Origin of the sequence: Rhizobium sp. RU33A (assembly GCF_900156055.1) — a bacterium.
Classification (GTDB): Bacteria; Pseudomonadota; Alphaproteobacteria; order Rhizobiales; family Rhizobiaceae; genus Allorhizobium.
The window spans coordinates 743574-800494 of sequence record NZ_FTMQ01000002.1 but is presented as its reverse complement, the minus strand read 5'-3'; the positions used below and the strand labels follow the sequence as shown (position 1 = coordinate 800494).

The following is a 56921-nucleotide window of genomic DNA, read 5'->3' as shown; positions in this document are numbered from 1 at the left end:
TCAGACAGAGATTCGGCCGTACAAGACAACAGAGCTTACTACCCTCCAGACTATTCTGGAGAATCCCCATTTATAAATTGAATTCTATCAAGTCACCTTGGATTCAAGGTGACAATTCAATGCCACATCCATCGAAATGACATCGAAGCCAGGCGACTCAGAGCCGTCGCAAACGCCGCACAAGATATCATTTTATTTATATATATGCGGTGCAATACTTAAGACAACGAGAAAGCCAGTCCACAGGAATAGAACCACACATCCTTTGCTTTCGTCAATACTTCATTAACACATAATTAGGGATAATTAATCAGACTGGCAGAAGCAAAAAAATGAGTTTCGAATCAGATATTTGAGTACCAATGGTTGCGGAGGCGACCGTCACCTTGGCAAAACTCCCCAAATTTGGCCTGGCAGATGACAGGCACTTGGCCAAGTGCCGGCCTCGGCCGAGAGGGCAGCCGACCAATCTTCAAGTATTTGTCACATTTACTTCACGCCAAGGTCAGCTGCCTCCGGGACGCCGACGCACAGTCTCGACGCCGGTCCGCACAGCACTTCCCGTGGACCTTTGCAAACCGCTCGCGCGATTTTTTCAAACCCTCACCGGGTTACGATCGGCGGACCAAATATGCGGACGCTCTGGCTCAACCGTGCAAGAGGGACACAGCAGGTTTGGTCGGGTGGCGGTCGCCGGTGACGCTCTAATTGCCTTCGGCTGATCCCGACCTTCGCCAAGATAACGAAAATGCGAACGGCGGCACCTTGGCCGCCGTGTTTACGTATGTGTGCTGACAGGACGACCGCAGAGGCTGCCTTACTCCGGAGGATCGGTGACGAAGGGCATGATATCGACGCCATCACCGGGAAAGACGGTGATATGCGGATGGTCTTCGAAGAGGCGCGCAGCCGCCTCTGCCGTTTCAGCCTCGACAATCAGATAGCCGCAGATACCATTTTTCGCCGGGGCTATGCCATGCTTGGTGACGCGCGTGGTCTTGCCCACCATGCCGCCCCGATTGACGATGGCGGCAGCGTTGCGCTCTTCCCAGGCCATCCACTTCGGAATGCCCTCGGCATCGATCGCATCCTGCTCGGCCTTGGGCAGGCTGCGGAAACGCGCGAAGTCCTCGTGCTTCATCGTATAGACGGCAAGAAACTGTGGCATGAAGGGCCTCCGATCCGGATGCTACGGGCCGGAGGCTAGCGCTTCGGACGCGGGAAGTCACCCGAAGCGTTTGAGATCAACCGCGTCCGCGATAGGTGGCGACGCCCTGTTCGGGGAGCCAGACGCCTTTTGGCGGCTCGCCGGTCTGCCAGAAGACATCGATCGGGATGCCGCCGCGCGGATACCAGTAGGCACCGATGCGGAGCCACTTGGGATCCAGAAGTTCGACGATGCGCTTGGCGATATAGACCGAGCAATCCTCGTGGAAGGCGCCGTGATTGCGGAAGGCGAAGAGGAAGAGCTTCAGCGATTTCGATTCCACCAGCCAGTCGCCGGGGATGTAGTCGATGACGATATGGGCGAAATCCGGCTGACCGGTCATTGGGCAAAGCGAGGTGAATTCGGGTGCTGTGAAGCGCACGACATAGTCCGTGCCGGCATTGCCGTTCGGCACGCGCTCAAGAACGGCAGTCTCGGGGCTGGTCGGCGCATCGACGCTCTGGCCGAGCTGGGTCAACCCTGAAGTATCGGTCTTGCTCATGATGGTATCCTTTTAATTTAGCGCCCGAGTTCGATGCCGGCGCCATGCGCCATCTCGTTTTCGGGCTCAACGTGAATGGTGACGCGCGTGCCGGGCACCGCCTTGTGCACGGCCATTTCCAGCCGGTCACAGATCACATGGGCGTCGCGCACGCTCATCTTCGAGGGCACGACCAGATCAAAGGCAACGAAGGTCGCGGCCCCTGCCCGGCGCGAGCGCAGATAATGAACCCCCAGCGACCCTTCCGAATTCTCCTTGATCGCCTGCCGGATCGCCTCGGCTTCCTCGGGAGAGACGGCGACATCCATCAGCCCGGCGACGGATTGCGCGATCACCTTCCAGCCCTGCCAGATGATGTTGAGCGCAACGAGGATCGCAAGCACCGGATCAAGGATCGCATAGCCGGTCGCCAGCACCAGCAGGAGACCGATGATCACACCGACGGAGGTGACGACGTCCGACATGATGTGCTGGCCATCGGCCGAAAGCGCCGGGGAACGGTGGCTTCTGCCAACGCGAATCAGGAGCGTTGCCCAGGCGGCATTGATGACAGCGGCAAGGCCGTTGATCGCGAGCCCGAGGAAGGGAGCATCGGGCAAGGTCGGGTTCTGAAGGGCCGGGATCGCCTCGCGGATGATGAGCAGTGCCGCCACCACGATCAGCACGCCCTCGAGAACGGCCGAGAGATATTCCGCCTTGTGGTGGCCATAGGGATGATCGTCATCCGCCGGCTTCTGCGCATAGCGGATGACAAAATAGGCAAGGAAGGCGGCAATTACATTGACGGTCGATTCCAGCGCATCGGACAAGAGCGCGACCGAACCCGTCACCCACCAGGCGCAAAGCTTCAGCCCCATGACCCCGAAGGCGAGCGGAATGCCGAAGAGCGCGAGCCGCCGAACGTAAGTGTTGTTATCAGCCACCATGGCCTTTTCCCTGCAGATGCGAGTGAATTGCAGACGCAATTCCAAAAACGACAAAACCGCCCGGCAAAGCGGGCGGTTCGTTGAAGTGTGAGCGTAATGCCGAAGGGTTGAGGAAAGGTCAAGGCAGGAGATGCTCTCTGCACAGAACCGAAAGGCCGCACCGTGAATGGCGCGGCCAATCCCATCGTCAGGATGTTATCAACGCTCAGAAATCGAAGGAGGCGGAGAGCATGAACGTCCGGGGCGCGCCGGCCGCGAGGAAACCACGCGCGGACGATGCCCAGTAGTTCTCGTTGAAGACATTCTCGACATTCGCCCGGATTTCAATCGGCTTGCCGTTCTCCCGTTCGAACTTGTAGCGCGCACCGAGATCGACGCGGGTCCAGCCATCGACCTTCTGGGTGTTGGCCTGGTCGTAGAAGGTATTGCCACTGTAGACGAGGCGACCGGTCAGCGTCAGATTCTCGATCGATGGCAGGTCATACTCGCCGTAAAGGCTGACCATCGTCTTCGGCACACCCGGCGCATTCTTGCCGTCGAAGGCGCCATTGCGGGTTCGTGCCAGCTCAGCATCGAGGAAGGTGACACCACCCAGCAGCCGCAAGCCGTCGATCGGCTCACCGAAGGCGGACAGTTCGACACCACGGTTTACCTGCAGACCGTCAACCGAATAGATGTTCGTGGCTGCCGTGGTATAGCCGCTGGCCTGACGGATCTCAAACAGGGCGGCGGTAAACGCAACACTGCCGAGATCGTACTTGAAGCCGATTTCCTTCTGCTCGTTGACGAAGGGCTGGAACACCTCATTGGCATTGGCAGCAGTGGCCGGGGCAATCGCGCCTTCCGTCAGCGCCTCGACATAGTTGGCATAGAGCGAGAGGCCGTCCATCAGGCGCAGATTGGCGGCAACGGCCGGGCTGAAACGGGCCTCGTCATAATAGTAGTTCTGCACGCCGACCGTCCCGCGATCGGGCCGGGTGTTGAAGCCCCTCTGGCGCATTTCCTGGTAGCGGCCGCCGAGCGTGACCTCGAGACGTTCGTCGAAGAAACCAAGTGTGTCCGAAAACGCGATGCTGGTGGACAAGAGGTCGGCAAACAGCGGCAGATTGTCCGATGTCGGCAGATTGAGGCTGCTCACGGCGCTACCGGGCAGGTAGCTCGGATTGTAGATGTTGGTCGAATAGGATCCGGGCAGCCCGAGTGCACCGGGCGCAAAACCGCCACGATAATTCTCGTTGAGGCTCTTCTGCACCGAGAGATTGACCTTGTGGTTGACCGGGCCCGTCTCGAACTCTGAACGGATGCCGATTTCCCCGGAATAGCCGTCGATCTGCTGCGGCTGGATCGCAAGCTCCGAGGTCGCATTGCCGTTCGCATTGTTGATCGTATAGGACGACGTCAGGAAGTCCTCCCGATAGCGGCTGGCGCCCACGGCAGCATAAAGCGTCGTGTTGTCCAGCAGATCATATTCGACACGGGCAGCCGCCATGCTGTGGGTGCTGTCGTGATATTCAAACGGGCTCGCCGTGTTGATGCGGCCATCGGGAGCATCCGGGATCGCAATGCCGGAGGCCGCCGCATTGAACAGCGATGTCGGCGCATCGATCTTCTGGTCGGAATGGCTGAGATCGAGCGAGGCGCGGACGTCTTCACCCTCGTAGTCGAGACCGAGCGAGGCAACGCCGACCTTCATCTCGTTACTGTCCATGGCGGTATCGCCAAAGCGATAGGAGCCATTGGCGCGGATGCCCCATTCGCCGGCCGCGCCATAGCGGCGACCAACATCGAGATGGTTCCAGAACTGGCCGTCGCTGATATAGGTGGTTGTCAGGCGGGTCAGCGGCTCGTCGCCGGCGCGCTTGGGGATGAGGTTTATGGTGCCGCCGACACGGCCGATGCCGCCATTGACGAAGGCAGTTGGCCCTTTCAGAACCTCGACCCGCTCTATCCCTTCAAGGTAGCTGCGGCGTGGATTGGCGATATAGGGCAGCCCATCATAGAGCACGTCCAGATTGACCACCGAGAAGCCACGGATGAAGAAGGAATCGCGTTCGCTGAAGGCAGGCGCATCCGAGCGCACGGAGGGGTCGTTGAGCGTGATGTCGGCGACCGTGCGCGCCTGCTGGTCACGGATCAGCTTTGCCGTATAGGCCGTGATGCTGAACGGCGTTTCCATGATTGAACGATTGCCGAGCGAACCGAGGCGGGCACCCTTGGCCACCTGGTTGCCGGCATAGGCTTCCGGCGGCTGGCCGACCGTTCCCGTGGCCGGCGGCTGGCCTTCGGCCGTCGTCGTCACCACGATCGGCGCAAGCCTCGTATCACCGTTCTCGTTAGCGCCGTCTTCGCTGGTCGCATCCTGGCCATGCGCCGAAACGACCGAGATCGCCAGAAGCGAAACGCCTGCAACAATGCTCCGCCTGCTCGCCTTCAGGCTTCGCGTGTGAGTTCCCCTCGACATTTGCATAAAAAGTCCCCTGTTACCAAAACACGATCAGCGGCGTCCGAGCCTTGCCGCACAGCGCAGTCCCTCGAACCGAGGCTACGTGCGCATGCGGCCTTTTTGCCGGGTTCAACGCTCACCGAAACCGTCAAACGACGGCACATGACCATTGAGACCACCGGCTCAAAAGCAGGCTGCCAAGGGAAAAACGATCGGGTCAGCAAAATTTTTCAGTGGGAAGAAAAAATCTTGAGAGTTTTTATCATTATTCGAGAAGGACGGGTGAAGACGCCGGTCATCTGTTTGAGTGGGCGATGGCAAACATTGCGCAATCAATCCAGAAGAAGGGTATCAGCAGCAGAGTCATTTCTCCGAAAACAGCGTGGCTTGGCCTGCAAGGAACTGCCGAAGCCTATCCACGCTTCTCTGGCCGCGAGTGTCGCGAACATCGATGATCAATATCTGGTCAGCAGTCGCCACATACAGCAATGCAAAGTGCGTCCCGCGCGTGTGGTATTCTCGAACACGCTCGAAATCCTCGAAGCGTGGAGCGCTCTCGGGATGATTGGCGATCGTCCGCTCCGCTGTGGTCAAGGCTGCCGACGCCGCCACGATGTCCAGGTTTGGATGACGCTTGTAGTCGTCGCGCATCCATCGAAGGCCAGGCTCCGCAGTCGGAAGGTAGCGGAGATGTATGGACTTCAGCGCGCCGCCGGAAAATCGTCCTCGTCAGACATCAGCCAGCGGTGCACCTCTGCACTGTCCACGGCCTTGACGTCACCTGCGTCAACGAGACGAAGTCCATGACCTACCAGTTCACGCGTCGCGACGCGCTCCTCCACAAGATTGCGGATAGCCTGATCTGCTAGGTCGGAAGCCGAGCGTTTGTCGAAACGCGCGATCTCTTCAAGCGCCTGATTGAGACCGGCGTCGATTTCAGTGGTCAAAACGACCTTGTTCATCGGATCACTGCTCCTTGCGGCTTGGCTTCAGGGAATAGTGTAACGGAGTGTACATGCTGTCAAACAGCAACCTACCGGCAGCTCCGTCGGAAGAGCCGTTAGCACCCCCGGACACGGATCTGCGTCTATCGCCGAAACAATTCGGGGCGCCGAAGCGCCCCACCCCAATCCTCAAGCCGCCTGCACCTTCGCCCGTTTTGCCAGATGCGCCACGACATTCTCGATCATCCGCATGCCGGCATCGCCGCCGAGTGTCATGATCGATTCCGGGTGGAACTGGACGGCGGCGACCGGTTCCTTGGTGTGCTCGATGCCCATGATCGTGCCGTCTTCGCTTTCTGCCGTGATCATGAAATCGCGCGGCAGGGTCGCCGGATCGGCGAAAATCGAGTGGTAGCGACCGACAGTCACTTCCTTGCCGAGCCCTGAGAAGACAAGGCCGGGTTCGAGCACGCGGATGCGCGACGGCTTGCCATGCATGGGAACCGCAAGCTGGCGCAATTCCCCACCATAGGCTTCTGCCAGCGCCTGGAGACCAAGGCAGACGCCGAAGATCGGCAATTGCCGAGCGCGCGCCTTCTTGATCGTCGCCTTGCAGTCGAAATCGGCAGGCGAGCCGGGACCGGGCGAGAGCACGACGAGATCGGGCTTCAAGCTGTCGAAGATCTCCTCCGGCACCGGCGTGCGCACCGTGTTCACGGTGGCACCCGTCTGACGGAAGTAGTTGGCCAGCGTGTGGACGAACGAATCCTCATGGTCGACGAGCAGGATGTTGACCCCCTCGCCCACCCGCGCCACGCCGCGCTTGGAGGAGGCATCATTGCCGCTCTTGGCGTCACGGATCGCTGCAATCATGGCGGAGGCCTTCAATTCGGTTTCGGCTTCTTCTTCCTGCGGGTCACTGTCGTTCAAAAGTGTCGCACCGGCACGCACTTCGGCAATGCCGTCCTTGATGCGCACGGTGCGCAGCGTAAGGCCGGTATTCATGTCGCCGTTGAAGCCGACCATGCCGATGGCGCCGCCATACCAGGCGCGCGGGCTCTTCTCGTGTTTCTCGATGAAGCGCATGGCCCACAGTTTCGGCGCACCGGTGACGGTGACAGCCCAGGCATGGGACAGGAAGCCGTCGAAAGCGTCCATGCCGTCGCGGAGCCGCCCTTCAATATGGTCCACCGTGTGGATGAGGCGCGAATACATCTCGATCTGGCGGCGACCGATGACCTTGACCGAGCCCGGCTCGCAGACGCGGGACTTGTCGTTGCGGTCAACGTCGGAGCACATGGTAAGCTCGCTCTCATCCTTCTTGGAGTTGAGGAGCTTCAGGATCTGCGCCGAATCCTCGATCGGGTCGGCACCCCGGCGGATCGTGCCAGAGATCGGGCAGGTCTCGATGCGGCGGCCATTGACGCGCACGAACATCTCCGGCGATGCGCCGACCAGATATTCCTGATGGCCAAGATTGATGAAGAAGGAATAGGGCGAGGGATTGATTTCCTTCAGCCGCTTGGAGATCTGCGACGGCTTCGAGTCACAGCGCTCCATGAACTTCTGGCCGGGAACCACCTCGAACAAATCGCCCTTGCGGAAGCTTTCCTTAGCCTTGGTGACCAGCTCGGCATATTCGCCGGGACGATGATCGCCGCGCGGCGGGATCGTGTCGGTGTGCACAAAGGGCTCCGGCGCGATCTCCTCCGACTGGCCGATGGTGGTGACGTCACCCTTGGTGAAGTCGTAGCGGTCGATCCAGGCCTTGGCGGAATAGTGGTCAACGACGAGGATCTCATCCGGCAGGAAGAGCACCATATCGCGCTGATCGTCGGGACGGACAAGCTTCAGGTCGATGGCGTCGAACTGGAAGGCGAGATCGTAGCCGAACGCACCGAAGAGGCCGATGGCCGCGTCTTCTTCCGAATAGAACAGCGCTGTGATGGCGCGCAGCACGGTGAAGACCGTCGGCATCTTCGAGCGCTCTTCCTCGGTGAAGACGCGTGACGGCAGCTTGACGTCGAGATCGAGGCGGGTCGCGGTGCGGGCGCCCATTGCCAGATCGTCAACGGAGGCCAGAGCGTCGGCGATCATCGACAGCAAAGCTTCGCCGCGACCGTTGTAAGCTTCGATCCAGACCTTGCGACCGAAGGAGGAGATGCCGAGCGGCGGATCGACAATGGCGGTATCCCAGCGGGTGTAGCGACCCGGATATTCGTAGTTCGACGAGAAGACTGCCCCGCGACGCTCGTCGAGCTTGTCGACATAGGTGGAGATGGCATCGCCATAGGGCGTCGGCCGGCGCCTGCGCGTGACGGTCACGCCGCCGCGCGTCTGATAGGCTTCCGAGCCGTCTTCCTGCAAAATCGTCGACATATCCGTCCTTCTCCACTCTTCGAGGCCCGTCTCCTGAGGCCTTGAACACGAAAAAGCCGCCTCAGGAAAGTTTCCGGGCGGCTTTGGGGTCAATCGTCTGAAGACATGACTGGTCAAGGCCGCGTTAGCGTGCCCACCACCAAGCAAAGGTCTTCGAAACGATCTTCATGGGCCAACGAATACCGTGGAGCCGCTGCCTTAGCAAGGGCGTTTTGCTGGGCTCAGTTGATGAACTTTTCGACGGCTCGCGCCTTTTTGACCCGGGGACTGGGGAACAGGGAGACGAGATGACGAAGACGAGAACGCCGACACTGGTCGGTCTCCTGCTGGTCTGGCCGATCGTGACCGGCCTTACCCTGCCCTCGCGCGGCCCCCTGCCGCAAACGAGACCACAGGTGGCAACGCCGGCACCGGACGCAGAGGCGAACGCGCCCGACGGGCCCCAAACGGCCGCGCCGCTGGAGGCTCCCACACCGCAGAGCAAGCCCGAGACGGCGGCCGATACAGAGGAAGGTGCGAAGCCGTCGAGCCCGGCGGACACGGGAGCAGCAAAGGACACACCGAGTGACGAGGCCGAGCCTGATGGGGATGAGCAGAAAGCCGCTCCGCTTGATCCGCCGCCGCCGGTCGAAGACCCGAAGGCTCTTGCCGCCTGCCTCGCCGATCTCAAGGCGATCGGCGCGCGCTTCGAGACACCCCCCGCAATCGATGATGCCGATGGCTGCGGCATCGCGGCCCCGATCACGCTGACAAGGCTGCTCCCGGACGTCGCCTTGGAGCCGGAGGCGACGCTTCGCTGCGAAACGGCATTGCAACTGGCACGCATGACACGCGACATGCTGAAGCCGGCAGCAGATGCCGCCTTCCCCGACAAGCCGAAGCTCACTGCCATTCGTCACGCCTCGGGCTATGTCTGCCGCAACCGAAACAGTCGCGAAACTGGCAAAGTGTCCGAACATGCCTATGGCAATGCAATCGACATTGCAGCCTTGCGTTTCGGCGACGAGGACATGGCCGTGATGATCGCAAAACAGGATGATGGCACGGCCGAGGCCGCCTTCCAGCGCGCCTTCAACGCCATCGCCTGCCTCTACTTCACGACAGTGCTGTCCCCTGGCAGCGACGCGACGCACCAGGACCATATGCATCTCGACGTCATCAAGCGGAAGAGTGGCTACCGCTATTGCCGGTGATGCAAAGCAAAAGGCGGCGCATCACTGCGCCGCCTTGATCATCGATTTAGCTCAGCTCAGAACTTCTGGGTCAACGAGATTTTGAAGGTCGTTCCGGCTTCCGAGTAGAAGGCCGTCGGCTGGTTGGCCGAGCTCGCCGCATTCGGGTTGACCGATTCCACGCCGACGGCGTTCCAATAGGTCTTGTCGAAGATGTTGTAGACGCCAGCCTGGATGCGCAAGCCCTTCACGGCCTCCGGTTCCCACCAGCCGGACACGTTGAAGACGCCGTAGCCGGGGGCATCGAACGTGTTGGCAACTTTGTCATCGGGCATGGCAGCGGAGAAGATGCCGGTGAGCTGCGTTCCCCAGGTTTCCTGCTGATAGCCGAGGCCAAGGATCGCCTTGAGCGGCGCCACGCTGCGCAGCCGGGCATTGGTGTCACCGTACTCGCCATAGGCGACCGCCAGAGAGCCTTCCGCGAAGAAGCCGTTGGCAAAGTCCTTGCGCGTCTTGATCTCGGCACCGGAAATGCGTGCGTCACGGACGTTCTCGTAGGTGAACAGACTTGCCGGCTGTGGCGACACACCAACGCGGGTCACGTTGTTGATGAAGTTGTCGTACATATTGTGGAACAGCGTCACGCTGCCGTTGAAATCACCCGTATTCCACTTCGCCCCTACTTCGAAGCCATGCCCGGTCTCAGCTTCGAGATTGGGATTGCCGATGCTGGCATAGCCGCCCAGCGTGTTCGTGAAGTTGCCATAGAGCTCGTCCACTGTCGGCGCACGATAGGCCATCGCCCACTGGGCAAAGACACCCACGCTTTCGTTCAACTGATACTCGGCCAGGAGCTTGGGCGAAAAATTGCTATCGCTGAAGGATTTCGGAAGCCCGAAGGCGTTGTAGCCGGTGTTGCCACGATAGGCCGCCGAGTCCTGCGGATCGTAATCGTGGAAGTCGAAGCGGATGCCTGGCGTGAGGGAGAAACCGCTGTCGCCGAAGGTGATCTGGTCCTCGATCGAGAAGCCGAGCGTGACGCCGTCGACATCGGGCGCATCGGACTGCGAGACGACCGTCGCCGAAGCAGGAAAGGCCGAGATGAACTGGTGCGTTTCGAAGGTCGTGGCATTGCCGCGCAGCCGCAGTTGATGGCTAAGCGCGCCGGTGTCGAACTCGGACACCAGCGAGCCGATCACCCCGAAATCCTGTTCCTCTGCCGAGTTGGCGCGGAGATATTGCGCGCCGCTGTTGCGCAAGCCGAAGGACCCGGCATCCTTGCTCAATTGCTGCCAGTAAAGGCGCAGACTGGCGGCCTGAACGAGCGTGTCGGTGGAAGGTGCCTCGTAGAAATAGTCGAGGGACACACGCTCGCGCCGGACGTCATCCCAGCCGAAATAGGCGTCCGGGCGGAAAGTGGAAGCGGCCGTGGTGCTGGCGAAAGTGGAGGACTGCAACGTCTTGAGATTGCTGTCGCTCGTGTAGTCGTAACGCTCCGCGGTCAGGCCAACGGTGTGGCCGCCCTCGAGCTTGTGGCGGAACTTGAAGAGCAGGTTGTTGCGGACGAAGTCCATAGGGTTGGGCTCGGTGCGCGAGCTACCATAGATATCCGCCGTGCCCTGGTTGTCGCTCTCCCGACCGCGCGTGTAGGAGCCCTGGAAGAGCACCGAGCTGTTTTCCACCTGCTTGGCCACAGCCAGGGAGTTGCTGAAGCTCTTGTCTTCGCTGTCATAGCCGGTCTTTGCGACGCCGCCCCAATCGCGCCCCTCGGCAATCAGATCTTCCGGCTCCAGCGTGCGGGCAACGAGTGCGCCGCCCAGCGCGCCAGAGCCGACTTTGCTGGAATCGGCGCCGCGCAGGACATCGAGCCCGCCGAGCGAATCCACGTCGAAACTGTCTGGCTGACCATTGATGCCTGTCGTCGGTGAGCCCGCGCCGTTACGGGCAATGGTCTGCAGGAAGGGAACCGGGATCTCGTCCACCAGAACGGCGACGCGCGGGCCGGTCAGGCCGCGGATGAACAGGCCACCGGTCCTGCCGGGCTTCGACTTGATGAAATCAATTCCGGCTTCGGTCGTATTGCCGAGGTCGCTCAGATCCCTGATTTCCTTCTGTCGGATGTCATCGGCCGTCGTCTCCGTTGCGAGCGGCGTATCCGCAACCGACCCGGCCGGCACACGCTTCCCCTTGACCACGATCGTCTGAAGCTGCGTCTCGTCAGCATTCGTCGTGGTCGTTGCAGCAGTCTGCGCCTGGGCAGGCGCAAGCGAAGTGATCGCTGCGAGCGCCGTGCAGGCGAGCAAGATGGGGCGGAGGGACCGGGAGCGCATGAGTGTCGTCCTTTCGATGGCCGCAGGCAAGGGTTCCCGCTTCCGATGGCGGAAGCGGGTCGGCCGGATGTGATTGCGTCAAAAACGTGGCGGAGACGTTGTTCCCGCCGTAATCATGCCGTATAAAACATGATTACAATCGTCAAGATATAAAACATGATTCTTTTTATCATGAATTATCACGCGCTCAGGCGTGACCGAAATACCACAAGATTTCAGTGGTGATTTTCAGAGCCGGCTAAAACAGCCCCTCGATGGCGCCATCCGAATTGAGCCGGATCTTTTCCGAAGACGGCACGCGCGGCAGGCCCGGCATGGTCATGATCTCGCCTGTGATGGCAACGATGAAACCGGCGCCGGCCGACAGCCTGACCTCGCGCACATGCACCTCATGCCCCTCCGGCGCGCCGCGTAGCGTCGGATCGGTGGAGAAGGAATATTGGGTCTTCGCCATGCAGACCGGAAGATTGCCATAACCCTGCCGCTCCCAGTCGGCGAGCTGCTCGCGCACCGCCTTGTCGGCGGTCACCTCACCCGCCCGGTAGATCTCGGTGGCGATCCGCTCGATCTTGGAGAAGAGTGACATGGCATCGGGATAGAGCGGATGAAAGGCGGACGGTGTCTCGGCAATCCGGACCACCGTTTCGGCAAGCTCGGTGATCCCCGCCGAGCCGTCAGCCCAGTGCCGGCAGAGCACGGCTTCTGCTCCGAGACCTTCAGCGACCGCCTTGACGGCGGCGATCTCGGCATCGGTATCACTGGTGAAATGGTTGATCGCCACCACCGCCGGCACGCCGAACTTCGCGAGGTTTTCCAGATGGCGCGCGAGATTGACGGCGCCCCGCTCAACAGCCGCGACATCCTCGCGGCCAAGATCCTCCTTCGCCACGCCGCCATTCATCTTCAGCGCCCGGACCGTCGCGACGAGGACGACGGCCGAGGGTGTGAGCCCCGCCTTGCGGCACTTGATGTCGAAGAATTTCTCTGCGCCGAGATCGGCGCCGAAGCCGGCCTCTGTCACCACATAGTCGCCGAGCTTCAGCGCCGTCTTCGTTGCCACCACAGAATTGCAGCCATGGGCGATATTGGCGAAGGGGCCGCCATGCACCAGCGCCGGATTGTTTTCGAGCGTCTGCACGAGGTTCGGCTGCAGCGCCTCCTTCAAGAGTACGGCCATCGCGCCATCGGCTTTCAGGTCCCGCGCGAAAACGGGCGTCTTGTCGCGCCGATACCCGATGATGATCGCGCCAAGGCGCCGCTCCAGGTCTCCGAGGTCGGTGGCGAGGCAGAGGATCGCCATGACTTCCGACGCAACGGTAATGTCGAAGCCCGCCTCGCGCGGAAAACCGTTCGAGGCGCCACCGAGCGACGTCACGATCTGGCGCAGCGCCCGGTCGTTCATATCCATGACCCTGCGCCAGGTGATGCGGCGCGTGTCGATGTTGAGCTCGTTGCCCCAGTAGATGTGATTGTCGATCAGCGCCGAGAGCAGGTTATGGGCCGAAGTGATCGCGTGGAAATCGCCGGTGAAATGGAGATTGATGTCCTCCATCGGCACGACCTGCGCAAAACCGCCACCGGCGGCCCCACCCTTCACCCCGAAACACGGGCCGAGCGAGGGTTCGCGGATGCAGATCACGGCTTTTTTGCCGATCCGGTTGAGGCCATCACCGAGGCCGACGGTCGTGGTCGTCTTGCCCTCACCTGCCGGCGTTGGGTTGATGGCCGTCACCAGGATCAGCTTGCCGTCCGGCCGGTCGGAAAGCCCGTTGATGAAGCTGGCCGAGATCTTCGCCTTGTCGTGGCCGTAAGGGATCAGGCTTTCAGAGGGAATGCCGAGCTTGCAGCCAATCTCCTGGATCGGCTTTTTCCTGGCTCCACGCGCAATCTCGATGTCGGATGGTACGGTCATGTTTCCCTGCCCCTTATGTGTGCCGAGAAGATCGGACGGCGCAGCCCGGCTGGCAAGCAGGGCAGAGGACTTTTTTCACAGCGAAACAGATCGGCCCAAAACCGACATCCGCCTATCCTGCCCTCTTGCGTGTAAAGGAAGCGATGTAATATCTGCACCGCAACATTTGCCCTCGAGAGGACACCTTGATGAAATCGCTGGAATTGCTCGTCGAGAAAATCATCCTGTCGAGCCGCTGGATCCTGGTAGCTTTCTACCTTGGCCTGGTCGCCGCACTCGCTGTCTATGCCGTCTCCTTCGGCTATAAATTCATCAAGGTGGCGCAGAACGTCTTTGTTTACGAGGATTTCGAGATGATCCTCGCCATGTTGGCGCTGATCGACGCCGCATTGGTGGCGAGCCTGATCGTGATGGTCATGATCTCCGGCTACGAAAATTTCGTCAGCCGCTTCGACGAGGCCGATGACCAGGTCTCCTTCCTCGGTAAGCTCGATTCCGGCAGCCTGAAGATCAAGGTCGCCTCCTCGATCGTCGCGATCTCCTCGATCCACCTGCTGCAGGTCTTCCTCAACGCCAACCAGTATACCGATGGCAAGCTGATGTGGCTCACCATCATCCACTTGGCCTTCGTCATCTCGGCGGTGATGCTGGGTTATCTGGAAGTGATGATGAACGGCAAGAAGAAGGGCGGCGACGAAGATAAGAGCTGAGGGGCCTCCCCCTCCCTTGAGGGGGAGGGTCGGAGCAAAGCTCCGGGGTGGGGTGACGGACGCGAGGCTAACCCCCACTTTCGCGCGTAGAACTCGCTGTAGCGTTCACCCCCACCCGCCGCTCCGCGGCGACCTCCCCCCTCAAGGGGGAGGTGGGAAAGCCAATCAACCCTCCCCAATCGCGATCAGGCTGGCATTGCCGCCGGCAGCGGCCGTGTTGACCGAGATCACCTGCTCGACCGCAAAGCGGCTCAAGTAAGCCGGTCCGCCCGCCTTGAAGCCAGTGCCGGACATGCCGGAGCCGCCGAAGGGCTGGGTGCCGACAACGGCGCCGATCATGTTGCGGTTGACATAGATGTTGCCGGTGTCGAGCGCTTCGGTGACCTTGCGGATCGTCGCCTCAATGCGGCTGTGCACGCCAAGCGTCAGGCCATAGCCGGTGGCATCGATCGAGGCGATCACCTGGTCCAGCGCCTTGGCCTTCCAGCGCACGACGTGCAGGACGGGACCGAAGATTTCCTTGGTCAGCGCCTCGGGCCGGTCAAGCTCGACGATATGCGGGGCGAAGAAGTTGCCGGTGGCCGGCACCTTGCCCGCATAGCGCACCTTTTGGCTCCGCTTCATGTCCGCGACATGCCCGTCCAGCATCGCCTTCTGTTTCTCGTCGATGACAGGGCCGATATCGGTGGTGATCTCGAGCGGATTGCCGAGGTTCAACTCGCGGGCGGCACCCTCGATCATCTCCAGCATACCGTCGGCGATGTCCTCCTGCAGATAGAGAATGCGCAGCGCCGAGCAGCGCTGACCGGCCGAGCGGAAGGCCGAGAGCACAACGTCGTCGGCCACCTGTTCAGCAAGCGCGGTCGCATCGACGATCATCGCGTTCAGGCCACCGGTTTCGGCAATCAGCGGCACGATCGGCCCGTCCTTGGCGGCAAGCGTGCGGTTGATCGCCTGGGCAGTGCCCGTCGAGCCGGTAAAGGCGATACCGGCAAGCTTTGGATGGGCCACGATCGCGGCCCCGACATCGCCTGCACCGGGCAAGAGCATCAGCACGTCTTCCGGCACGCCCGCCTTGTGGAAAAGCTTGACCGCCTCAAAAGCGATCAGCGGCGTCTGGGGCGCGGGCTTGGCGATGACGGCATTGCCGGCGACCAGGGCGGCCGAGACCTGGCCGAGGAAGATGGCCAGCGGGAAATTCCACGGCGAAATGCAGGCGAAGACACCGCGACCGCGCCAGGACAAACGATTGAGCTCGCCGGTCGGGCCCGGCATGACTTCGGCCTCGCCGAACTGCTTGCGGGCCTGAGCTGCATAATAGCGGCAGAAATCGACCGCCTCGCGAATTTCGGCGACACCGTCATCCAGCGTCTTGCCGGCTTCGAGCGCCAGCAGAGTCAAAAGACGATCGCGATCTTCTTCGAGCAGGTCCGCGAGCTTGTCCAGCGTCGCGGCCCGTTCCTCGACGGAAACCCGCGACCAGCGGGCAAAGCCCTGGCGACCGGCAGCGAAGGCCCGGTCGACATCGGCGGGCGTGGCATTGCGCACCGTGCCGACCTTGTGAGTGCGATCGGCCGGCGACAGCACGGCCTCGTCGCTCGTTGCCCCGGTTGCGCCCGGAACCAGCGGACGGGCCGCGATCTCGGAGAGCGGCTGACCGATGCGGGCCATCAGCCGCTCGAGATTGTCGCGATGGCCGAATTCGAAGCCGGCGCTGTTCTTGCGGTCACCGTAGAGACCGAGCGGCATGGGGATCTGGCTGTGGCGGGCGCTCTGGCCGTTGCCGAGACCCAGCTTTTCCGTGGGCCGCTCCAGAAGTGCCGAAACCGGGATGTTCTTGTCACCAGCAACGGCGACGAAGGACGAATTCGCACCGTTTTCAAGCAGGCGGCGGACGAGATAGGCGAGCAGGTCGCGGTAGCCGCCGACGGGTGCGTAGATGCGGCAGGCAATGCGATCATTGCCCGACAGCAGCGTGTCATAGAGTGCCTCGCCCATGCCATGCAGGCGCTGGAACTCGAAGCCGGAGCGATCGGCACCGGCAAGCTCGATGATCGTCGAGACGGTGAGCGCATTGTGGGTGGCAAACTGCGGGAAGATGCGGGCGCGCTTTTCCATCAGCTTCGCCGCACAATGCAGGTAGGAGAGATCCGTCGCCTGCTTGCGGGTCCAGACGGGGTAGTCGTCGAGGCCGCGCTCCTGGGCGCGCTTCACTTCCGTATCCCAATAGGCGCCCTTGACCAGACGCACCATCATCCGGCGACCATATTGCTGGCAAAGGCCGTCGATGTAGTCGATCACCTGCGGCGCGCGCTTCTGATAGGCCTGGATGGCAAGACCGAAACCGTCCCAACCTGATAGCGACGGATCGGCAAAGACGGCGGCGATCACATCGAGAGAGAGTTCGAGACGGTCGGCCTCTTCGGCATCGACGGTGAAATTGAGCTGATGGGCTTTCGCCATCTGGGCGAGCTTCAGGAGATCCGGCACCAGTTCACGCATCACCCGGTCGCGATGGGTGGCCAGATAGCGGGGATGCAGTGCAGAAAGCTTGACGGAGATGCCCATGCGGTTCGGCAACTGCTGGCTCTTGCCGTGTTTCGCCATATGCGCGCCGATCGCCTCGATCGCCATGGCATAGGACTGGAAGTAGCGCTTGGCGTCTTCGGCCGTCCGCGCTCCTTCGCCCAGCATGTCGAAGGAGTGGCGATAACCGCGCTCCTCACTCTTGGCTGCACGCGACAGCGCATCCTTGATCGTCTCGCCGAGCACGAAGTGATGGCCAAGGAAGCGCATCGCCTGCTTGGTGGCGGAGCGAACCGTGGGCAGACCCAAGCGCTTGACGAGACCGCGCATGACGCCTTCAGGCGTCTCGCCCGGACGGATGACGCGGGCCGAGAGACCGAGCGCCCAGGCAGAGGCCGAGACGAACCAGCTGTCGCCATGTGCCTCGTGTTCGCTCCAGCCGCCTTCTTTCAGCTTGTCTTCGATCAGACGATCCTGGGTGAGCGCGTCGGGCACGCGCAAGAGCGCTTCGGCAAGCACCATCAGCGCCAGACCTTCACGGGTCGACAACCCGTATTCGCGCAAAAAGTCCTCGACGCCGCCGACCGAGCCGGAATTGTTGCGGATGGCCTCGATATAGGTCGTGGCACGCCGGTCGATGGCGCCGTTCTGGCTCTCGGAGAGCGACAGGCGCGAAGCGAAATGGCGGATGAACTGGTCGTCGTCGCCGGCATAGGGGGCTTCGAAGCGCGGGAAATCGGTCGTGGCTGGCTTGATCATTGTCACCTCCGTGGTATCGGCAACATATCTTCGCATTTGCCGAATTTCCCACTATTCTTTGGTCACTTCTCTGGCATATTCACTAGAAAAATGGAGTTTGGCAGAGAATGAGCAAAGAACTGGATCGCCTCGACCGAAAGATCCTGCGCGCGCTTCAAGCTGAGGGTCGTCTGAGCAATATCGAGCTTGCCGAACGGGTGAACCTGTCGCCCACCGCGACCGCGGAGCGAGTCCGCCGCCTGACTCGGGAAGGCTACATCACCGGTTACATGGCGATGCTCTCACCCCAGAAGCTCGGACGCAACCTGTTGGTTTTCATCGAAGTGAAGCTGGACCGCACCACCGCCGATGTCTTCGACACCTTCGCGGCGGCCGTGAAGCGATCGGACGACGTGATGGAATGCCATATGGTGGCCGGTGGCTTCGACTATCTGGTCAAGGCACGGGTCGCCGGCATGGAGGCTTACCGGCAATTCCTCTCTGAGGTCATTTTGCCGCTTCCGGGAGTGCGCGAAACCCACACCTATGCGGTGATGGAGGAGGTCAAGGCCGGATCGGCCCTGCCCGTTTAAATATCAGCATAACAGGCAGTTGCCATTTTGATCGGCAGCGGTCAGACATTAGTCATATTAATCGTGACAGACCCTGAAAAACTGCTAGCTTTTCGTTTGGACTGATATATTGGTCTTAAACTTCCGAATTGATGTCAACTTTCGAAATTGATAAGATGTTTCCAGAAAGACAGGCACTCTTGAGCGAGCATATCGGGAGCTGTCAGAGCCGCGCCGAGCTGATGGACAGTTGGTCCCGAGCAGCGCGTGAATACGGCCTTGATTATGTGAGCTTGGCAGCCGCGCCCACGGCTCAGGACAAGTTGCTCGGCCCGCTGGTGCGGGAGACGACACTTCCCGCCGATTATTGCCGGGAATTCGATCGTCTCGAATTCCTGAAACATTGCCCGACAGTCACGCATCTCAGCCGGTCAATCATGCACAATGCCTGGACGATCGGCCCAGATGGGTCGGCGCCGACATTTGATTGCCCGCTGGAATTTTCCGCCCTGATGCTGAAATATCGGCTGATCACCGGCATTCTCTTTTCGATGAATTCCGTCGATGGCAGCCGCTTCGTCGTCCGCTATGACGGCGATCGCAGCCCGCTTGCCATGCCGGAAATCAACGAGCTTTCGATGCTGAGCATCCAGGCCTTCGATGTCTTCGACCGGCTGCGCCGCACGGCAGGCAATTCCAACGTCTTGTCGGCACGCGAACTTGAGGTCGTCCGCTGGACATCGCAGGGCAAGACCTCGCTCGAAATCGGCCAGATCCTCTCGCTCTCCGACCACACCGTGAACGCCTACATGACCAATGCGATCCGCAAGCTCGATTGCGTCAACCGCACACAATTGGTCGCAAAGGCGATCCGCATGAAGATCATCAACTGATCGCACCAAGCGACTTAAAACGAAAGGGCCCGGTCTTGCGACCGGGCCCTTTTTGCATGCGGAATAAGGCGAAGGCCCCGCTGCCTCAGCGATCCAGAATGGCGCGGACCTCGACCATGTTGGAGCGCACGCGCAGGATATAGAAGCCCATCGTCGCGAGATGCGTCGGCATGATCCAGCCATCTTCGCTGCCATTCGAGATGATCGCCGGCTGGATACGCAGCGCGCCCTCGACCTGCCGCTCCATTTCCGCCCAGATGGCCGTCAGGTTGCGCTCGCGAATGACCCCGCCGAAATCGGCACGCGTTGCCTGAAGCAGCGCATACTGTGCGTAAAGCTGGCCGTAGGCGAACCAGAATCGGTCGTCGGCGCGGGTGTCGAACCAGCCGGCATTGTACTCTTCTGAACGGCGGCGAAGAATGTCGGAGGTATTGCCGAGATCGCTGGCCATGCCGTCGAGGAGCTGCAGCAGGTTGTCGGAGCGGGTGTCGAAGATAGCATCACAGCTGGCAAGCGACGTGTTGAATCGGTTCCAGCTTTCGACGGCTGCACGGTAGTAGCTCGGCGTCGGCGTCTTGAAGCCGAAGGGATCGGTGCCGAAATACCAGGTTCCCTCGTCGAACTGGATATTGCCGCGTGCATCCTGCAAATCGCTGTTGATGCCGGACGTGCCGCGCACGCGGCCGAGATTGTCGGCGAGCTGGATGCCGGTCCGGCGCACCACCTGGTTCACGCCGCGCTGGAACGAAGCCTTGTTGTCCATGAACGGCGTCGTATCCCAATCGAGCCCGAAAAAGCCGAGCTTGTAGAGAAGCGTTGAGGACACCCAGCTGTTCTGATTGACGTTCTGGTCGGTCAGCGCGGCACTCATCATCACCACGGCCGAGTCCTGGCAACGGTTGGCCTCGCCTGGCAGCGGCGAGCCAGCCGGAACCGTGCGCTCCTCGAACTTATAGGCCTGGACGAAGGCCGGGTCGAAGGCGTGCCACACCTGGGTGCGATAGATGAACTGTCCGTAGACGATCACCAGCAGCACGAGGACGCCAAGGATCGGTCCCTTGATGATCCAGCTGCGGTCGCGATACCAGCCATGGGCGGCGAGGAACGGCCAGAGAAACCACGCGACCACCATGCCGATGCCGCGACCGATGGCAGCGAAGACGCGCTGGAAAAACGCGATGATCGGATCAAGCATGGTCATCTCCTAGGCCGTACAGGCGTTTGCGGAAGGCGGGCTTGTCCTTCAGATAAGTGTTGGACAGGCGGGATACAACATAATCGCGATAGGCTTCCGGATACTGGTCATAGGCCCGGTAGAAGCCCTGCTTGTCGAAGACGAACCGCGAAACGAAATCGTCTGCCGTCAGATGCGCGATCAGCCGGTTGGTGAGCCACTGGTCGGGATGGCCGGGCTCGGCACGCACCAGCCAGAGACGCAGCTTGGGATCGATATCCGCCATCCTGAGGTTTCCGGTGCGCGCGAGCGTGCGGAGCGCTTCTTGCAAGAGCGGATAGACACCGCGATCGCTGATCGCCTTGGCGTTTCGATGCAGGAAGGTCTGCATCCAGACAGCATCGATGCGTGTGAGATCCGGCACCGGATCAAGTGTGGCGGCGACCGACAGAAGCGCCATCTCCAGACGATGGGCAAAGAGACCCGAGCTTTCCACCCAGCTTGCCCGCGGCAGTTCGAGCCGGCCGGTGCGTGCCAGGAAGTCGGCAACCTGGGCGGTGTCGTCTATCGAGATGTAGCTCACCTGCCAGGGCCGCGACCGCCGGAAACCGGGGGCTTCGGGATCGCAGATGACGGTGGTGATCTTCTCGTCGACGAAGACGAAGACGCCGCCGAAATGATCGGCCCAGAAGGCATCGTGGCGGAAGACGAGCTTGTCTGGCACCAGCGTGTTCTGCCTGATATCGCCGGTCTCTTTCGCGAGAGACACCATGCGCTCCAGCATCGCGTCATCGCGCCAGGCATCCGGGCTCGTCACCAGCGCGTCGCAAAGCTGCCGGAGCTGTCCTGCCTTGCCGAGAAGATCTTCGGCCGACAGCACCTTGAACTTCACCTCATTGATCGACAGCAGGTCATCGAGCGTCCTCACCTCGGAGACGCTGTCCTCGATCTCGCCATAGAGTGTGTCCTTGAGCGTGATCGCATGAATGGCGCGGGCATTCGCCGCGAAGAATTCATGCATCAGGCCGGCCGTGTTGGAAAAGCTCGTATGCACCACCGGCAGACTGTCCTGCTCCGGGGTGAGGATGATGAAGCGCCGGTTGACCTTCAGCGGATCCAGATAATCGGGATCGCCCAGTTCTGCCGCCACCTGCGGCGAGAATCCGGTGATGTCGATGTCGAATTCGGTGAGCTTGGTCTGCGGCAGGTCGAAGGCCGCGAGCGCCTTGTTGTAGCGCGCGACGAGATGCGGCTCGCGGATCGCAAGCAGGCGGCCGTAGATGAGTTCGGCTTCGAGGAGGCGGTTCATGCTATGCGACAGGCTCCTCGTCTTGCTCGTTCCAAATGACGAGCTCATCGAGGTCGACCTTTAGGACCCTCGCGATCTTCTTCAGAGCAGAAATACTCCCCTCTTTCTTACGAGATTCGATCTCCGAGAGATAAGTTGCGCTGATGCCGGCGGCAGCGGCCAAATCCTTCGCGGAAAGCTTCCGGAAATCTCGCCAGACTCGGATCGGATGCTCACCGTCAGACATCCGGTTGACATACTCGGCAGGAATTAGTTCTTCCTCGCCTCGCGCGAGCTTGTCCTTGATGCGATCGTAGGCTGCGACGTCTTCCAGCATCTCGGCCGCGTCGACCAGAGCTTCGTAATCCGCCCGTGCGAGAACAACCATCTCTTCGCCGTTCGGCGTCCTGAAACTTGTCACGCCCATTTCCCGCCTCCTTCAGTAGACACTACCGCGACTTCCGATCTTCTCGACCTCGAGAATGTTGTCAAACTCGTCGAAGATGACACGCCAGTCTCCAACACGCAGCCGGTAACCTGGACGATCCTGCAATTTGACAACGTTGTTGGCTTGCGACCGTGGATCCTCGGCATATTGTTCGATCTTCGAAAGGATGCGACGACGTTCATTCACAGGTATGCGCGACAGCGTCCGACGCGCTTCCTTGGTGTAGTTTATCTGCTTAGCCATGATAACGTCCCCGCATCAGACCGGCAAGAAAATTCGCCGTCAGCGAATATTGAACATTAATTCAGGTCGACGGATCACCACATCCCCTCCCCCTTCATCTTCTCGATTTCGCCGATCGCCCGCTCCCGCTGCCGCTCCCGGCGGATGATCTCCGACACCGCAGCATCATCCGACTTGTCGGCGTAGCGGAATTCGCTGTCAGCGTAGCGATTAATCTCTTGGCAGATCATTTCCATCGTCACAGGGCCGCGCAGCTCCGCGATCATCGCCTTCTTCTCGTCATAGCTCTTGTGGACGAAGGCTTGCGGGGTCTCGAACCAGGCGTCGGGCAGTTCGACATCCATCGCACGCATCTTGATCGCATCGGTGATGTTCTTGATCGCCCGGCCGGTAAACCGCGGTTCAGCGAGCTTGATCGCATGCAGATAGGCGCCGACATCGGCCAGCGTCTCGATTTTGCCCTCGGTCTTCTCGTAGCGTTCCCAGACAGCAACAAGGCCGTCTTCTTTCGGACGGTCGTGCTCGCCATAGGAGCGGCTGACGGCCTTGCTGATCTCCTGGCCGGCGAACAGCTGGTGTTCGCCAAGCGGGATCTGATGGTTCTTGCCGACAAGCAGCGAGAAGATGTCGATATAGTCCTCACGAGTCTGCGGTCCATCGACCAGCCAGCGGGCGCCGGCGCGCTGGCGAAGCGCATCGTCGACATTTTCGGGATAGTTGGAGAACATGCCGAAGGTGGCATTGCCCCGGACCACAGTCGAGGCGCCAGCGAAGCTTTCCATCAACACCGCCGTCACCTCGTGCTGGCCTGATGACGCCCGGTCATCCGAGCGCTTCGCTGTCACCTGATCAACGTCATCAATCGTGCCGAAACCGATGACGCGCGGATTGAGCACGTTGTTGACGAAACTCTTGGCATTCTGGCCTGACTTGCCCTGATAGGACGAAATTTGGTCGACGCCGAAATTCTCGTAATGGAAGGCATAACCCGCCATCTTGCAGTAGTCGTTCAAGAGACCTGCCAGCATCTGGATCAGGATCGTCTTGCCCGTGCCCGGCATGCCGTCGCCGATGAAGGTGAAGAGAAAGCCGCCGAGATCGACGAAGGGGTTCATCTGGCGGTCGAAATCATAGGCCATCAGCATCTTGGCGAGCTTTAGCGCCTGATACTTGGCGATGTGGTTGCCGATGATCTCTTCCGGCTTCTTGAAGCTCATCGTGAGCGGCTTCGACTTCACGCCCGGCACGGCGTCGAAACCGTCGAGGGTGAAATCATCCTGATCGACGCGGATATGGGCGTTTTCGAAGATGCCAAGATGTTCGAAGCGCGCCTTGCGGGTCAGAAGCCCGTCGAGCGCGAGGTCCGCCAGACCGCGCACCCGGCCAATCAGCGTCGCATCGTCGCCCGCGCCCTGGACGGCTGCGTCGATGCCGGCGACCATGCTTTTCAATGCATCCTGGGCGGTGTCGAACAGGAAGTCCGGCGCGCGAATGCCGTCGAGCTGCTCGCCTTCGCCTGATACCGTGGACTTGAGGTAAGCGGCAAAGGCGAAGGCGGAGACATAAGCCTGGGACGCAAGCAGCGCCTTGAAGCGGGCGGCCTCCTCACCCTGCAGGGGCGCACTGATATTGCGGGCCTGCAGGGGTTCAAGTTCGCTCTGCCGGGCGAAGACATCTGATATCGCAAGCGCCACCTGGGCGCCGCGCCGCACGCGGTAGAGCACGGTATGCTGGGCAGGCGTCAACAGCGGATCGGCAGCGCCGGTTGCCTGAATGGTCTTGGAAAGTTCGATTTCGCGCGTGCGTCGCACCGAGCCGGTCGAGACCGTCGAGACGAACCGACGGCCAGTACCGGCGATCGGGGCACCCGAGGCGCCCTCGCCCTGATCGAGCACCACGATGCGTGTCACCAGCCCTTGGGCGACGGCCAGATGCTTGGCGATGTCTTCTTCCCGCAGCGTCGTCAGCCCTGCCGTCAGTTCACTCATCTTCAGACCTCGCTCACGACCTGGTTGCCGGAAATCACGTGAACCTTGAAATTGCCGAAGATCGGCTTGATCTCGCCGGCGGCATAGAGCGCCTGGTAGGCGTCATGCGGCACCAGCGCGTGCTTCTCGTAAGTCGAGACACCCATGCGCGCGGCTTCGAGATCATGGGTCTCGATATGGAATTCCTGGGTAGCCGGCGTCGAGGAGAAGAAGCCTTTCACTGCCGGCTGCTCGCGCTTGGAGAATACCTCCTGCACCGTCCAGGTCATCACCCAGGCGTTCTCAGGCCTGCGGACCCGGTCGAGGATCTCGGTGACACGGCCGGAATTCTGGGTGAGCCCCGTCGAATAGAGCGGACCGAGCACAATCCGGCGGACCGACTTCGGATGCAGTGTCGGCAAATCGCGGTCCATGTTGGTGGCGATGGTCGCAGGCGTCAGCGAATAGGCGGAATTCCTGGCACAGAAATCGTCGAATGTGCGGGCGAGTTCCGGATTGAGCAGACCGCCCACCGGAAGCGGGATCTCGACCTCTTCATTGAGCTTACCCTCCGCCGTCACAAGGATCTTTGCGACATTCTCGGAGGAATCCTCGATCGTCGCCAGATAGATCATCGGCAGGGTACTGACCCCGTCGAAGGCGGCCCAGCTGACAAGATAGGAGGGTCGGCGCGACTGCGGATTGACGCTGACGGCGACGGTGGTGGGCAGGACGAAGGGCGAGAAGATCTCGCCGGCACTCACCTGCTCCAGATAGAGCCGCTCGGCAATCTGCTGCTGCAATGCTGCCGGAAACTCCTTCTGCCGCAGGATGAAATCGACCATTTCCTCGCGCAGCTTGGATACGGCAGGGATGGTCGAGAGCCGTGTGGCGGCGCCCGCGCGATCGTTCTCCAGCTCCAGCACGTTCTGGAAGATCGGGAAGCCGCTCTCGGCCTGGGCGATCTTGAACTGCCCGGTAAAGCCGATCCGGTTTTGCCAGGAAGTGAAAGAGTTTCTCAAGCGGTCGAGATAGGGCAGAAGGTGTAGCGTCGGCGGCCCCTTGTCGCCGAAGCGACGATCGGACTGGCCGAAGAACTGCTCGAGCCCCGAAAATGCAGAGGCCATGGTGGTGAAATAGTGCGTGACGGCACTGTTGCGATCGACGGCGTTCATGCCCCTCCCCCCATCGAAGCGACCGCGCACCGCGAAAGCGGCACGCGGCCGGATGGCCGCGTCCACATCAACGGCATGCTCAAGGCTTCACGTAGTCGGCCGCATTGTGCTTGTCGAGAACCGCCTGGAAACGCCGGGCGAAGGCCTCGTCGGCGAGCTTCTTGCGGCGCTGGATGTCCTGCGTCGAGAGCATATTCTTCTCGTGCAGTTCGAGCAGATCGCCGATATGCCGCTGGGCAGCCGCTCCGATTCCGGCCATCGTCTCTTCCGCCGCCGTATCGACCTGGGAACCCAGGGTGTTGATCCGGTGGGCGACCTCCTGCTGGGCAGCCGTTTTCAGCGAATCCTCGAGCGCCTTGTAGAGCACGATGCGCTGCTCGGTATCGATGCTCAGTTTGTTGATCAGCGTGTTCTGCGCCGCGATCTGGTTGTTCAGACTGTCGACAAAGGTTTGGAACATCGAAGTGTAGCGCTCGAGCGTCTGGCTTTCGGCCAGCAGCTCCTGCTCGCGAGCCTGGGCCTGATTGTAGTCTGTCGCAAGCGTCGAGCGCTGGGCTTCAAGTTCGGTGCGCTCCGAGGTGTCGGTCGAAGCGGCAATCTTGTTTTCGATGTCCAGCAGCGCTGGATTGAGCGTTTCGATCTTTTTCTGGGTTTCTTCGAGATTGGCGATCGTCTGCTTGCGGCGCTCGATCACCTGCACGAGGCTCGCCTCGGAAGTCTTGTAGCGCTCTTCGAGAACCGACTTCTGTTCCTTGAGAATGCCGACAATGCTGTCCGACTTGGCGAGCAGCTCCTGGAGATTGCCGGCGAGCGACATGTTGCGGACGCGTTCGGTGCGCATGCGCTGCGCCCTCTGCTTGGAAAAGATGCCGATGAACTTTTCCATGCCGGAAAAGCTCTTCATGCTCTCGAACTCGGCGCCGAAGACATTGGTCGCATCTTCCAGCCCGATGATCAGGTCGGCGATATTCGCCTCCATCACCTTCTGCTGGTTGAGGACATCCGAGATCCGGGCGTTCTCGATGTCGAAATCCTGGCCGACGAGCTTCGAATCGCTTTTGGCCAGTGTATCCAGCACCACGCTCGACTGGTCGATCTTGCCACGCATCTCCGAGACGATCTTACGCGTCTTTTCGATCTCAGTGTCGAAGCTTTGCAACGTCGCCATGTTGTCTCCCTGTCCCTCATGCCGGCGGCTCGCCGGTCTCGTCTCTTGCCACCATAGCGCGTTTCCCGACGCGGGAAAGTACCGCAGCGCACAGCATCGGTGGCCCTCACCCGATATGGAGGGGCCGCACGCCCACACAAGAGGCGCTATCAGAGAAATGCGACAGCCGCGAAACGGCCGCCGCATCAAGGAGTTGCGAGGATCTTACTGACCGCCGGCGGCCGGGTCCTTGAGATAGGCGAGGATGTTGGCGAGGTCGTCGTCCTTCTTCACCCCGGCATAGGCCATCTTGGTGCCCTTCACGACGGCCTTGGGCGCCTTCAGATATTCGGACAGAAGCGCTTCGTCCCAAACCTTGCCAGCGCCGAATTCGGTCATGGCCTTGGAATATTTATAATCGGCAATCGAAGCGACCGGGCGGCCGACCACGCCCTGCAGCGTTGGACCGACCTTGTTTTTCGCTTCAGTCGCGATGTGACAGGCTTGGCAAGCCTTGAACGCCTTGGCACCGGCGACGGGATCGCCAGCGGCGAATGCTGGAAGGGGAACGGCAGAGACTGCAAGCATCATAAGCAAGGTAGACGGCTTCATGGAAACTCCTTGATCCATAGAACGGCGCCAGCGCGTCGCAAACATATGGCAGCACCAATTCGCACGACACGCAATCGATTGCTTTGACGGCCATCAAAAATCCTTGGCTTTTTTTCGAGAACCCGAGTTCCCTGCCCTGTAGGGGCTAGAGGTCGCAAACAGGGACGGTGGTGCGACGCAAACGCGCGGGCATCCTTGCAATTCTCCGGTATTGAATGTTGACTTGGGAACATCAATAAGAAAACCGGGAGCCTTTCAATGACGTCTCTACTCAATTGTCGCCGCACCCTTGCAGCCGCCGTATCGCTGATCACCATCAGCGCCCTGCCGGTCTCCGCCCAGGAGGCCGAAAGCTGCTCGACCGTCCGCTTCTCGGATGTCGGCTGGACCGACATCACAGCAACCACCGCCACCGCCTCGGTTCTGCTGAAGGCGCTCGGCTATGAGCCGACCACAACGGTCCTCTCTGTTCCGGTCACCTATTCCTCGCTGAAGAACAAGGATATCGACGTCTTCCTCGGCAACTGGATGCCGACGATGGAAGCCGACATCGCGCCTTACCGTGAAGACAAGTCGGTTGAGGTCTTCGGCCCGAACCTCGAAGGTGCGAAATACACCCTCGCCACCAATGCCAAGGGCGCCGAACTCGGCATCAAGGACTTCGCCGACATTGCCAAGAATGCCGAGGCACTCGAAGGCAAGATCTACGGGATCGAGCCCGGCAATGACGGCAACCGCCTGATCCTCGACATGATCGACGCCAACAAGTTCGAACTCGGCGAATTCGAAGTCGTCGAATCCTCGGAACAAGGCATGCTGGCCCAGGTCGCTCGCGCCGAAAAGGATGGCCAGCCGGTCGTTTTCCTCGGCTGGGAACCACATCCGATGAACGCCAACTTCAAGCTGACCTATCTGTCCGGCGGCGATGACGTCTTCGGGCCGGACTTCGGCGGCGCGACCATCTTCACCAACACCCGCGCCGGCTACACCACCGAGTGCCCGAACGTCGGCAAGTTCGTCACCAACCTCAAATTCTCGCTCCAGATGGAGAACGAGATCATGGGTAAGATCCTGAATGACGGCCAGGATGCAGAAGCTGCTGCGTCCGATTGGCTGAAGGCCAATCCGGCGGCTGTCGAGCCCTGGCTCGCTGGCGTCACCACCAAGGATGGCGGCGACGGCCTCGCAGCCGTAAAGACGGCACTGGGCCTTTAAGCCCCGTCCATCGATCGTGGAACCGCGCGACCGGAAGGGGGATCCGGCCGCGCGGCCTCCCAGGCATTGAACCTGTGGCCAATCGGGGACGAACATGGATTTTCTGACAGACAACAAACTGCCCATCGGGCCCTGGTCGAAGAGCTTCGTCGACTGGCTGACCGATAACGTCGATTTTGTATTTGATTTTATCGCAACGATCCTCAGCGCGTCGATCAACGCGATGCTCTTCGTGCTTCAGGCCCCCTTTCTCAAGGGAACAGCGCTGGAAGCCTTCTATCCGCTGTTCATGATCGCGCTGTTTTCGCTGCTCGCCTGGTTCATGCGCCGCTCGCTCGGTGTCACAGCCTTCACCTTTTTCGGCCTGCTCCTCATCTTCAATCAGGGCTACTGGAAGGAGACGATGGAGACACTGGCACTGGTGCTGGCAGCCACCGGCGTGTGCATGGTCATCGGCGTGCCGATCGGCATCGCCTGCGCAAGACGCCCCTGGCTCTATGCGGTGGTCCGCCCCGTTCTCGACCTGATGCAGACGATCCCCACCTTCGTCTATCTCATCCCGGCGCTAATCCTGTTCGGCCTCGGCATGGTACCCGGCCTGATCGCGACCGTGATCTTCGCGATCGCCGCCCCGATCCGCCTGACACGCCTCGGCATTATCTCCACCCCGCCCTCTTTGGTGGAAGCGGCCGTGGCCTTCGGTGCGACCCCGACGCAGGTGCTGCGCAAGGTTGAACTGCCCTTCGCCATGCCGCAGATCATGGCGGGGCTCACCCAGACCATCATGCTGTCACTGTCGATGGTGGTGATTGCCGCACTCGTCGGCGCAAGCGGCCTCGGCGTGCCCGTCGTCCGCGCGCTCAACACAGTCAACATCGCCCGTGGCTTCGAGGCCGGTCTCTGCATCGTGATCCTTGCCATCATCCTCGACCGGATGTTCCGCATTCCCGGAGAAGAGACATGACCGACGCCGTAATCTTCGACAATGTCGACATCGTCTTCGGGAACGAGCCCGAACGCGCCCTCAAGCTCGTCGACGAGGGCAAGACCCGCGACGAGATAGGCGCCACCACCGGTCTGGTTCTCGGCGTCGCCGGTGCCTCGCTGGCGGTCAAGGAAGGCGAGATCCTCGTCCTGATGGGCCTCTCCGGTTCGGGTAAGTCCACCCTTTTGCGTGCAGTCAACGCCCTCGCGCCCGTCGTGCGCGGCAGTGTCAGCGTTCGCACGGAAACAGGCTATGTCGATCCCTACAAGTCATCGGCCCAGGTGCTGCGCGATCTGCGCATGCACACCGTCTCCATGGTCTTCCAGCAGTTCGGCCTCCTGCCCTGGCGCACGGTGGCAGAGAATGTCGGCTTCGGTCTCGAACTGGCCGGCGTAGCCGAAGCGGAACGTAAGGAACGCGTCGCGACTCAGCTCGAGCTCGTCAACCTCTCGACATGGGCCGACCGGAAGGTCAACGAACTCTCCGGCGGCATGCAGCAGCGCGTCGGTCTCGCTCGCGCCTTCGCGACCGGGGCCCCGATCCTTCTGATGGACGAGCCCTTCTCGGCGCTCGACCCGCTGATCCGCACCCGTCTCCAGGACGAGCTCCTCGAATTTCAGGCACGGCTGAAGAAGACCATTCTCTTTGTCAGCCACGATCTCGACGAGGCGTTTCGGATAGGCAACCGAATCGCCATCATGGAGGGCGGGCGGATTATCCAGTGCGGCACGCCGCAGCAGATCGTGCAGAACCCGACTAACCAGTATGTCGCTGATTTCGTGCAGAACATGAACCCGATCAACATGCTGATCGCCTCGGACGTGATGCGCTCAGGCGTGACCGGCGAGCAGCACCAGGTGACCGGCACCACGGCGCCGGCAACACCGCTCGTCGACATCCTCGATGCCCTGTCGCGTCAACCTGGCACGATTGGGGTCGTTGACAACGGCGTCGTCATCGGCACGATCGACGCTCAAGATGTGGTGAGCGGGCTGACGAAACATCGTCGCAAGGCGTGATGGCCCTGACCCGCATCGATGACAGGCGCATGCGGGAGACGGCAATGAACGACAAGCCCCAGGTTATCCGGGATACCGACGACAATGCGCGCCGCCAGGCGCGCATTCTGCTGCGCGGGGCGCGGTTCGCGGCCATCGGCGTGATCGATCCGGAAACTGGCTTTCCCTTCGTCAGCCGCGTGCTGCTCGGCATGGACAGCGACGGCGCGCCCGTGATTCTCGTCTCCGGCCTATCGGCCCACACGACGGCCCTGCTCGCCGATCCCCGCGCCTCGCTTCTGACAGGCGAACCGGGCAAGGGCGATCCGCTTGCCCATCCGCGCCTGACGCTGCAATGCACGGCCGAAACCGTCGAGCGCGACGGCAACACGCACCAGAGACTGCGCAGCCGCTTCCTCGCCCGCCATGCGAAATCGCAGCTTTACATCGACTTTCCCGACTTTCGCTTCTTCCGTCTGCGCCCCGAACGGGCGAGCCTCAACGGCGGTTTCGGCCGTGCCTATCATTTGAGCAGCAAAGATTTCCTCATCCCGCAAATCACAGATGATTTGTTTGAATGTGAGGCTGCCTTACTGCGAGAATTAGGGGGGCGGCATCCGGATCTCGCAATGCGCATTGCCATGAAAATTCATGGTGCATCCGAGGGAGACTGGCGCATTGCCGCAATCGATTCCCATGGAATGGATATAGTTTTCAAGGACTTACTAATTCGGCACGAATTTGAGACGCCGATCGCAGACGTCCAGCATCTGCTATTAGAGTTACCTAAATCAGTATACGCAGTACCTTAAATTTAGGCATATACAATTTTGATGATGCTGGTAGAGTTTAGCCTCCAATTAAGTGATGGATTTTCAACGACTGCCACTCCCCCCAAGGGCGCTCGACCAAGGAAAGTTGAACTGAGATGAAAACGAAAGCTTTGTCTGAACAATCGAACGTTGCAGCAGGCTTGCTGTCCGCCATGGCAAACCCGAAGCGACTGATGATCCTCTGCAGCCTTGTCGAAGGTGAGGTTCCTGTCGGTGTTCTGGCGACCCAGGTCGGTCTGAGCCAGTCGGCTCTGTCGCAGCACCTTTCCAAGCTTCGCGCACAGAAGCTGGTCAAGACACGTCGCGACGCACAGACGATCTATTATTCCTCGACCTCGGAATCCGTGATCAAGGTCCTCGCAACGCTCGAAAGCATCTATTGCCCTCCGGCAGCAGCCAAGACCGCCGCTTGATGACAGCGCTGCCAGAAGCACACCGGTCGACGGTGGGAGAAGATCGAAAAGACATCCGTTCGCGCGGATAGCGCCTCTGGCATTAGACGTTTCAAAGCCCCGGACGGTACCGCCGCCGGGGCTTTTCTGTTTCGCTGCCCGAGCACGCGCCTTCGTAGGCAGCGGATGGTCGACGCTTCGCGTTTCCATCACCCGATTTCAGCGATCCATGACCATTGTTGATGCGCCCCTGCCGGTGTCTTGACCATGCCTTGCGCCCTGATAACGTGACGGTGCAATCAACGGATTTCGGCCCTTGCAGCCGACATCAGGGAGAATGGCCGCCCGCGACCAAAGGGCCATGGAGAACACGATGTCTAACCGCCTAAATTCCACGCCGAACGACCTGCGCGCCTTCTGGATGCCGTTCACCGCGAACCGACAGTACAAGAAGGAGCCGCGCCTCTTCGTCGGCGCCAAGGACATGCACTACACCACCCATGACGGCCGCCAGGTGCTCGACGGCACCGCGGGCCTCTGGTGTGTGAACGCCGGCCACTGCCGTCCGCTGATTACCGAAGCGATCCGCGAGCAGGCCGGCGAACTCGACTATGCCCCGGCCTTCCAGCTCGGCCACCCTAAGGCTTTTGAACTGGCCAATCGCCTGATCGACATCGCTCCGGACAACATGGCGCATGTGCTCTACACCAATTCCGGCTCGGAATCGGTGGAAACAGCGCTGAAGGTGGCCCTCGCTTACCAGCGCGTGAAGGGACAGGGATCGCGCACCCGCCTGATCGGTCGCGAGCGTGGCTATCACGGCGTGAATTTCGGCGGCATTTCGGTCGGCGGCATCGTCTCCAACCGCAAGATGTTCGGCACGCTGCTGACAGGCGTCGACCACATGCCGCACACCCATCTGCCGGCGAAGAACGCCTTCACCAAGGGCATGCCGGAGCATGGCGGCGACCTCGCCGACGAGCTGGAGCGCATCGTCACCCTGCATGACGCCTCGACGATCGCGGCCGTCATCGTCGAGCCGGTCTCCGGCTCCACCGGCGTGCTGATCCCGCCGAAGGGCTATCTGCAGCGTCTGCGCGAGATCTGCACCAAGCACGGCATCCTGTTGATCTTCGATGAAGTCATCACCGGTTTCGGCCGCCTCGGCGCGCCCTTCGCTTCGCAGTATTTCGACGTAAAGCCCGACATCATGGTCACCGCCAAGGGCCTGACCAACGGCGTCATCCCGATGGGCGCGGTCTTCGTCACCGCCGAGATCCATGACGCCTTCATGCAGGGACCCGAGCACATGATCGAGTTCTTCCATGGCTACACCTATTCCGGCAACCCAATCGCCTCGGCCGCAGCACTGGGAACCCTCGACACCTATCGGGACGAGAACCTCTTGACCCGTGCGGCCGAGATCGCGCCCTACTGGGAAGAGAAGCTGCATTCTCTCCGGGATTGCCCGAATGTCATCGACATCCGCAATCTCGGCCTGATCGGTGCAATCGAGCTGAAGCCGATCGATGGCGAGCCGACGAAGCGCGCCTTCAACGCCTTCCTCAACGCTTACAATGACGGCCTGCTGATCCGCACGACCGGCGACATCATCGCGCTGTCGCCGCCGCTGATCATCACCCACGAAGAGATCGACGAACTCTTCGACAAGCTCCGCAAGGTGCTGATGAACAACATCTGAGCCCAGCGCTCGGAAACAGATGCAAGGAAGCGGCCCGCGTGGCCGCTTTTTTATAGCTTGCGCGAAGCTGACCATCGGATTCGCTCGCGCTTGTCGCCTGTCGCACCATCCCGTATCTTCTTGAGAATCGCACGTTCGATCCTGGCGCAGATGATCGCGAAAGGCTCGGGCGACGAGTTCAGCACATCCGCAATCGTCACCACCGACATCACGTCGCGAAGGCCGCAAGCGGATCTGGTCCCTGGAGGAAATCCGTGGTCGACCTCTTCAAGCGCATGTTCGGTAAAGACATTTCCCTCGCAAATTCACCCGCAAGGGCAGTTCCGGAACCGGAGGCGATCGCCGCAGCGCGCGCAGACGAAGCCCGCCTTGCCGCTCGCCGGGCACAGATCAGCAATGATCTCTTCGAACTTCAACAGATCGCCATGGCCGAACTTGCCTTGCGCAAGGAACAGGACGCCGCCGCCGCCAAGGCCGGCTTCGAAGCCGAAGACGGCGTCGGTGGCCGTATTCTGACCGTCTGAAGACAGGCCTGTACCGCAGGCCATAGTCTGCCCCGACAAAGCTGTGGCGTGACCGCACACCACGGCATCGGCTCTTTTGCTGCTCGTCGTTTTTGTCTAAAGCGATCACGGGGAGCAACAAAAGAACCCGAATGGCGCCCAAACCGACACAGATCGGTCGCGCCGACCCAAGGAGCAGGACATGAAATTTCAACTCTTCGCAAGCGCAGCCTTGGCCGCGCTGATTGCCAGCGCCCCCGCTGCCCGTGCCGAAATCGTGCTCGGCCTGATGGCGCCGCTGACCGGCCCACTCGCCGCCGTTGGCGCGCAGATCAAGAACGGCGCCGAAACCGCCGTCGAGGAAATTAACAAAAAGGGCGGCATCAACGGCGAACAGGTGACCCTGAAGATCGCTGACGATGCCGGCGAGCCGAAGCAGGGCGTCTCCGCCGCAAACCAGCTGATCGGTGAAGGCGTTCGTTTCGTCGTCGGTCCGGTCACCTCTGGCGTCGCCGTTCCCGCTTCCAGCGTTCTTGCCGAAAACGGCGTGCTCATGGTCACCCCGACCGCGACCGCACCTGACCTGACCGCCCGCGGCCTGACCACGGTGCTTCGCACCTGCGGCCGTGACGACCAGCAGGCTGATGTCGCCGCCAAGCTCGTTCTCGGTGCATACAAGGACAAGAAGATCGCCATCCTCGATGACAAGGGCCAGTATGGCAAGGGTCTCGCCGATGCCTTCCAGGCAGCCCTCAACGCCGGCGGCGTCACGGAAGTCTTCAAGGATTCGCTGACCGCAGGCGAAAAGGATTTCGGCGCGCTCATCACCCGTCTGAAGGCCGAAGGCGTCGAGGTTATCTACTTCGGCGGCTACCACCCGGAAGCCGGCCTGATGGTCCGCCAGATGAAGGATGCGGGTCTTTCCGCCCAGTTGATCGCCGGTGATGGCCTGTCGAACAACGAATTCGTCACCATCGGCGGCGACGCTGCCGAAGGCACGATCTTCACCAATGCCGCCAACGCGCTGAAGTCGGACGACAGCAAGGCTGCCGTCGACGCACTCGCCGCGAAGTCCATTCCTGCCGAAGCCTTCACGCTCAACACCTATGCCGCCGTCGAAGTCATCGCCGCCGGCATCGCCAAAGCTGGCAGCACCGACGACGCGGAAGCTGTGGCCGCAGCACTGAAGGACGGCTCGGAAATCCCGACCGCCATCGGCAAGCTGACCTACGGCGAGACCGGCGACCTCACCTCGCAGAGCTTCGCTGTCTACAAATGGGAAGCCGGCAAGACGGTTGCTGCCGAATAAGCTGACGCGTTCCGAGACATCGAAAAGGCGGCCCGCGAGGGTCGCCTTTTTTATTGGCCAGCAGAGATGGGTAAGTAGAGCAACGATTCGAACGACTGCGGCTGCGAAGTCCCGATACTTGGACAGCGCATGATCGTGGCGATTTATAGTCTGATATCCTCGATCAAGCCTCGTGCGGCAGCTGTGCTGGAAAGCTTCGCTCAATGTTCGGCTGCAAGGAGTGGTCAACTCAACCCGGTGGAACTTTCATGGCGCCCATTATACTGATCACCTTCGCAGGCCGACGCAATCGGATGGAAATCCTCACGAATTATGTGAAGGCAGCGCTTTCTGCCGGGATCATCGATGAGTGGCACGTTTGGGACTTCACCCGTTCCGAAGAGGATCGTCTCTGGGTCTCCGAGAACTTCGGCCCCGCGCGCTTCATGCATCCGGACACCCCATACAACCCGGCCGGCGAGGTGACCGCGTTGTCGCCGTTCCGCATGGATGCGGGTATCGGCGGCGATCTGCATCTGGCACTGCTGCCGAAGAACGATCCGAACATCTTCTACGAGTTCGTGGTCGGCGGCTGGGACAACCAGCTGAGCGCGGTTCGCAAACTGGCCCGGTCCGAACTTGCGACCTTCGATCGTGACACGGCTCCGCGAATTGCCGAAGTTTCCACGCCGGGGATCCTTTCCCCCAGCCTCCCGAACCCGGTTGCCATGGCAATCGACCGCAATGGCCATCCGGTACTGACCGTTAATGGCATGAAGATCGGTCCGATCAACGAGATCGATCTCTCGAGTGGTGCCGATGTGATGGTCCGCGGAGGCTGGGGTGCAGACCTCGAGATCCTCAATGTCAACGACAAGGTCCGTCGCTATATCGGTCCGAGGAACGAGAAATACCCCTACCACCACACCTACGCCTATTATTCGAAGCATGCGAACCGGTTCCAGGACGCCATCTTCATGAAGTGTGACGATGATATCGTCTACATGAACCTGGAGCGCCTCAGCGATTTCATCGCCTTCCGCCGGGACAATCCGACCCCCTTCCTGGTGTCGGCGAACGTCGTCAACAACGGTGTATGCGCCCACTGGCAGCAACGGTCCGGCTCTCTTCCCATCGAAGTCGGCCACTTCGAAATGCCGCCGGGTGGCCTTAACGGCAGCCTCTGGGAAAGCGGAAGCCGTGCCAATGCCCTGCACGACTATTTCCTCCAGACGCCGGACAAGCGCATGCCACTTGTCCAACCGGTCGTGGAGGTGAAGGAACGGGTTTCGATCAACTTCATCTCATGGCTCGGGCAGGATCTGAAGCACTTCGGTTTCCGGCGTCTAGGCGACGAAAAGGCACTGGCCGTCGACATGCCTCGAATTCTGAACAGGCCCGTGGCGATCTACTCCGACTTCGTCGTCAGCCACCTGAGCTTCGGCCCACAAGAGGCAGAACTGCATGTCGATCGGCTGGTGTCGGCCTATGGCGATCTGATGCGGTTGCAACTGGCGGCGTGATCGAGCGCCAGGCGCGGGCTAGTACGAGAAATTGAGCCCGCGCAAAACCGCCGAGACAAGGGTCATCAGCCGAGGCTATTGCGAGGCTGAGCGGCCCTTTCCAGCATTGGCGCCCGTCAATCGGCGTAGATCATTTTCCGCGTCATGCCACCATCAAGCGTCAGCACCGCTCCGGTCATGAAGCCGGCATCGGCGAGATAGAGGACGGCTTTCGAGACGTCCTCCGGTCGCCCGACGCGGCCGGCTGGATGTTGAGCGTGATCTTCTGGCCGCAAGTCGCCATCTCCCGAGATCCAGCCGGGCGCAATGCCATTGACCCTGATCTTCGGGCCGAGACTGATCGCAAGGGCATGGGTCAGCCCGAAGAGACCACCTTTCGAGGCGGCATAGGCTTCCGTATTCCTCCCCGACATGAAGGTACGCGTCGACAGCATGTTGATGATGGAGGCCCCCTCACCCATCAGCGGCACAGCGGCACGCGTCATCAGGAAAGCCGCCGTCAGGTGGCTGTCTGTAACCGTGCGCCAATCGTCGAGCGAGAGAGAGGTGATAGAGCCTCGATCTGGACTGGCAATCCCGGAATTGTTGACCAGCAGATCGAGGCTTTTCCAGCCGAGTTGGTCGAAAGCGGACGCAACGGCCGCCTCATCCGAGACATCACAGCGAACCGACCGGATGCCGGCCGGCCCCTCCTTCAGATCGAAGGAGGCAACCTCGTAACCGGAAGCCTGGAGAGCGGTGCAAACTTCTGCGCCGATAAGGCCGGCGCCGCCTGTGACGATTGCATGTTTCATGAAGCCCTCAACGGCGACAGACGGGGAAAGTTTCGCCCGGTTTTCGCCAGCGTTACAGCAGCCGGTCGCGATACTCCGGTGACGGCAGCCAGCAACTGTCGCGCTTGCCGAACAGCCGGTAGCGATTGCGCGCGATCAAGAGGTAGAGCGGGTCCCGGATAAAACGGGGGACAAGCCGAAAGACGGACAAGACCTTCAATGGCCAGCCGAGGCCGGCATAGATCGACAACACCGCATCGCTGTCGCGCAGCATATGCTCGCCGTCGACCACGATGATGCTGTCCGGATTGCCAGGATCGATGCCGAAACGGCGATAGAGCGCCGAACCCACCTCGCCCTGCATCGAAGCCAGACGAAACCGCTTCTCGCCATCTTGCGAAAGCACGAATTGCGCGTTGGCCGAACACAGGATGCATTCGGCATCGAAGAGGATGATTGGGCCGCCGGCGGGTATGGTGTCCATGAGAGGCAATCTAGGCGCCTCTAGGACCATCGACAATGCGGCAAGCCGTCATTCTCGGTAACGCAGATCGTGACAGACGCTGCAACAGCGTTAGGATGGCGGAATCTGGCAACAGGCGGGAAGAGGTCAAGAGGATCGACATGAAGAAGGGCTACAAGGACTTGCTGGCGGAGGCGGAGGCACTGGTCGAGGCGGTGGATGCGTCGGAGGCAGCCCGTCTGCATTCGGCGAGCAATGTCGTCTTCGTCGATCTGCGCGACCCGCGCGAGCGCGAACGGGAAGGCACGATCCCGGAGGCTTTTTCCTGCCCGCGCGGTATGCTGGAATTCTGGATCGACCCGGAGAGCCCCTACCACAAACCCGTCTTTGCCGAGGGCACACTCTTCCTTTTCTTCTGCGCCAGCGGCTGGCGCTCGGCGCTGGCGACGAAGACGGCACTGGAGATGGGACTGGAGAACGTCTGCCATCTCGAAGGCGGCTTTTCCGCCTGGCGCGATCGGGGCCTGCCAGTCGAGACGGTCATGGCGAAGACAAAGGGCTGACGGGCACCGGCGACCGGCCGCACGTTGAATACCGAGGTCCATTGCTCTATCCTGGAGCGTGATAGCCGCACGATCGCAACCCTCGCGCATGACGGCGACGAGGCTGGGTCGATGCTCCGCAACGGCCCGCGTTCGCCTTGTCCGTGACAGGAGGTCATGGCAGGTGTCGTAAGGGCCAGTCTCGTGAGGAGACGATCATGGTCGAACGCATCAGCCGGACATCTCCAAGTGCTGCCTCTCTGCAGACGGAATCTGGCCAAACTCTCAACCTGGGTTCCGACGCGCAAAACGCCTGGGTCGCGGCCCGCCAATCGAAGATCAATCACGACCTCGAGGAACGGCATCAGCGGGATGCAGATGAGAAGAGCGCCGAGGATGAAGCGGTGACGGACGACGAAGCGCCCGAGGAGAAGCGCTTCTCCGGCGAGAGCGAGCGCATCGGCACCCAGAATTTCGATGAAAACACCCCGTTCGGCGAGCGTGTCACGATCGTCTGAAAAGGAGCCTCTCTTCAAAGGAACCGCCAGCGTAGACAGCCCGCAGGGCTAGGGAGGGAAGCTCGACATATCCGCGTCGCACTTTGCCGCCAATGCCATTAGGGTGCGGCCAAACAGACGAGGACCCTTCATGCCCCCTACGATTCGCATCGCCAACGACGAACTCGCCGTCGAGGTCTCGACGCTCGGCGCAGAAATGCAGTCGCTGAAGACAGCGGATGGCCGTGATTTCCTCTGGGACGGCGATGCCACCTGGTGGACGGGGCGGTCCCCCATCCTCTTCCCCATCGTCGGCAAGGCGCCGGACGACCGGCTGGCGATCAACGGCAAGACCTATCCCATGGCGCAGCACGGCATCGCCCGCCGACGGGAGTTTGCAATCGTCGAGCAGACGGCGACGGCCTGTCGCCATGAATTGGTCTCGAGCGACGAGACGCGCGAGGTCTATCCCTTCGATTTTCGCCTGACGCTGGAGCACCGCCTCGACGGACGAAGCCTGTCGGTGACGGCAACCGTCGAGAACATCGGCAATGAGCTACTGCCCTTCGGCCTCGGTTTTCACCCTGCCTTTCTCTGGCCTTTGCCAGGCGCCGAGGGCAAGCCGCATCATGTTCAGCTCGACAACGGTGCCGAACCTGCCGTGGTGCAGCTCGAAGCCGGCCTGATTGGCAAACGCCTGCCCTCTCCCTTCACGGCCGGGAGGCTCGATCTGAACCATGCGCTCTTTGCCAATGATGCACTGGTCTTCCCCGAAGATGCGGGCACGGGGCTCACCTATGCCGCAGAAAGTGGGCCCTCGATGCATTTCACCTTCGAGAACCTGCCCAATATCGCCCTTTGGCAAAAGCCCGGCGCCCCCTTCCTCTGTGTCGAACCCTGGCACGGCATGGCCGCCCATGCGGGCGGGACCGCAGAACTGGTCGAACGGCCCTATACGGTGGCGCTGCCGTCCGGCGATCTCATGCGCTTCGGCTTTACGGTGGAGATCAGGGGGTAAGAAAAAGGTCCCATGCGACCCGGAGCAAAAGCGCGCCTGGTCATCGATGGCGGCGGTCATCTCCGGGAAATCCCCCAGACTGCGCTTCGAGACCAGCGCCCGAGACACCTCTTGCTCGCTGCCATGCTTCGGCTACTCTCCAAGGGTTACCAACCGTGGAGAGGGCAGGCCTATGTGCAATCATTGCGTGATCGAGAATGTGAAGCAGAACATGCTGTCGCGGCGCTCGCTGTTCAAGGGCATGGCCTTTGCGGGCGCGGCCGTCGCCGCCGGCGGAGTTTGCAAACCGGTTCTGGCGCAACAGAGCCCGAGCAAAGTGGTGGACCTCACCCACGCTTATGACGAGACCTTCCCGACCTTCGACGGGAATCCGGGCATCGAATATGAATGGGCGGTCAAATTTGAGGGTAACGGCTACCAGCTACACAAGCTGACGATCTTCGAGCATACGGGCACCCATATCGATGCGCCCTTCCATTTCAGCGCCGACGGCAAGAGCGTCGACCAGATCGAACCGCAACAACTGGTCGCCCCACTCGCGATCATCGACATCACCGACCGCGCCAAAGAAGACGCCAATGCGACGGTCGAGGCGGCAGACGTCGAGGCCTGGATCAGCGCCAATGGCGAGATCCCTCAGGGCGCGGTCGTGGCACTTCGGTCTGGTTGGGCGAAGAAGGTGAGTGAACCCGCCTTCCGCAATGACGGTGAAGGCAAGTTCGCCTTCCCGGGCTTTGCCAAGTCGGCGACCGACCTGCTCGCCACCCTCGACGTGGCGGCAATCGGCGTCGATTCGCTGTCGCTCGATCCGGGCAATTCGGCCGACTTCGCCGTGCACAACAGCTGGCTCCCGGGCGGGCGCTACGGCATTGAATGCCTGAACAATCTCGAGGAGCTTCCGGTCACCGGAGCGACAATCATGGTCGGCGCCCCGAAACACAAGCGCGGCACCGGTGGCCCGGCCCGCGTCCTGGCGCTGGTTTAAGGACGACCACATGGCTGTCCTCCCTCTCCTCAGCGACGAGCAGGCGAGCGCGGAAGCGCTCGCCGTCTTTAACGATATCAGAACAAAACGCGGCACCGATTACGTCAACAACTTCTGGCGAGCGCTCGCCCATGATCCGGACGAACTCAAATCCGTCTGGGAGCGTCTGCAGACCGTGATGGCACCTGGCGCCCTCGACCCGCTGGTCAAGGAACTGATCTACATCGCGGCATCGGCGACCAATGGCTGCGCCTATTGCGTTCATAGTCACACCGCCTCCGCCAAGTCCAAGGGCATGACGCCCGAAATGCATGCCGAACTCCTGCAGGTCGTTGCCATGGCAAGCCGCACCAATGCGCTGGCGGTGGCGCTCGGCGTGCCGGTGGATGAACGGTTTGAGGCTGAACCGAAGGCGAAAGGGCTGGAACGGGGGCGGTGACGGGAAAGCGGGTATAATGTCGCCCAATGCGTCCCGCTATTCGCTTCTGGGCACAAACCCTGCTCTGCCCGCCCGGGCAAGCTGCACAAACCGGTCTCGCACCTCAAGGAACAGTTTGCGCGGCAACAGTCCGTAGACAACACGGCTGCCCGCGTCGGTCTCGAACGGCCGCAGATCCGGGCCCGGCCAGAAAAATCGGTTGGCCTCGGTCAGGACGATGAATGACGGCAAGTCATCGAGTCCGAGACGCTGCTTGGTGGCAGCGGGGATCGCGACTGCATGGCTGGGGTCCGAAGGCGGCGAATGGGTGATGGGCAGGACCACCACCTGTGTCTCGCCGTCATCCCGTGCCAAGGCCAGGATGACGGCACAAGGCCGATCCTTGCGCCCTTCCTCCAGCCCGCGGCCATACTCGTCATGCCATAGATAGGAATAGCGGATGACCTGACCTGACTGCGGCAAGTCTATTGCCATGTGTCAGCGATCCAGCTCGTCGTCGAACGCATCCGCGCCCGATGATGGTAAGCTTTTGGCGATTTCCTGCAACTCCGCCTCGGAGAAATCCGCCCCGGCCAGAACCTCCCGGTCGCGCCTTTTGAGCCGCTGATATTCCTCGGTCGAGATCATCACCGTGCGGTCGCGGCCATTGCGCGTGATCACGACGGGTTGCGTCAGCGCAAGATCGAAGTAGCGGCCACTCTGCCGCTGAAACTCCGCAGCACTCACCTTCACCGGATCAGCCATCCAAAAGCCCTCTCAGCCATACATAAGATCAGTATTATACATAGAATATGTCATTTCAAGATCGTTGGCTCGCTTCCCTCAAGAGGCTACACTTGAGGGAACAACAGAATCGGAGACGCCGCATGACCGACCTCGAACGCCGCATCGATCAGGGGACCGGCCGCGAGCCGGCGGATCTCGTGTTGAAGGGTGGGCGCTTCTTCGATCTGGTCACCGGCGAACTGGTTGCCTCCGACATCGCGATATCAGGTGAGACGATTGTCGGAACCGTCGAGGATTATGAAGGCCGCGAGGTCATCGACATCACCGGCAAGATCGTCGTGCCCGGTTTCATCGATACCCATCTGCATATCGAAAGCTCGCTGGTCACGCCGCATGAATTCGACCGTTGCGTACTGCCTTATGGCGTGACGACCGTGATCTGCGACCCGCACGAGATCGCCAATGTCCTGGGCACCGAGGGCATCCAGTTCTTCCTGGATTCCGCAGAGCAGACGATCATGGACATCCGCGTCCAGCTTTCGTCCTGCGTACCGGCCACCCATCTGGAAACGTCGGGTGCCGACCTGCCGATCGAACGGTTGTTGCCCTTCCGCGATCATCCGAAGGTCATCGGGCTTGCGGAATTCATGAATTTTCCGGGCGTGATCCACAAGGATCCGATCTGCATGGCAAAGCTCGAAGCCTTCCAGGACGGCCATATCGATGGCCATTCACCGCTGCTCTCGGGCCGCGATCTGAACGGCTATCTCTCTGCCCGCATCCGCACCGACCACGAATGCACGAGTGCTGCGGAAGCCATGGAGAAGATCCGCAAGGGCATGCACATCCTCGTGCGCGAGGGCTCGGTGTCGAAGGACCTGCACGCGCTGATGCCGATCTTGACCGAGCGGCTCTCGCCATTCCTCGCGCTCTGCACCGACGACCGAAACCCGCTCGACATCGCCGAACAGGGCCATCTCGACTATCTCATCCGCGAGGCGATCAGACACGGCGTCGAGCCGCTGGCCGTCTACCGCGCCGCCTCGATTTCGGCGGCCCGTGCCTTCGGGTTGCGTGACCGTGGCCTCGTCGCCCCCGGCTGGCGGGCCGATCTCGTCGTGGTCGATAGCCTCGAAAACTGCAAGGCCGAGATGGTCTTCGCCGCAGGTCGGCGCGTCACCGATGCGCTCTTTGCCACCCGCAAGCCGGTCGCCCCCGTCGGCCTCGACAGCGTCAAGGCCAGGGTCGTCAAGGCCGCGGACTTCGGCGTGCCAGTCGCAGAGGGCGAAACACCCGTGATCGGCGTCATGCCCGGCAAGATCATCACCGAACACCGCCGCTACCGCCTGCCGACCTCGGGCAACCAGACCTCCGTCGATCTCGAAAACGACGTGATCAAGGTCGCCGTCATCGAGCGTCACGGCAAGAACGGCAACCACGCCAATGGCTTCGTTCAGGGGTTCGGCCTGAAGAAGGGCGCCATCGCCTCGACCGTCGGCCATGACAGCCACAACATCTGCGTTGTCGGCGTCTCCGAAGAGGACATGGCGACCGCCGCCAACCGGCTCGGGGAAATCAAGGGCGGCTTCGTCGTGGTCGAGGACGGCAAGGTCACCGGCGAGATCCCGCTCCCCGTCGCCGGTCTGATGAGCCTGGAACCCTATGAGAGCGTGCGCGACACGCTGCATAGCTTGAGAAAAGCGGCCTATGCCCTTGGAACGCAACTCGAAGAGCCCTTCCTCCAGGTCGCCTTCCTGCCGCTGCCGGTCATCCCGCACCTGAAGATCTCCGACAAGGGCATGGTGGATGTCGACAAGTTCTGCCTGATAGGGTGAGGATTGGAAGCGGACCATAGAAGTCTTATGGTTGAGGCGAGGATGAAGCCATGACCCGTCTCGAACGTCTTGTAGAAATGGTCCGCGAACTGTCGCCGGAGGAATTCGACACCTTTGCGGCCTCGGTGGAAGAACTGCGCGCCGAGCGCTGGGATCGGGAGATCGAACACGATTCGGCAGCAGGACAACTGGACAAACTCATCGAGGGCGCGTTGGCATCTCACGCGGGTGCGCGAACGCGGCCGCTGTGAACCACCACACCGGAGTTCTGGACTTTTTACAACGCGCTTCCAGAAGCGGTTCGCAAACTCGCCGACCGTAACTTCGATCTCCTGAAGGCCGATCCCCAGCATCCATCTCTGCACTTCAAGCAGATCGGTAAGGCCTGGTCGGCGAGGATCGGCTCTCATGCGGATTACGATAAACTGATCACTCGATGATCGCTGTGTGCTAGAGGCATGTGGTCCCGCCGCATCACCCAGGAACACAGGATCGTCTACGCCGTTGTCGGCATGGGAGAAGACCAGACGCTCCTGCAATGCCGCTACCATTACTGACGAGGGCCCATGGCATCCGAGACTGAAGGCAATCGAACCAAGCCGTTCCGCCAGCGCCTCGTTCGCCTCTATTATGGCCGAGACACCGCCGCGATCCGCTTCCAGTTCACGCTGATGGTGATCGACATCGCGATCATCGGCTTCTTCCTCGCCGGACCCTATCTGCGTGACCGTCCGAGTTACCTGATCCTCGACTACATGATTGCCGCCTGGATTGCCGTGGAGTTGATTGCCCAATGGTCGGCCTCTTGGTCGACGCGCCGTTTCCTGATGCGGCCGATGACCTGGATCGATTTGTTCGTCCTCTGCACGCTGCTATTTCCGCAATGGCTGTTCAACTTCGCCTTCCTGCGCGTGGCGCGCATCTGGGCCGTCGCCCAGCGGCCGGTCTTCAAACTGATGCTGAACCGGCTCGGCCTGAAGGAGCAGACGGATGTCGTCACCGCCTTCATCAATCTCTTCGTATTCCTCTTTCTGGTGACAGGTTTCGTCTACACCTTCTTCTTCTATCGCGAAGATCCCGGCACCGGCTTCATCGATGCGATGTATTTCACCGTCGCGACCGTGACGACGACGGGTTTCGGCGACATCACGCTACCGGGCACCTTCGGCAAGTTGACGTCGATCGTCACCATGATCATCGGCATATCGCTCTTCGTGCGGCTCGCCCAGGCGATCGTCCGTCCGAGCAAGGTGACCTTCCCCTGCCCGCAATGCGGGCTGCAGCGACACGACGTCGACGCCGTGCACTGCAAGGCATGCGGCCATGTGCTCAACATTCCCGATGACGGCGCGGTCTGATCGTCAAAGCGACTTGCGGAAATAGACGACCCGCTGGGTCTCTTCGAAGCCCAGTGCCGCATGCATGGCGTGGGAGACGGTATTGTGGATCTCGGCATCGGAAGCGAGTTCGCTCAGGCCTTCATCCTTCGCCCAATTGGTGACGGCCGCGACGAGGCTCGCCGCCACGCCTTGCCGACGGAAAGACGGATCCACCACAATGCCCTCCAGCAAGGCCGCCGGCGAAGTCTCGCAGCCATTGACATAGTCCGGATCGCATGCTCGCCTCGGCAAGCCCAATCGCGTTGCCGGTGGCACTCAGACAAACGAAGGCTACAAGCGTCTCCGGCTGTGCCAGCGTATCAACGATTTCCGCCTGGTGTCCCTCAAGCGACAGGTGCGGCCAGAGCTGATGGCGAAGGGACGCCCAGGCGTCGAGATCTTTTTCTGTCGCTCGCCGACCCCCAAACCCGGTCATGACAAACGCGCGCAAATGCCATCCAGCGGCCCAAGGCGGATTTCGCCATCCATCACCGAGCCGGTCAGGCCGGGCATGGGAAACACCTCGCGCACGCCATGGCCCTTCGGCAAGCCGATCTCCTGCGGCCCCCGGCGGAGATTGAAGACGAAGAGCAGCCTATCATCGCCCTTGGATCGGATGAAGGCGAGCACATCCTCATTGGTCGCCAGAAACTCCATGTCCCCGTCGATCAGCGCTGGATGGCTCTTGCGGAAGGCGAGCGTCGAGCGGTAATGGGCGAGCACTGAGCCTCCATCTTTATCCTGTGCATCGACCGAAAGCGCCTGATGCTCCGCCGGCACCGGAAGCCACGGCTTGCCCGTGGAAAAGCCGGCCTGCGACTTGCCCTTTTCCCAGACCATCGGCGTACGACATCCGTCGCGCCCCTTGAAGGCGGGCCAGAAGCGGATGCCATAGGGATCACGCAGATCCTCGAAGGCGAGCTCCGCCTCGGGCAGGCCAAGTTCCTCGCCCTGATAGAGGCAGATCGAGCCGCGGAGAGCCGAAAGCACTGATATGGCGAGCCGCGCTACGGCCTCCCGCTCCTGCGGCTGCTGCACGAAACGGCTGACATGCCGCGTGACGTCATGGTTGGAAAACGCCCAGCAGACCCAGCCGTCCTTGACTTGTTTCTGGAAGCTTTCGACGCAGTGGCGGATATGGCTGGGCGTGAAGTCTGGCCCCAGCAGGTCGAAGGTGTAGCACATATGCAGCTTGTCGCCGCCGGACGTATAGGCCGCGACCGTCTTCAGGGAACGGGCTCCATCGCCCACTTCCCCGACCGTGGTGCGATCCGGATACTCGTCGAGCAATGCCCGGAATCGCTTGAGGAACTCGACATTCTCAGGCTGTGTCTTGTCATGGAGATGGCTCTGCATGCCGTAGGGATTGACGTCGGGCGCATCGAGGCCGGCGTCCTCGCTGTCTGGAACATGCGGAGGATTGTCACGCAGTTCCTTGTCGTGGAAGTAATAGTTCACGGTGTCGAGCCGGAAGCCATCGACCCCGCGATCGAGCCAGAACTTCACCGTGTCGAGAACGGCATCCTGCACCGCCTTGTTGTGGAAGTTGAGATCCGGCTGCGAGGCGAGGAAGTTGTGCATGTAATATTGCTTGCGCACCCCGTCCCACTCCCAGGCGGGGCCACCGAAGACCGAGAGCCAGTTGTTAGGCGCCGTACCATCCGGCTTGGCGGCCGCCCAGACATACCAGTCGGCCTTCGAATTATCCCGGCTCGCGCGGCTCTCCTTAAACCAGGGATGTTGGTCAGAGGTGTGTGAGATCACCTGGTCGATGATCACCTTGAGGCCAAGGCGCTTGGCCTCTTTCATCATCGCGTCGAAATCGGCAAGCGTGCCGAACATCGGATCGACATCGCAATAATCCGACACGTCATAGCCCATGTCGGCCTGCGGCGAGGTGAAGAAGGGCGACAGCCAGATGGCATCGACGCCGAGCGAAGCGATGTAGGGGAGCCGCTCGATGATGCCCTTGATGTCACCGATCCCGTCGCCATCCGTATCCTGGAAGGAGCGCGGATAGACCTGGTAGATGACGGCGCCCCGCCACCAGTCGGCCGCATTGGAACGGGTGGGTTTTGCGGGTGACTTTGTCATGGTGGATCCTTTGAGCGGGAATCGTCAGGTCGCGCCTAGGGAATCGGGTTCGGGCACCGATGTCAAACGACCGTTCTTCGACTGACATCAGACTGTAATATTGGACCCGCATAAGGCGGTCAGAGCTTCAGAGGGTGAATCGCCGCTCCGGCGGCCGTTCGGATGAGGGCGGACACGCCATGCCGAGACTGACCATTGTGACCGATGCCTGGCACCCGCAGGTCAATGGCGTCGTCCGCTCGATCGAGACGACCAATCGCGAACTGCAGAAGATGGGCGTCGAGGTCTCGATGATCACGCCAGCCCCCTTCCGCAGCGCCCCAATGCCGACCTATCCGGAGATCCGCCTGTCGCTGGTGACGCCGCGCCGCATCGGGCGGACGCTGGAGGAGCAGCAGCCAGACTACATTCACATCGCCACAGAGGGCCCACTCGGCCTGATGGCCCGGCGCTGGTGCCTCAAGCACAAGCGTGCCTTCTCGACGACCTATCACACACGCTTTCCCGAATATGTGGCGGCCCGTCTGCCGGTGCCGCTGTCCTGGCTCTATGCCTATGTCCGCTGGTTTCACAATCGCGGCGGCGCCTGCATGGTGGCGACCGAAAGCCTGAGACGGGAACTGGCATCACAAGGTCTCAACAATCTTTGCCTCTGGAGCCGTGGCATCGATACGAGCCTGTTTTACCCGCGCGAAAAATCTGAAAAACCGTTCGGCCTGCCCCGTCCGATCTTCATGACAGTCGGTCGCGTCGCCGTGGATAAGAACCTGCCGGCCTTTCTCGATCTCGATCTGCCGGGATCCAAGGTGGTGGTGGGTGACGGCCCTGCTCGCGCCGATCTTCAGGCGCGCTATCCCGACGTGCATTTCACCGGCATGAAACACGGCGAGGATCTCGCTCGGGCCTATGCAGAAGCCGATGTCTTCGTCTTCCCCTCGAAGACCGACACTTTCGGCAACACGATCCTCGAAGCGCTTGCCTCCGGTATCCCCGTCGCCGGTTATCCCGTGACCGGCCCCATCGATATCATCCCGTCCGGCTCCAATGCCGGCGCCATGGATCGCGACCTGCAGATCGCTTGTATCGCAGCCCTTCAGGCCTCGCCCCAGGCTGCACGGCGGCTTGCCGAGACCTATTCCTGGGAAGCGGCCACTCAGCAGTTCTTCGACAATGTCGTGGAAGCGAAAGAGCAGCGCCGCAGGCGGGGCTTAAGGCAGCGCTTCGGCATCCGCCCGCAGGACGCGGACAGCTATCAGGCACCGGCAACCGAGTAAGGCTGTAGGTCAGCGGCGGCGCTTGCGGCCCTCGAATGGGTTCTCGCCCGCCTTGAAGTGGATGCGGATCGGCACGCCCGGCATATCGAAATCAGCGCGCAGACCATTGGTCAGATAGCGCACATAGCTTTCCGGCAGCGCATCGGGACGCGTGCAGGAAATCATGAAGGCCGGCGGACGGGCCTTGACCTGCGTCATGTATTTCAGCTTCAGGCGACGGCCAGAGACGGCCGGTGGCGGATGCTGGGTCGTGACGCTATCCAGCCAGCGATTGAGCTTCGCCGTCGAGATCCGCTTGTTCCACACCTTGTCGGTGTCGACGATGCTCTGCATGAGCTTTTCCAGGCCATAACCGGTATGGCCCGAGATTGGCACGGCGCGGATGCCACGTGCCTGCGGCAAAAGTCGTTCTGTCTTTTCGCGAAGATCGTTCAGGAACGCCTGCGGATCCTCGACCAGATCCCACTTGTTGAAGGCGAGCACGGCGGCACGACCTTCGCGCAGGCAGAGATCAACGATCTGCAGATCCTGCTTTTCGAAAGGAATGGTTGCATCGAAAATGATGACGACCGTTTCGGCAAAGCGGATGGCACGCAGCGCATCGGCGACGGACAACTTCTCGAGCTTTTCCTGCACGCGCGCCTTCTTGCGCATGCCGGCGGTGTCAAACATCTTGATGGTGCGGCCGCGCCACTCCCATTCGACCGAGATCGAATCGCGGGTGATGCCGGCCTCAGGCCCCGTGAGAAGACGATCCTCGCCGAGGAAACGGTTGATCAGCGTCGACTTGCCGGCATTCGGACGGCCGACGATCGCGACGCGCAGCGGCTTGCTTTCGTCGTATTCGGGTTCGAACTCTTCGTCCTCTTCGCCCTCGCCCTCTGTCAGAACGATGTCGGTTTCGGCCTCATCGTCCGGCTCGGGGAAGGCGCGCTCCTCGCCGAGCGCCTCAACGATGGCGTCCCTGAGATCAATCATGCCCTGGCCGTGTTCGGCCGAGATCGGCACGGGTTCGCCAAGGCCGAGCGTATAGGCGTCATAGAAGCCGGCATCGGACCCGCGGGCTTCCGACTTGTTAGCGACGAGCACCACCGGTTTGCCGCGCCGACGCAGCATTTCGGCGAGCGACTGGTCCACCGGTGTCAGACCGAACTTGGCATCGACGACGAAGAGGGACAGATCCGCCTCGTCGATCGCCGCTTCCGTCTGGGCCCGCATGCGGCCTTCGAGCGTTTCCGGGCCTGCCTCTTCGAGACCGGCCGTATCGATGATGGTGAAGCGCAGGTCCACGAGCTTGGCATCGCCCGGACGGCGGTCGCGGGTCACACCCGGGGTGTCGTCGACCAGCGCCAGCTTCTTACCGACGAGGCGGTTGAAGAGCGTGGACTTGCCGACATTCGGGCGCCCGACGATGGCGACTGTGAAACTCATGGGAACGCTAGCTTTCCGGCCTTACGAGGCCTTGTCGTTGTTACGGCGCCTTGCCCGACGCCTTGATGTTGTCGAGCAGCATCTGGGCGCGGTTGGCGACATTGCGCGGGGTTTCCGCATCTTCACTGATCTGTTCGAACCATTCGCGGGCACGGACCATGTCACCGGCCTTGTAGGCGGCGAGACCCAGCGCTTCGCGGGCGGCATGGCGCATGGCATTGGTCGGCGTCGCCATGGCCTCGACGAGCGCCGAGACATCTTGGTAAGTGCCGGTATCGACGAGCAGCCAGGCGGCGCGGATCTTCGCCGTGTTGCGTACGGCATCCGGGATAGAGGCATCGTCGCTGATCGTCTTGAACGACGCGATGGCGCCGGCCGGATCACCCTTTTCGGCCATGACCGAGGCGCCACGGAAACGGGCAAGCACGCCATAGGCGCCGTAACCCTCCTGTTCCAGGGCCTGAAGTGCGGCTTCCGCCTCGTCGCGCTTGCCCTGGTCAGCCAGATTGAGCGCGGCCAGGAACTTGTCGCCGGCATCCGACGCCTGGGTGGAATCCCAATGGGTCCACACGCGATGACCGGCGGTACCGAGCACGATGACGACGGCGACACCGATGATCCAGCGGCTGTAGCGCTTCCAGGCATTGCGCACCTGGTCGGAGCGAAGCTCCTCGTTCACTTCGCGGATAAAGCTGTCGTTCTGGTCAACCATTCATACTCCCGGACATCGCCGGCCTTTCCATGCAGTCTCTCATGCGTGAGCGGCCTTCTAGCCGATTTTTGCCCGCTTGTAAGGGGAAAACCGCCAACAGCCTTAAGCCGTCACATGGTGAGCGGCGCAACACCGATCAACAGTTTGTGCAGCCACATGGTGATGACGGCCCAAGCGACGATGCCACCGACCACGGCAATCGCATCGAAGCGGGCAGAGACGAAGGGCTTGAGCACCAGTTCACCCGCCCGCACACGGCGCTTGTAGCTGATGCGCAGGACCACGCCCCAGGCAAGAAGCGCGACGAACATCAGGATCGAGGCAAGATCGCCGTTGGCGAGCAGGTGAGCTGCGGCCCAGATCTTGATCGACAACACGATCGGATGCTTGGTCTTGGTGGCGATATGTCCGGCCGGCAAGAAACCGGCCACCAGACAGATCATCGCAAACAGCATAAGCGTCGTCGTCAGGTGGTTCATGCCCATGGGCGGGAACCACACATTGATGACCGGAGCGGTCGCATAACCCCAGATCAGCACGACCAGGGATACCAGGCTCATCACCGAATTGATCACCCGCCAGCCCGTCTCGCCGAAGCGGTCGATCATCGAGAGCCGGAAACCGGGTGCGACGACGCGGATGAGATGGGTAGCCAGAAACAGGATGATACCGAGGATGAGAAGCGTCATGGGTCAGAACCTTTCAGGTCGAGTTGCCCAAAGCCTTAATGGTCCGGCGATCGAATTTCCAGAGCGTTCAAAGCTTCGCCGCATTTGGATGGGAGGCAACGCACCCTGTTGATTGCCGGGTAGTTGTTGATGTTTCGTAGCCTGATTGCCTTTTCCCTCGCCGCAATGGCGACCACCGCGTTTGCCGAAGCGCCTGACCCTACGGCAAAAGGTGCGGAAGAACAGAGGCCGAAACAACTGCTGCTCGTCTCCTTCGACGGCGCGCATGACAACAGGCTCTGGGCGCGCAGCCGCGAGATCGGCCAGAAAGCCAATGCCCGGTTCACCTATTTCCTCTCATGCACCACGCTGATCCCGCGTGCCCGTGCCGGCGACTACAAAGCGCCAGGCATCAAGGCGGGGCGCTCGAACATCGGCTTTGCCATGAGCGCGGAGGAAGTCGGCAACCGGCTCGACCACATCTGGAAGGCGCGAACCGAAGGCCATGAGATCGCCAGCCATACCTGCGGCCATTTCGACGGCAAGGACTGGAGCAAGGCAGAATGGCTGACGGAGTTCGACGCCTTCGACCGGGTTCTGGCGAATGCCTGGAAGGATAACGGCTTTGCCGATCGCGAGCCGAATGGCTGGGCAGATTTCGTTGAGAATGACATCACAGGTTTCCGCGCACCCTATCTCTCGGCACCGGAAAGCCTGTTTCAGGCCGAGCGCGAACACGGCTTCCGTTATGATGCAAGCATCGTCACACACGATCCGACATTGCCGGTCGAAGAAGGCGGACTGGCCCGGTTCGGCCTGCCATTGATTCCGGAGGGTCCGAGGGAACGACGCATCATCGCCATGGATTACAACCTCTTCATCCGCCATTCCGCCGGTATCGACCACCCGTCAAAGGCAGACGAATTCGCCGAGCGCAGCTACCAGGCGTTCCGGTCGGCCTTCGACCGGCAGTATGACGGCGAACGCATCCCCCTGCAGATCGGCCTGCATTTCGTCGAGATGAACGGCGGCGCCTACTGGATCGCCATGGAACGGCTGGTAACGGAAGTCTGCGCTCTACCCGATGTGGCTTGCGTTACCTATGCCGAAGCGCTCGACATGCTGGAGGGCCGGACCAATCCGGCCGCATCCCCGGGCGCCATGTGATCGGCATCTTATCGGCATGTGATCGCATGACGCATTTACTTCCCGGCGGACAGACCCGATATGCCGGGCAAACATCTCGGGGAAATCCATGAAGATCCTGTTCCTCCTTGCCTGTGCCTGCGTGATTGCCGCCACCATCGGCGCTGTCGCCATTGGACTTTCGCTGTTCACCCAACCGGAAGCCTATGCCGCCCTGCCTGCGAGCTTTGCCACGACGGTTTTGGTGTCGCCAAGCTTCGGCTGACGACCTCCTTCATCGCAAACACAAAGGCCGCACCGGTTTCCCGGCGCGGCCTTTGCCATTTGGTCACGTTGTCTCGATCTCAGTAGGGCCGATCTGCGGCAATCTCGCCTTCGGCTGCCTCGCGCTCGAGGTAGCGCTGGTCGATCGCCGGCAGCGGTTCGCCTTCGATCGCCGCCTCGAAGGCTTTTAGACGCTTGTGGATAGACAGGAGTTCGATGATCGTTGACCAGTAGCTCACGAGATACTGGAAGCTGTCCGTCACCTGGCCGAAGGCGGTGGCGATCTGCTGCCAGAGACCCATGGTGATCTTGCCGGCGACGATGGTCGGGATGAGAATGAAGGTCAGGAAGATCGCGTCGAGCTGGCCATAGGTATATCGGGCAACGTTGAAATAGGTGTAGTGCCAGTACATGCGGAAATAGTTGCGGCGCACGTTCGTGAAGAGCTCGCGGACGGTCACCGGCTGGGCACGATCCGCATTGTCCTCACCATAGACCAGCTCCTTGCGGAACGCGGCTTCGACACGCTGGTTGCGGAAGTTGAGGCCCGGCAGCTTGATGCCGGCGACCATTAGGAGAATGGTACCGAAAGCGGACCAGAAGATCGCCAGCCAGAAGAGCGCATGCGGAACAGCGCCGATGATCGGCAGCTCGCTGACATTTTCCGACATCCGGAAGAGGATCGGCAAGAAGACGACAAGCGTCATGACCGAGTTGATCAGGGCAACACCAAGGCCTTCGAGGATGTTCGCAAAGCGCATCGTGTCTTCCTGAACACGCTGCGAGGCACCTTCGATGTGACGCAGCTTGTCCCACTTCGACAAGTAGAAGTCGTTCATCGCATTGCGCCAGCGGAACACATAGTGGTTGGTGAAGAAGGCCGTGAACACTGAAAGCGTTACACCGACCATGCCGATTTCGAGGAAGCGCAGCTGCAATTCGTAGAGCTGGCCCGCAGTCACCGTACCGTCGCCGTTCAGCGCCTGCTGGAACAGGTCAAAGAAGGGGCCGCGCCAGTTGTTGACCGCCACCGAGATCTGCACGCTGAAATAGGCGATGAAGATGATGAAGGCCGAGCCCCAGATTGACCAGTTGGTCCAGGGATGATCCTTGGCCATTACCTGCCAGACAGCACCGAAGATCAGCACGAAGATCGTGAAGTAGAGGTAGAACCAGAGATTGTCGGGTGTGAAGAAAAAGGCGAGCCCGACCGGTGGCGTCTGCCCTTCGGCCAGCGGCGGCAAGCCGATCGCGGCGCCCATCTGCGGGCCGACGGTATACCAGATGATAATGCAGACAAGCGTCCATACAGCGGCCGAGGTGAAGAACAGCTTTGGCTGCGGAAAGAAGGAATGAAACACGCGGAAAACCTTCGTGTGGGAGAAGTCCTGTAGAACCTGGCGGAACCTAGGGCAGAAGGTTCCGTCCAGCAATGGCATCGCCAAATTGTGGCAGAATTACCCCCGCCAAAATTAAGGGTTTGTAAGGTTGGGCAGAAGCGATGCGGTCTCAAGCTTTTCTTGCCTCCTGCCCAAAAACCGCTAGGGAAGTGCCAAAGCTTTTTCAGGAGTGCCCCATGAGCGATCTCAGCCTGCAGCAGGCCATCGACAACATCTACACCTCGATCAACAACGACAACGAAGACATCGACCTTCACATTGCAGCCCTGAAAGCCGCAATGGCCAAGGAAGGCGTCAAGGAAGCCGTGTTCGAGCCGTCCAAGCTCGCCCAGTCGAATCGCCAGGGCCGCAAGATCATGCAGTCCTATTTCAAGAAGAAGGGCGTTGCCGTCGGCTTTTCGAAGTCGGAGTAACGAACCGCCTAGCCGCCGCACTGTCTGTTCCAGAATTGCCTTGGGCGTGGCGAAAATGGTGATTTCGAGAACCGGAGCGGAGCGTACATTCGGTACGTGAGCACCGGAAGCGCAGACATCGCCATTTGCAGCCCGCCAAGGGGAATTATCGAACAGACGCTCAGTCGGCGAGCGTCAATACCAGTGGCCCGTTCTTCGTCACCACGATCGTGTGTTCGAACTGCACGGTCGGCGCGCGTGGCTCGCTGTAGAGCGTCCAGTTGTCCTTGTCGCCGTCCTCGGCCCATTGGCCGCCGAGCGAGAGAAATGGCTCGACGGTAAACACCAGCCCCTCCTCCATGATCCGCGTCTCATCCGGATCTGGCCAGGTCGAAAGTTCTGTCGGCTCCTCGTGCAACGAGCGGCCAACGCCGTGGCTGGCGAGATTGGTGATCAGCGTATAGCGGTTCTTGCGGGCAAAGGCGCCGATCGAATTGCCGATATCGGCCAGCGGCCGGCCGGTTTTCACTTGGTTCAGCCCGACCCAGAGCGCGCGTTTGCCGTCGCGCAGCAGTCGTTCCTGCTTGGCCGTGCCCGGCGGCACGATGAACGACGAGCCGGTATCGCCGAAATAGCCGAGCTTCTCCGCAGACACATCGATATTGACGAGATCACCCGCCTTGATCACCCGTTCGCCGGGAATGCCATGCGCGATCTCCTCGTTGACGGAGATGCAGGTGGCGCCGGGAAACTGGTAGCAGAGCTCCGGCGCCGATCGGGCGCCATTGTCTTCAAGTAGCTTTCGGCCGATCAGATCGAGTTCGCGCGTGGTGATGCCCGGTTGGAGTGCTGCCGCCATCACCTTAACGGCGGTCGCACAGATACGGCCGATATCCTTGAGACGGACGAGGTCCTCTTCGGTTTCAACAATCATAAGGGGTCCTCGCAGTCTTCGGGGCGCAGGCCCTCAGGGCAGCAGCCCACGGGGGCAAGGCCGCTGCTTACGCAGCCGACGCCTTCTCCGTCAATGCCTGGCGCACCAAGGGGGCTACTTTCGTGCCGTAAAGCTCGATCCCGCGCATGATCTCGATATGCGGCATCGGCCCGATCGCCATCTGCATCAGGAAGCGATCATTCTTGAAGATGCCGTGCATGGCGACGATCTTTTCGGCCACAGCTTCCGGGTCGCCAACGAAGAGAGCTCCACGCGGACCCCGCGAGGCATCGAACTGCGCCCGGTTGGTCGGGCCCCAGCCACGCTCGCGGCCGATCCGGTCCATCACCACCGCCTGTGGCGCGTAAAAGATGTCGGCCGCCGATTCCGTCGTGTCATGGATGAAACCATGCACATTGATCGAGGTCTTCAGCGTCGACGGATCAACGCCAGCCTTGGCGGCACTCTGACGATAGAGATCGAAGAACGGCGCAAAGCGATGCGGCTCGCCGCCGATGATGGCAAGGCCGAGCGGCAGGCCGAGATAACCGGCGCGCGCTGCCGACTGGGGCGTGCCACCGATCGCGATCCAAAGCGGAAGCAGATCCTGCAGCGGACGGGGATAGACGCCCCGGCCCTGGATAGGCTTCCGGGTCTGGCCTTCCCAGCTGACGATCTCGTTCTCGCGGATCTCCATCAACAGCTGCAGCTTTTCGGCAAACAGCAGGTCGTAGTCTTCGAGGTCATAGCCGAAGAGCGGAAAGCTCTCGATGAAGGAGCCGCGACCGACCATCATCTCGGTGCGACCGTTGGAGAGCAGATCGACCGTCGCATATTGCTGGAAGACGCGCACCGGATCATCCGAAGAAAGCACCGAGACGGCGCTGGTCAGCCGGATGTTTTTGGTCTGCACGGCCGCAGCGGCAAGAATGGTCGCCGGTGAGGACGCCATGTAATCGGGGCGGTGATGTTCGCCCAAGCCAAAGACATCGAGACCGACCTCGTCCGCCAGCCGGATTTCCGCCAGGAGTTCATCGACACGGCGCTTGGCATCCGCACCCTTGTTGGCGGCATTCGGGTCGACATCGGCAAAGGTGTAAAGTCCGAGTTCCATGGCAAGACTCCTGATTGCGTGTGTTGGCTCAGACATAGAGATTTGCGGCTGCAGACAAAAGGGCCCGCCATCGAACAGTGTGTCTCCC

Annotated in this window: 54 protein-coding genes and 2 pseudogenes; 26 read left to right on the top strand and 30 right to left on the bottom strand. The window is 61.0% G+C overall.

From position 1 onward, the window contains the following. Positions 1-817: 817 nt before the first annotated feature. The 7 genes from BW978_RS09755 to BW978_RS09725 all read right to left on the bottom strand — a co-directional run bounded on the left by BW978_RS09755 (position 818) and on the right by BW978_RS09725 (position 8401). Positions 818-1168, bottom strand: a complete 351-nt coding sequence (locus tag BW978_RS09755) for a hypothetical protein (RefSeq protein WP_076394479.1) — start codon at positions 1166-1168, stop codon at positions 818-820. 76 nt (positions 1169-1244) lie between these two features. Then, positions 1245-1709, bottom strand: a complete 465-nt coding sequence (gene queF, locus BW978_RS09750) for a preQ(1) synthase (protein ID WP_069043636.1) — start codon at positions 1707-1709, stop codon at positions 1245-1247. A gap of 17 nt (positions 1710-1726) precedes the next feature. Beyond that, on the bottom strand, positions 1727-2635 hold the full coding sequence (locus tag BW978_RS09745; protein ID WP_076394476.1) for a cation diffusion facilitator family transporter: 909 nt from the start codon (positions 2633-2635) through the stop codon (positions 1727-1729). Positions 2636-2840: 205 nt separating this feature from the next. Further along, positions 2841-5102: a TonB-dependent receptor gene (locus tag BW978_RS09740; protein WP_076394474.1), complete on the bottom strand. Its 2262-nt coding sequence runs from the start codon at positions 5100-5102 to the stop codon at positions 2841-2843. A 339-nt stretch (positions 5103-5441) separates the two neighbouring features. Continuing rightward, a complete protein-coding gene (locus tag BW978_RS09735) occupies positions 5442-5729 on the bottom strand; it encodes a hypothetical protein (protein WP_076394472.1) in 288 nt (95 codons plus the stop codon). Between the two features lie 50 nt (positions 5730-5779). Next, the gene (locus BW978_RS09730; RefSeq protein WP_076394470.1) at positions 5780-6040 is read right to left on the bottom strand and encodes a ribbon-helix-helix domain-containing protein; all 261 of its coding nucleotides are present in this window, start codon (positions 6038-6040) and stop codon (positions 5780-5782) included. Positions 6041-6211: 171 nt separating this feature from the next. After that, a complete protein-coding gene (locus BW978_RS09725) occupies positions 6212-8401 on the bottom strand; it encodes an anthranilate synthase (RefSeq protein ID WP_076394468.1) in 2190 nt (729 codons plus the stop codon). A gap of 287 nt (positions 8402-8688) precedes the next feature. On the opposite strand from BW978_RS09725, the gene BW978_RS09720 reads away from it, so the two are divergent. Then, a complete protein-coding gene (locus tag BW978_RS09720) occupies positions 8689-9594 on the top strand; it encodes an extensin family protein (protein ID WP_076394466.1) in 906 nt (301 codons plus the stop codon). Positions 9595-9650: 56 nt separating this feature from the next. On the opposite strand, the gene BW978_RS09715 is transcribed toward BW978_RS09720, so the two are convergent. Further along, positions 9651-11903, bottom strand: a complete 2253-nt coding sequence (locus tag BW978_RS09715; RefSeq protein ID WP_076394464.1) for a TonB-dependent hemoglobin/transferrin/lactoferrin family receptor — start codon at positions 11901-11903, stop codon at positions 9651-9653. A gap of 238 nt (positions 11904-12141) precedes the next feature. Next, the gene (locus tag BW978_RS09710) at positions 12142-13815 is read right to left on the bottom strand and encodes a formate--tetrahydrofolate ligase (protein WP_076394462.1); all 1674 of its coding nucleotides are present in this window, start codon (positions 13813-13815) and stop codon (positions 12142-12144) included. A gap of 188 nt (positions 13816-14003) precedes the next feature. On the opposite strand from BW978_RS09710, the gene BW978_RS09705 reads away from it, so the two are divergent. Then, a complete protein-coding gene (locus BW978_RS09705; RefSeq protein WP_076394460.1) occupies positions 14004-14525 on the top strand; it encodes a TIGR00645 family protein in 522 nt (173 codons plus the stop codon). A 165-nt stretch (positions 14526-14690) separates the two neighbouring features. Here BW978_RS09705 and putA read toward each other — a convergent pair whose 3' ends face one another. Continuing rightward, entirely contained in the window at positions 14691-17810 is a 3120-nt protein-coding gene (gene putA, locus BW978_RS09700; protein WP_076394458.1) for a bifunctional proline dehydrogenase/L-glutamate gamma-semialdehyde dehydrogenase PutA, read from the bottom strand. Positions 17811-17917: 107 nt separating this feature from the next. Here putA and BW978_RS09695 point away from each other — a divergent pair, with 107 nt between their 5' ends. Together BW978_RS09695 and BW978_RS09690 are read left to right on the top strand one after the other, a co-directional pair. Next, entirely contained in the window at positions 17918-18382 is a 465-nt protein-coding gene (locus tag BW978_RS09695) for an Lrp/AsnC ligand binding domain-containing protein (protein ID WP_054148481.1), read from the top strand. Positions 18383-18537: 155 nt separating this feature from the next. Then, positions 18538-19254 carry a helix-turn-helix transcriptional regulator gene (locus tag BW978_RS09690; protein WP_244551923.1) on the top strand — a complete coding sequence of 239 codons (717 nt, stop codon included), beginning with the start codon at positions 18538-18540 and terminating at the stop codon, positions 19252-19254. A gap of 85 nt (positions 19255-19339) precedes the next feature. Here BW978_RS09690 and BW978_RS09685 read toward each other — a convergent pair whose 3' ends face one another. The 8 genes from BW978_RS09685 to BW978_RS09650 all read right to left on the bottom strand — a co-directional run bounded on the left by BW978_RS09685 (position 19340) and on the right by BW978_RS09650 (position 27308). Then, entirely contained in the window at positions 19340-20449 is a 1110-nt protein-coding gene (locus BW978_RS09685; protein ID WP_076394453.1) for a DUF2333 family protein, read from the bottom strand. After that, entirely contained in the window at positions 20442-21737 is a 1296-nt protein-coding gene (locus BW978_RS09680; protein ID WP_076394451.1) for a DUF6638 family protein, read from the bottom strand. The genes BW978_RS09685 and BW978_RS09680 overlap by 8 nt, the downstream gene beginning before the upstream one ends. A 1-nt stretch (position 21738) precedes the next feature. After that, positions 21739-22143, bottom strand: coding sequence for a helix-turn-helix domain-containing protein (locus tag BW978_RS09675; protein ID WP_076394448.1), 405 nt, complete (start codon positions 22141-22143; stop codon positions 21739-21741). 12 nt (positions 22144-22155) lie between these two features. After that, positions 22156-22407, bottom strand: a complete 252-nt coding sequence (locus tag BW978_RS09670; RefSeq protein WP_076394446.1) for a type II toxin-antitoxin system RelE family toxin — start codon at positions 22405-22407, stop codon at positions 22156-22158. 74 nt (positions 22408-22481) lie between these two features. After that, on the bottom strand, positions 22482-24395 hold the full coding sequence (locus BW978_RS09665; protein ID WP_076394444.1) for an AAA family ATPase: 1914 nt from the start codon (positions 24393-24395) through the stop codon (positions 22482-22484). A 2-nt stretch (positions 24396-24397) separates the two neighbouring features. Beyond that, on the bottom strand, positions 24398-25549 hold the full coding sequence (locus BW978_RS09660) for a hypothetical protein (RefSeq protein WP_076394442.1): 1152 nt from the start codon (positions 25547-25549) through the stop codon (positions 24398-24400). Between the two features lie 79 nt (positions 25550-25628). Continuing rightward, positions 25629-26717, bottom strand: a complete 1089-nt coding sequence (locus tag BW978_RS09655; protein ID WP_076394440.1) for a coiled-coil domain-containing protein — start codon at positions 26715-26717, stop codon at positions 25629-25631. A 204-nt stretch (positions 26718-26921) separates the two neighbouring features. Continuing rightward, positions 26922-27308: a c-type cytochrome gene (locus BW978_RS09650; RefSeq protein ID WP_076394438.1), complete on the bottom strand. Its 387-nt coding sequence runs from the start codon at positions 27306-27308 to the stop codon at positions 26922-26924. 258 nt (positions 27309-27566) lie between these two features. Between BW978_RS09650 and BW978_RS09645 the strand changes: the two genes are divergently transcribed. The 9 genes from BW978_RS09645 to BW978_RS09605 all read left to right on the top strand — a co-directional run bounded on the left by BW978_RS09645 (position 27567) and on the right by BW978_RS09605 (position 36747). Further along, positions 27567-28523 carry a choline ABC transporter substrate-binding protein gene (locus BW978_RS09645; RefSeq protein ID WP_076394436.1) on the top strand — a complete coding sequence of 319 codons (957 nt, stop codon included), beginning with the start codon at positions 27567-27569 and terminating at the stop codon, positions 28521-28523. A gap of 94 nt (positions 28524-28617) precedes the next feature. Next, positions 28618-29487, top strand: a complete 870-nt coding sequence (choW, locus tag BW978_RS09640) for a choline ABC transporter permease subunit (RefSeq protein WP_076394434.1) — start codon at positions 28618-28620, stop codon at positions 29485-29487. After that, a complete protein-coding gene (gene choV, locus BW978_RS09635; RefSeq protein WP_076394432.1) occupies positions 29484-30527 on the top strand; it encodes a choline ABC transporter ATP-binding protein in 1044 nt (347 codons plus the stop codon). The genes choW and choV overlap by 4 nt, the downstream gene beginning before the upstream one ends. Positions 30528-30571: 44 nt before the next feature. Further along, positions 30572-31318: a HugZ family pyridoxamine 5'-phosphate oxidase gene (locus tag BW978_RS09630; protein WP_076394965.1), complete on the top strand. Its 747-nt coding sequence runs from the start codon at positions 30572-30574 to the stop codon at positions 31316-31318. Between the two features lie 116 nt (positions 31319-31434). Further along, positions 31435-31752: an ArsR/SmtB family transcription factor gene (locus BW978_RS09625; RefSeq protein ID WP_076394430.1), complete on the top strand. Its 318-nt coding sequence runs from the start codon at positions 31435-31437 to the stop codon at positions 31750-31752. 352 nt (positions 31753-32104) lie between these two features. Then, complete coding sequence (locus BW978_RS09620) at positions 32105-33433, top strand: omega-aminotransferase AptA (protein WP_076394963.1); 1329 nt, start codon at positions 32105-32107, stop codon at positions 33431-33433. Between the two features lie 254 nt (positions 33434-33687). Further along, positions 33688-33957 carry a hypothetical protein gene (locus BW978_RS09615; protein WP_076394428.1) on the top strand — a complete coding sequence of 90 codons (270 nt, stop codon included), beginning with the start codon at positions 33688-33690 and terminating at the stop codon, positions 33955-33957. 181 nt (positions 33958-34138) lie between these two features. Then, the gene (locus tag BW978_RS09610) at positions 34139-35245 is read left to right on the top strand and encodes a branched-chain amino acid ABC transporter substrate-binding protein (RefSeq protein WP_076394426.1); all 1107 of its coding nucleotides are present in this window, start codon (positions 34139-34141) and stop codon (positions 35243-35245) included. Positions 35246-35493: 248 nt separating this feature from the next. After that, positions 35494-36747 carry a DUF6250 domain-containing protein gene (locus BW978_RS09605; RefSeq protein ID WP_076394424.1) on the top strand — a complete coding sequence of 418 codons (1254 nt, stop codon included), beginning with the start codon at positions 35494-35496 and terminating at the stop codon, positions 36745-36747. Positions 36748-36863: 116 nt separating this feature from the next. Here the strand turns inward: BW978_RS09605 and BW978_RS09600 are convergent, their stop codons facing one another. Next, entirely contained in the window at positions 36864-37541 is a 678-nt protein-coding gene (locus BW978_RS09600) for an SDR family NAD(P)-dependent oxidoreductase (protein ID WP_076394422.1), read from the bottom strand. A 52-nt stretch (positions 37542-37593) separates the two neighbouring features. Next, positions 37594-38004, bottom strand: a complete 411-nt coding sequence (locus BW978_RS09595) for a thiol-disulfide oxidoreductase DCC family protein (protein WP_076394420.1) — start codon at positions 38002-38004, stop codon at positions 37594-37596. A gap of 140 nt (positions 38005-38144) precedes the next feature. On the opposite strand from BW978_RS09595, the gene BW978_RS09590 reads away from it, so the two are divergent. The 5 genes from BW978_RS09590 to BW978_RS09570 all read left to right on the top strand — a co-directional run bounded on the left by BW978_RS09590 (position 38145) and on the right by BW978_RS09570 (position 41464). Next, complete coding sequence (locus BW978_RS09590; RefSeq protein WP_076394961.1) at positions 38145-38546, top strand: rhodanese-like domain-containing protein; 402 nt, start codon at positions 38145-38147, stop codon at positions 38544-38546. Positions 38547-38743: 197 nt separating this feature from the next. Then, positions 38744-39043 (top strand): hypothetical protein, encoded by a 300-nt coding sequence (locus tag BW978_RS09585; protein ID WP_076394418.1) that lies wholly within the window; start codon positions 38744-38746, stop codon positions 39041-39043. Between the two features lie 130 nt (positions 39044-39173). After that, the gene (locus BW978_RS09580; protein WP_076394416.1) at positions 39174-40040 is read left to right on the top strand and encodes an aldose 1-epimerase family protein; all 867 of its coding nucleotides are present in this window, start codon (positions 39174-39176) and stop codon (positions 40038-40040) included. A gap of 172 nt (positions 40041-40212) precedes the next feature. Then, positions 40213-41025, top strand: coding sequence for a cyclase family protein (locus BW978_RS09575; RefSeq protein ID WP_076394404.1), 813 nt, complete (start codon positions 40213-40215; stop codon positions 41023-41025). Positions 41026-41035: 10 nt separating this feature from the next. After that, positions 41036-41464, top strand: a complete 429-nt coding sequence (locus BW978_RS09570) for a carboxymuconolactone decarboxylase family protein (RefSeq protein WP_076394402.1) — start codon at positions 41036-41038, stop codon at positions 41462-41464. A 36-nt stretch (positions 41465-41500) separates the two neighbouring features. On the opposite strand, the gene BW978_RS09565 is transcribed toward BW978_RS09570, so the two are convergent. Both BW978_RS09565 and BW978_RS09560 read right to left on the bottom strand, forming a co-directional pair. Next, the gene (locus BW978_RS09565; RefSeq protein ID WP_076394400.1) at positions 41501-41938 is read right to left on the bottom strand and encodes a hypothetical protein; all 438 of its coding nucleotides are present in this window, start codon (positions 41936-41938) and stop codon (positions 41501-41503) included. Positions 41939-41941: 3 nt separating this feature from the next. Then, on the bottom strand, positions 41942-42208 hold the full coding sequence (locus tag BW978_RS09560) for a type II toxin-antitoxin system Phd/YefM family antitoxin (protein ID WP_076394398.1): 267 nt from the start codon (positions 42206-42208) through the stop codon (positions 41942-41944). A gap of 122 nt (positions 42209-42330) precedes the next feature. Here BW978_RS09560 and ade point away from each other — a divergent pair, with 122 nt between their 5' ends. From ade to BW978_RS09535, 4 genes and pseudogenes are all read left to right on the top strand, one after another. Then, on the top strand, positions 42331-44025 hold the full coding sequence (ade, locus tag BW978_RS09555) for an adenine deaminase (protein ID WP_076394396.1): 1695 nt from the start codon (positions 42331-42333) through the stop codon (positions 44023-44025). Between the two features lie 50 nt (positions 44026-44075). Continuing rightward, a complete protein-coding gene (locus BW978_RS09550) occupies positions 44076-44276 on the top strand; it encodes a hypothetical protein (protein WP_076394394.1) in 201 nt (66 codons plus the stop codon). A 204-nt stretch (positions 44277-44480) separates the two neighbouring features. After that, positions 44481-44582 (top strand): annotated as a pseudogene (locus BW978_RS09540) (type II toxin-antitoxin system YoeB family toxin); the annotation flags it as partial. Positions 44583-44591: 9 nt separating this feature from the next. Beyond that, complete coding sequence (locus BW978_RS09535; protein WP_076394390.1) at positions 44592-45383, top strand: ion channel; 792 nt, start codon at positions 44592-44594, stop codon at positions 45381-45383. Positions 45384-45386: 3 nt separating this feature from the next. On the opposite strand, the pseudogene aac(6') reads toward BW978_RS09535, so the two are convergent. Further along, positions 45387-45840 (bottom strand): annotated as a pseudogene (aac(6'), locus tag BW978_RS09530) (aminoglycoside 6'-N-acetyltransferase). Further along, positions 45837-47498: a beta-galactosidase BglA gene (locus BW978_RS09525; protein ID WP_076394388.1), complete on the bottom strand. Its 1662-nt coding sequence runs from the start codon at positions 47496-47498 to the stop codon at positions 45837-45839. The pseudogene aac(6') and the gene BW978_RS09525 overlap by 4 nt, the downstream one beginning before the upstream one ends. A 179-nt stretch (positions 47499-47677) precedes the next feature. On the opposite strand from BW978_RS09525, the gene BW978_RS09520 reads away from it, so the two are divergent. Then, entirely contained in the window at positions 47678-48772 is a 1095-nt protein-coding gene (locus tag BW978_RS09520) for a glycosyltransferase family 4 protein (protein ID WP_076394386.1), read from the top strand. A 9-nt stretch (positions 48773-48781) separates the two neighbouring features. Here BW978_RS09520 and der read toward each other — a convergent pair whose 3' ends face one another. The 3 genes from der to BW978_RS09505 all read right to left on the bottom strand — a co-directional run bounded on the left by der (position 48782) and on the right by BW978_RS09505 (position 51604). Then, positions 48782-50203 carry a ribosome biogenesis GTPase Der gene (der, locus tag BW978_RS09515; RefSeq protein WP_076394384.1) on the bottom strand — a complete coding sequence of 474 codons (1422 nt, stop codon included), beginning with the start codon at positions 50201-50203 and terminating at the stop codon, positions 48782-48784. Between the two features lie 40 nt (positions 50204-50243). Beyond that, entirely contained in the window at positions 50244-50915 is a 672-nt protein-coding gene (locus BW978_RS09510; protein ID WP_076394382.1) for a tetratricopeptide repeat protein, read from the bottom strand. Between the two features lie 110 nt (positions 50916-51025). Continuing rightward, positions 51026-51604 carry an NnrU family protein gene (locus BW978_RS09505; protein ID WP_076394380.1) on the bottom strand — a complete coding sequence of 193 codons (579 nt, stop codon included), beginning with the start codon at positions 51602-51604 and terminating at the stop codon, positions 51026-51028. A gap of 129 nt (positions 51605-51733) precedes the next feature. Between BW978_RS09505 and BW978_RS09500 the strand changes: the two genes are divergently transcribed. Next, positions 51734-52750 carry a polysaccharide deacetylase family protein gene (locus tag BW978_RS09500; protein WP_076394378.1) on the top strand — a complete coding sequence of 339 codons (1017 nt, stop codon included), beginning with the start codon at positions 51734-51736 and terminating at the stop codon, positions 52748-52750. An 88-nt stretch (positions 52751-52838) separates the two neighbouring features. Further along, complete coding sequence (locus BW978_RS23525) at positions 52839-52994, top strand: hypothetical protein (protein WP_175616863.1); 156 nt, start codon at positions 52839-52841, stop codon at positions 52992-52994. Positions 52995-53073: 79 nt separating this feature from the next. Here BW978_RS23525 and sbmA read toward each other — a convergent pair whose 3' ends face one another. Further along, entirely contained in the window at positions 53074-54354 is a 1281-nt protein-coding gene (gene sbmA, locus BW978_RS09495) for a peptide antibiotic transporter SbmA (RefSeq protein WP_076394376.1), read from the bottom strand. Positions 54355-54569: 215 nt separating this feature from the next. On the opposite strand from sbmA, the gene BW978_RS09490 reads away from it, so the two are divergent. Beyond that, positions 54570-54806 carry a hypothetical protein gene (locus tag BW978_RS09490; RefSeq protein WP_076394374.1) on the top strand — a complete coding sequence of 79 codons (237 nt, stop codon included), beginning with the start codon at positions 54570-54572 and terminating at the stop codon, positions 54804-54806. A 160-nt stretch (positions 54807-54966) separates the two neighbouring features. Here BW978_RS09490 and map read toward each other — a convergent pair whose 3' ends face one another. Both map and BW978_RS09480 read right to left on the bottom strand, forming a co-directional pair. After that, the gene (gene map, locus BW978_RS09485; protein ID WP_076394372.1) at positions 54967-55719 is read right to left on the bottom strand and encodes a type I methionyl aminopeptidase; all 753 of its coding nucleotides are present in this window, start codon (positions 55717-55719) and stop codon (positions 54967-54969) included. Positions 55720-55786: 67 nt separating this feature from the next. Beyond that, positions 55787-56833, bottom strand: coding sequence for an LLM class flavin-dependent oxidoreductase (locus BW978_RS09480; RefSeq protein WP_076394370.1), 1047 nt, complete (start codon positions 56831-56833; stop codon positions 55787-55789). Positions 56834-56921: the final 88 nt, after the last annotated feature.

Excerpts from the sequence above, each read along its gene's own strand:
- BW978_RS09755 (WP_076394479.1), bottom strand. The coding sequence starts at position 1,168 with ATGCCACAGTTTCTTGCCGTCTATACGATGAAGCACGAGGACTTCGCG.
- BW978_RS09675 (WP_076394448.1), bottom strand. The coding sequence starts at position 22,143 with ATGGGCGTGACAAGTTTCAGGACGCCGAACGGCGAAGAGATGGTTGTT.
- BW978_RS09685 (WP_076394453.1), bottom strand. The coding sequence starts at position 20,449 with ATGCTTGATCCGATCATCGCGTTTTTCCAGCGCGTCTTCGCTGCCATC.
- BW978_RS09480 (WP_076394370.1), bottom strand. The coding sequence starts at position 56,833 with ATGGAACTCGGACTTTACACCTTTGCCGATGTCGACCCGAATGCCGCC.
- BW978_RS09610 (WP_076394426.1), top strand. The coding sequence starts at position 34,139 with ATGAAATTTCAACTCTTCGCAAGCGCAGCCTTGGCCGCGCTGATTGCC.
- queF (WP_069043636.1), bottom strand. The coding sequence starts at position 1,709 with ATGAGCAAGACCGATACTTCAGGGTTGACCCAGCTCGGCCAGAGCGTC.
- BW978_RS09505 (WP_076394380.1), bottom strand. The coding sequence starts at position 51,604 with ATGACGCTTCTCATCCTCGGTATCATCCTGTTTCTGGCTACCCATCTC.
- BW978_RS09645 (WP_076394436.1), top strand. The coding sequence starts at position 27,567 with ATGACGTCTCTACTCAATTGTCGCCGCACCCTTGCAGCCGCCGTATCG.
- BW978_RS09720 (WP_076394466.1), top strand. The coding sequence starts at position 8,689 with ATGACGAAGACGAGAACGCCGACACTGGTCGGTCTCCTGCTGGTCTGG.
- BW978_RS09565 (WP_076394400.1), bottom strand. The coding sequence starts at position 41,938 with ATGGCAATAGACTTGCCGCAGTCAGGTCAGGTCATCCGCTATTCCTAT.
- BW978_RS09520 (WP_076394386.1), top strand. The coding sequence starts at position 47,678 with ATGCCGAGACTGACCATTGTGACCGATGCCTGGCACCCGCAGGTCAAT.
- BW978_RS09510 (WP_076394382.1), bottom strand. The coding sequence starts at position 50,915 with ATGGTTGACCAGAACGACAGCTTTATCCGCGAAGTGAACGAGGAGCTT.
- BW978_RS09535 (WP_076394390.1), top strand. The coding sequence starts at position 44,592 with ATGGCATCCGAGACTGAAGGCAATCGAACCAAGCCGTTCCGCCAGCGC.
- BW978_RS09680 (WP_076394451.1), bottom strand. The coding sequence starts at position 21,737 with ATGAACCGCCTCCTCGAAGCCGAACTCATCTACGGCCGCCTGCTTGCG.
- BW978_RS09665 (WP_076394444.1), bottom strand. The coding sequence starts at position 24,395 with ATGAGTGAACTGACGGCAGGGCTGACGACGCTGCGGGAAGAAGACATC.
- BW978_RS09550 (WP_076394394.1), top strand. The coding sequence starts at position 44,076 with ATGACCCGTCTCGAACGTCTTGTAGAAATGGTCCGCGAACTGTCGCCG.
- BW978_RS09595 (WP_076394420.1), bottom strand. The coding sequence starts at position 38,004 with ATGGACACCATACCCGCCGGCGGCCCAATCATCCTCTTCGATGCCGAA.
- BW978_RS09715 (WP_076394464.1), bottom strand. The coding sequence starts at position 11,903 with ATGCGCTCCCGGTCCCTCCGCCCCATCTTGCTCGCCTGCACGGCGCTC.
- BW978_RS09650 (WP_076394438.1), bottom strand. The coding sequence starts at position 27,308 with ATGAAGCCGTCTACCTTGCTTATGATGCTTGCAGTCTCTGCCGTTCCC.
- BW978_RS09500 (WP_076394378.1), top strand. The coding sequence starts at position 51,734 with ATGTTTCGTAGCCTGATTGCCTTTTCCCTCGCCGCAATGGCGACCACC.
- BW978_RS09725 (WP_076394468.1), bottom strand. The coding sequence starts at position 8,401 with ATGTCGACGATTTTGCAGGAAGACGGCTCGGAAGCCTATCAGACGCGC.
- BW978_RS09695 (WP_054148481.1), top strand. The coding sequence starts at position 17,918 with ATGAGCAAAGAACTGGATCGCCTCGACCGAAAGATCCTGCGCGCGCTT.
- BW978_RS09690 (WP_244551923.1), top strand. The coding sequence starts at position 18,538 with ATGTTTCCAGAAAGACAGGCACTCTTGAGCGAGCATATCGGGAGCTGT.
- BW978_RS09740 (WP_076394474.1), bottom strand. The coding sequence starts at position 5,102 with ATGCAAATGTCGAGGGGAACTCACACGCGAAGCCTGAAGGCGAGCAGG.
- BW978_RS09580 (WP_076394416.1), top strand. The coding sequence starts at position 39,174 with ATGCCCCCTACGATTCGCATCGCCAACGACGAACTCGCCGTCGAGGTC.
- BW978_RS09655 (WP_076394440.1), bottom strand. The coding sequence starts at position 26,717 with ATGGCGACGTTGCAAAGCTTCGACACTGAGATCGAAAAGACGCGTAAG.
- BW978_RS09670 (WP_076394446.1), bottom strand. The coding sequence starts at position 22,407 with ATGGCTAAGCAGATAAACTACACCAAGGAAGCGCGTCGGACGCTGTCG.
- choV (WP_076394432.1), top strand. The coding sequence starts at position 29,484 with ATGACCGACGCCGTAATCTTCGACAATGTCGACATCGTCTTCGGGAAC.
- choW (WP_076394434.1), top strand. The coding sequence starts at position 28,618 with ATGGATTTTCTGACAGACAACAAACTGCCCATCGGGCCCTGGTCGAAG.
- BW978_RS09600 (WP_076394422.1), bottom strand. The coding sequence starts at position 37,541 with ATGAAACATGCAATCGTCACAGGCGGCGCCGGCCTTATCGGCGCAGAA.
- BW978_RS09490 (WP_076394374.1), top strand. The coding sequence starts at position 54,570 with ATGAGCGATCTCAGCCTGCAGCAGGCCATCGACAACATCTACACCTCG.
- BW978_RS09525 (WP_076394388.1), bottom strand. The coding sequence starts at position 47,498 with ATGACAAAGTCACCCGCAAAACCCACCCGTTCCAATGCGGCCGACTGG.
- BW978_RS09570 (WP_076394402.1), top strand. The coding sequence starts at position 41,036 with ATGGCTGTCCTCCCTCTCCTCAGCGACGAGCAGGCGAGCGCGGAAGCG.
- ade (WP_076394396.1), top strand. The coding sequence starts at position 42,331 with ATGACCGACCTCGAACGCCGCATCGATCAGGGGACCGGCCGCGAGCCG.
- BW978_RS09605 (WP_076394424.1), top strand. The coding sequence starts at position 35,494 with ATGGCGCCCATTATACTGATCACCTTCGCAGGCCGACGCAATCGGATG.
- map (WP_076394372.1), bottom strand. The coding sequence starts at position 55,719 with ATGATTGTTGAAACCGAAGAGGACCTCGTCCGTCTCAAGGATATCGGC.
- BW978_RS09705 (WP_076394460.1), top strand. The coding sequence starts at position 14,004 with ATGAAATCGCTGGAATTGCTCGTCGAGAAAATCATCCTGTCGAGCCGC.
- BW978_RS09745 (WP_076394476.1), bottom strand. The coding sequence starts at position 2,635 with ATGGTGGCTGATAACAACACTTACGTTCGGCGGCTCGCGCTCTTCGGC.
- BW978_RS09620 (WP_076394963.1), top strand. The coding sequence starts at position 32,105 with ATGTCTAACCGCCTAAATTCCACGCCGAACGACCTGCGCGCCTTCTGG.
- BW978_RS09625 (WP_076394430.1), top strand. The coding sequence starts at position 31,435 with ATGAAAACGAAAGCTTTGTCTGAACAATCGAACGTTGCAGCAGGCTTG.
- der (WP_076394384.1), bottom strand. The coding sequence starts at position 50,203 with ATGAGTTTCACAGTCGCCATCGTCGGGCGCCCGAATGTCGGCAAGTCC.
- BW978_RS09710 (WP_076394462.1), bottom strand. The coding sequence starts at position 13,815 with ATGACCGTACCATCCGACATCGAGATTGCGCGTGGAGCCAGGAAAAAG.
- BW978_RS09590 (WP_076394961.1), top strand. The coding sequence starts at position 38,145 with ATGAAGAAGGGCTACAAGGACTTGCTGGCGGAGGCGGAGGCACTGGTC.
- BW978_RS09630 (WP_076394965.1), top strand. The coding sequence starts at position 30,572 with ATGAACGACAAGCCCCAGGTTATCCGGGATACCGACGACAATGCGCGC.
- BW978_RS09730 (WP_076394470.1), bottom strand. The coding sequence starts at position 6,040 with ATGAACAAGGTCGTTTTGACCACTGAAATCGACGCCGGTCTCAATCAG.
- BW978_RS23525 (WP_175616863.1), top strand. The coding sequence starts at position 52,839 with ATGAAGATCCTGTTCCTCCTTGCCTGTGCCTGCGTGATTGCCGCCACC.
- BW978_RS09735 (WP_076394472.1), bottom strand. The coding sequence starts at position 5,729 with ATGCGCGACGACTACAAGCGTCATCCAAACCTGGACATCGTGGCGGCG.
- putA (WP_076394458.1), bottom strand. The coding sequence starts at position 17,810 with ATGATCAAGCCAGCCACGACCGATTTCCCGCGCTTCGAAGCCCCCTAT.
- BW978_RS09585 (WP_076394418.1), top strand. The coding sequence starts at position 38,744 with ATGGTCGAACGCATCAGCCGGACATCTCCAAGTGCTGCCTCTCTGCAG.
- BW978_RS09660 (WP_076394442.1), bottom strand. The coding sequence starts at position 25,549 with ATGAACGCCGTCGATCGCAACAGTGCCGTCACGCACTATTTCACCACC.
- BW978_RS09575 (WP_076394404.1), top strand. The coding sequence starts at position 40,213 with ATGTGCAATCATTGCGTGATCGAGAATGTGAAGCAGAACATGCTGTCG.
- BW978_RS09560 (WP_076394398.1), bottom strand. The coding sequence starts at position 42,208 with ATGGCTGATCCGGTGAAGGTGAGTGCTGCGGAGTTTCAGCGGCAGAGT.